36 protein-coding genes (1 of these 36 cut by a window edge) are annotated in these 51,930 nt (G+C 71.9%); 19 read left to right on the top strand and 17 right to left on the bottom strand.

The features are described 5' to 3' along the window. The 4 genes from ACIBHY_RS28095 to ACIBHY_RS28110 all read left to right on the top strand — a co-directional run. A protein-coding gene (locus tag ACIBHY_RS28095; protein WP_397245139.1) for a glycoside hydrolase family 1 protein crosses the window boundary here: on the top strand, window positions 1-900 show its 3' portion. 300 nt of this gene lie to the left of the window's left edge; only the last 900 of its 1,200 coding nucleotides appear in the window; the start codon falls outside the window, past its left edge; it ends in the stop codon at window positions 898-900. Then, on the top strand, window positions 897-2,348 hold the full coding sequence (locus ACIBHY_RS28100; RefSeq protein WP_397308143.1) for a family 20 glycosylhydrolase: 1,452 nt from the start codon (window positions 897-899) through the stop codon (window positions 2,346-2,348). The genes ACIBHY_RS28095 and ACIBHY_RS28100 overlap by 4 nt, the downstream gene beginning before the upstream one ends. Window positions 2,349-2,353: 5 nt before the next feature. Beyond that, the gene (locus ACIBHY_RS28105) at window positions 2,354-3,592 is read left to right on the top strand and encodes an MFS transporter (protein ID WP_397308144.1); all 1,239 of its coding nucleotides are present in this window, start codon (window positions 2,354-2,356) and stop codon (window positions 3,590-3,592) included. A gap of 148 nt (window positions 3,593-3,740) precedes the next feature. Continuing rightward, window positions 3,741-4,352 carry a class I SAM-dependent methyltransferase gene (locus ACIBHY_RS28110; RefSeq protein WP_397308145.1) on the top strand — a complete coding sequence of 204 codons (612 nt, stop codon included), beginning with the start codon at window positions 3,741-3,743 and terminating at the stop codon, window positions 4,350-4,352. 252 nt (window positions 4,353-4,604) lie between these two features. Here ACIBHY_RS28110 and ACIBHY_RS28115 read toward each other — a convergent pair whose 3' ends face one another. Genes ACIBHY_RS28115 through ACIBHY_RS28140 form a run of 6 tightly spaced genes read right to left on the bottom strand, consistent with a single transcriptional unit; the run spans window position 4,605 to window position 11,254 of the window. Beyond that, window positions 4,605-5,378, bottom strand: a complete 774-nt coding sequence (locus ACIBHY_RS28115; protein WP_397245147.1) for an enoyl-CoA hydratase/isomerase family protein — start codon at window positions 5,376-5,378, stop codon at window positions 4,605-4,607. A gap of 19 nt (window positions 5,379-5,397) precedes the next feature. Further along, window positions 5,398-6,474 carry an ABC transporter ATP-binding protein gene (locus ACIBHY_RS28120; RefSeq protein ID WP_397308146.1) on the bottom strand — a complete coding sequence of 359 codons (1,077 nt, stop codon included), beginning with the start codon at window positions 6,472-6,474 and terminating at the stop codon, window positions 5,398-5,400. Then, the gene (locus tag ACIBHY_RS28125) at window positions 6,471-7,961 is read right to left on the bottom strand and encodes an ABC transporter permease (protein WP_397245151.1); all 1,491 of its coding nucleotides are present in this window, start codon (window positions 7,959-7,961) and stop codon (window positions 6,471-6,473) included. The genes ACIBHY_RS28120 and ACIBHY_RS28125 overlap by 4 nt, the downstream gene beginning before the upstream one ends. Beyond that, window positions 7,961-8,959 carry an iron ABC transporter substrate-binding protein gene (locus ACIBHY_RS28130; protein WP_397245153.1) on the bottom strand — a complete coding sequence of 333 codons (999 nt, stop codon included), beginning with the start codon at window positions 8,957-8,959 and terminating at the stop codon, window positions 7,961-7,963. The genes ACIBHY_RS28125 and ACIBHY_RS28130 overlap by 1 nt, the downstream gene beginning before the upstream one ends. After that, window positions 8,946-10,289: a hypothetical protein gene (locus tag ACIBHY_RS28135; protein ID WP_397245155.1), complete on the bottom strand. Its 1,344-nt coding sequence runs from the start codon at window positions 10,287-10,289 to the stop codon at window positions 8,946-8,948. Before ACIBHY_RS28135 ends, ACIBHY_RS28130 begins: the two co-directional genes overlap by 14 nt. After that, window positions 10,286-11,254 carry an NAD-dependent epimerase/dehydratase family protein gene (locus ACIBHY_RS28140; RefSeq protein WP_397308147.1) on the bottom strand — a complete coding sequence of 323 codons (969 nt, stop codon included), beginning with the start codon at window positions 11,252-11,254 and terminating at the stop codon, window positions 10,286-10,288. The genes ACIBHY_RS28135 and ACIBHY_RS28140 overlap by 4 nt, the downstream gene beginning before the upstream one ends. A 78-nt stretch (window positions 11,255-11,332) precedes the next feature. Here ACIBHY_RS28140 and ACIBHY_RS28145 point away from each other — a divergent pair, with 78 nt between their 5' ends. Both ACIBHY_RS28145 and ACIBHY_RS28150 read left to right on the top strand, forming a co-directional pair. After that, a complete protein-coding gene (locus tag ACIBHY_RS28145) occupies window positions 11,333-12,922 on the top strand; it encodes a lysylphosphatidylglycerol synthase domain-containing protein (RefSeq protein ID WP_397308148.1) in 1,590 nt (529 codons plus the stop codon). Between the two features lie 25 nt (window positions 12,923-12,947). After that, complete coding sequence (locus ACIBHY_RS28150; RefSeq protein WP_397308149.1) at window positions 12,948-14,843, top strand: histidine kinase; 1,896 nt, start codon at window positions 12,948-12,950, stop codon at window positions 14,841-14,843. Here ACIBHY_RS28150 and ACIBHY_RS28155 read toward each other — a convergent pair. Then, window positions 14,769-15,374 (bottom strand): DNA-binding response regulator, encoded by a 606-nt coding sequence (locus ACIBHY_RS28155; protein ID WP_397308150.1) that lies wholly within the window; start codon window positions 15,372-15,374, stop codon window positions 14,769-14,771. The two genes, ACIBHY_RS28150 and ACIBHY_RS28155, sit on opposite strands and share 75 nt — an antisense overlap. Window positions 15,375-15,464: 90 nt before the next feature. Here ACIBHY_RS28155 and ACIBHY_RS28160 point away from each other — a divergent pair, with 90 nt between their 5' ends. Continuing rightward, window positions 15,465-15,902: a VOC family protein gene (locus ACIBHY_RS28160; protein WP_397245165.1), complete on the top strand. Its 438-nt coding sequence runs from the start codon at window positions 15,465-15,467 to the stop codon at window positions 15,900-15,902. On the opposite strand, the gene ACIBHY_RS28165 is transcribed toward ACIBHY_RS28160, so the two are convergent. Beyond that, window positions 15,903-17,270 (bottom strand): FAD-dependent oxidoreductase, encoded by a 1,368-nt coding sequence (locus tag ACIBHY_RS28165; protein ID WP_397245167.1) that lies wholly within the window; start codon window positions 17,268-17,270, stop codon window positions 15,903-15,905. Between the two features lie 118 nt (window positions 17,271-17,388). On the opposite strand from ACIBHY_RS28165, the gene ACIBHY_RS28170 reads away from it, so the two are divergent. After that, the gene (locus ACIBHY_RS28170; RefSeq protein WP_397308151.1) at window positions 17,389-19,296 is read left to right on the top strand and encodes an N-acetylmuramoyl-L-alanine amidase; all 1,908 of its coding nucleotides are present in this window, start codon (window positions 17,389-17,391) and stop codon (window positions 19,294-19,296) included. A 33-nt stretch (window positions 19,297-19,329) separates the two neighbouring features. Here the strand turns inward: ACIBHY_RS28170 and ACIBHY_RS28175 are convergent, their stop codons facing one another. Beyond that, on the bottom strand, window positions 19,330-20,403 hold the full coding sequence (locus ACIBHY_RS28175; protein ID WP_397245171.1) for an alkene reductase: 1,074 nt from the start codon (window positions 20,401-20,403) through the stop codon (window positions 19,330-19,332). Between the two features lie 102 nt (window positions 20,404-20,505). Between ACIBHY_RS28175 and ACIBHY_RS28180 the strand changes: the two genes are divergently transcribed. Next, window positions 20,506-23,352: an AAA family ATPase gene (locus ACIBHY_RS28180; RefSeq protein ID WP_397308152.1), complete on the top strand. Its 2,847-nt coding sequence runs from the start codon at window positions 20,506-20,508 to the stop codon at window positions 23,350-23,352. Here the strand turns inward: ACIBHY_RS28180 and ACIBHY_RS28185 are convergent. After that, complete coding sequence (locus ACIBHY_RS28185) at window positions 23,349-24,224, bottom strand: MurR/RpiR family transcriptional regulator (protein ID WP_312896764.1); 876 nt, start codon at window positions 24,222-24,224, stop codon at window positions 23,349-23,351. The genes ACIBHY_RS28180 and ACIBHY_RS28185 overlap by 4 nt on opposite strands. Window positions 24,225-24,246: 22 nt before the next feature. Then, a complete protein-coding gene (gene glgP, locus ACIBHY_RS28190) occupies window positions 24,247-26,817 on the bottom strand; it encodes an alpha-glucan family phosphorylase (protein ID WP_397308153.1) in 2,571 nt (856 codons plus the stop codon). Between the two features lie 249 nt (window positions 26,818-27,066). On the opposite strand from glgP, the gene ACIBHY_RS28195 reads away from it, so the two are divergent. From ACIBHY_RS28195 to ACIBHY_RS28205, 3 genes are read left to right on the top strand one after another with little or no spacing between them, the layout of a single operon-like run. Continuing rightward, window positions 27,067-29,181: an alpha-1,4-glucan--maltose-1-phosphate maltosyltransferase gene (locus ACIBHY_RS28195; RefSeq protein ID WP_397308154.1), complete on the top strand. Its 2,115-nt coding sequence runs from the start codon at window positions 27,067-27,069 to the stop codon at window positions 29,179-29,181. A 23-nt stretch (window positions 29,182-29,204) separates the two neighbouring features. Continuing rightward, on the top strand, window positions 29,205-30,917 hold the full coding sequence (gene treS, locus ACIBHY_RS28200; RefSeq protein WP_397245180.1) for a maltose alpha-D-glucosyltransferase: 1,713 nt from the start codon (window positions 29,205-29,207) through the stop codon (window positions 30,915-30,917). A gap of 3 nt (window positions 30,918-30,920) precedes the next feature. Then, window positions 30,921-32,261 (top strand): phosphotransferase, encoded by a 1,341-nt coding sequence (locus tag ACIBHY_RS28205; RefSeq protein ID WP_397245182.1) that lies wholly within the window; start codon window positions 30,921-30,923, stop codon window positions 32,259-32,261. Here the strand turns inward: ACIBHY_RS28205 and ACIBHY_RS28210 are convergent. Next, window positions 32,258-33,118 (bottom strand): NAD(P)-dependent oxidoreductase, encoded by an 861-nt coding sequence (locus ACIBHY_RS28210; protein ID WP_397245184.1) that lies wholly within the window; start codon window positions 33,116-33,118, stop codon window positions 32,258-32,260. The genes ACIBHY_RS28205 and ACIBHY_RS28210 overlap by 4 nt on opposite strands. 58 nt (window positions 33,119-33,176) lie before the next feature. Between ACIBHY_RS28210 and ACIBHY_RS28215 the strand changes: the two genes are divergently transcribed. Continuing rightward, window positions 33,177-36,365 (top strand): BTAD domain-containing putative transcriptional regulator, encoded by a 3,189-nt coding sequence (locus ACIBHY_RS28215; RefSeq protein WP_397308155.1) that lies wholly within the window; start codon window positions 33,177-33,179, stop codon window positions 36,363-36,365. Here ACIBHY_RS28215 and ACIBHY_RS28220 read toward each other — a convergent pair. Next, complete coding sequence (locus ACIBHY_RS28220) at window positions 36,350-37,912, bottom strand: MFS transporter (RefSeq protein WP_397308156.1); 1,563 nt, start codon at window positions 37,910-37,912, stop codon at window positions 36,350-36,352. The genes ACIBHY_RS28215 and ACIBHY_RS28220 overlap by 16 nt on opposite strands. A 124-nt stretch (window positions 37,913-38,036) precedes the next feature. Between ACIBHY_RS28220 and ACIBHY_RS28225 the strand changes: the two genes are divergently transcribed. After that, window positions 38,037-38,690: a hypothetical protein gene (locus ACIBHY_RS28225; RefSeq protein ID WP_397308157.1), complete on the top strand. Its 654-nt coding sequence runs from the start codon at window positions 38,037-38,039 to the stop codon at window positions 38,688-38,690. Window position 38,691: 1 nt separating this feature from the next. Continuing rightward, entirely contained in the window at window positions 38,692-39,843 is a 1,152-nt protein-coding gene (locus tag ACIBHY_RS28230) for a copper amine oxidase (protein WP_397245192.1), read from the top strand. On the opposite strand, the gene ACIBHY_RS28235 is transcribed toward ACIBHY_RS28230, so the two are convergent. Next, window positions 39,806-40,495 (bottom strand): DUF4328 domain-containing protein, encoded by a 690-nt coding sequence (locus ACIBHY_RS28235; RefSeq protein WP_397308158.1) that lies wholly within the window; start codon window positions 40,493-40,495, stop codon window positions 39,806-39,808. The genes ACIBHY_RS28230 and ACIBHY_RS28235 overlap by 38 nt on opposite strands. 196 nt (window positions 40,496-40,691) lie before the next feature. Between ACIBHY_RS28235 and glgB the strand changes: the two genes are divergently transcribed. The 4 genes from glgB (at window position 40,692) to sppA (ending at window position 48,919) form a co-directional block, all read left to right on the top strand. Next, window positions 40,692-42,905, top strand: a complete 2,214-nt coding sequence (gene glgB / locus ACIBHY_RS28240; protein WP_397308159.1) for a 1,4-alpha-glucan branching protein GlgB — start codon at window positions 40,692-40,694, stop codon at window positions 42,903-42,905. A 206-nt stretch (window positions 42,906-43,111) separates the two neighbouring features. Continuing rightward, window positions 43,112-44,953, top strand: a complete 1,842-nt coding sequence (locus ACIBHY_RS28245; RefSeq protein ID WP_397308160.1) for a S8 family peptidase — start codon at window positions 43,112-43,114, stop codon at window positions 44,951-44,953. Between the two features lie 254 nt (window positions 44,954-45,207). Next, complete coding sequence (locus tag ACIBHY_RS28250) at window positions 45,208-47,148, top strand: S8 family peptidase (RefSeq protein ID WP_397308161.1); 1,941 nt, start codon at window positions 45,208-45,210, stop codon at window positions 47,146-47,148. Window positions 47,149-47,218: 70 nt separating this feature from the next. Continuing rightward, entirely contained in the window at window positions 47,219-48,919 is a 1,701-nt protein-coding gene (gene sppA, locus ACIBHY_RS28255; protein WP_397245202.1) for a signal peptide peptidase SppA, read from the top strand. 68 nt (window positions 48,920-48,987) lie between these two features. Here sppA and ACIBHY_RS28260 read toward each other — a convergent pair whose 3' ends face one another. The 3 genes from ACIBHY_RS28260 to ACIBHY_RS28270 form a co-directional block, all read right to left on the bottom strand. Continuing rightward, entirely contained in the window at window positions 48,988-50,358 is a 1,371-nt protein-coding gene (locus ACIBHY_RS28260; protein WP_397308162.1) for a sensor histidine kinase, read from the bottom strand. Between the two features lie 149 nt (window positions 50,359-50,507). After that, on the bottom strand, window positions 50,508-51,287 hold the full coding sequence (locus ACIBHY_RS28265) for an alpha/beta fold hydrolase (protein WP_397308163.1): 780 nt from the start codon (window positions 51,285-51,287) through the stop codon (window positions 50,508-50,510). Window positions 51,288-51,410: 123 nt separating this feature from the next. Further along, window positions 51,411-51,930: flavin reductase family protein (locus tag ACIBHY_RS28270; protein ID WP_397308164.1), on the bottom strand; the 520-nt coding region annotated here is incomplete at its 5' end.

Below are 51,930 nucleotides of genomic sequence, written 5' to 3' on the forward strand. Positions count from 1 at the left end.
GGCGCCCGCGAACGCGGGCTGCGGCCCATGCTGACCCTGCACCACTTCAGCACCCCGGCCTGGTTCGCCCAGCACGGCGGCTGGCCGGCGGCCGACTCCGCCGACCTGTTCGCCCGCTACGTCGAAGCCGCCGCCCCCGTGTACGCCGAAGGCGTCGAGCACGTGTGCACCATCAACGAACCCAACATGCTCGCCACCATGGCCGGCTTCATCCAGCTCCTCACCACCGGCGCCGTCATGCCCGAGGCGGGCCTGCCCGAGCCCGACCAGGCCGTCTCCCAGGCACTAGTCCGCGCCCACCGCCGCGCGGCCGAGGCGGTCAAGACCCACGCGCCCCACGTGCGGACCGGCTGGACCGTCGCCAACCAGGTCTACCAGCCGCTGCCCGGCGCGGAACACGTCGCCGCCGCCTACTCCCACCCCCGAGAAGACGTCTTCCTCCAGGCCGGGGCGGACGACGACTGGCTCGGCGTGCAGTCCTACACCCGTACCCGCATCGGCCCCGACGGCCCGCTGCCCGTGCCCCCGGACGCCGAACGCACCCTGACGGGCTGGGAGTACTACCCCGCCGCGCTCGGGCACGCCCTGCGCCACACCGCCGCCGTCGTCCCCGGCGTCCCGCTGATCGTCACCGAGAACGGCATCGCCACCGCCGACGACACCCGCCGCGTCGCCTACGCCGGCGCCGCCCTCACCGGCATGGCACAGGCGATGGCCGACGGCGTCGACGTACGCGGCTACTTCCACTGGAGCGCCCTGGACAACTACGAATGGGGCACCTACGCGCCCACCTTCGGCCTCATCCACGTCGACCGGGAAACCTTCGCCCGCACCCCCAAACCGTCGGCCGCCTGGCTCGGCGCCATCGGCCGCACCCGCGCCCTGCCGTACCAGCCATGAAGGCCGCACGCGTCACGGTCGGCGACCCGTCGCTCCAGCCCGTCGCCGACGTCGTCGCCGACCTCGCGCGCCCCCACCCGCCCCTCACCACCGACCTGCACCTGACCCTCGGCGACCTCACCCTCGCGCCGGTGGCCGCGGGCGCGCCCATCAGCGGCGGCGACGAGTGCCACCGCATCACCACCACCCCCACCGCCACCGTCTGCCGGGCCCGCACCCACCAGGGCCTGTTCCGCGCCGCCCTGCACACCAGCCTGTACGGCCCGCCGCACGCCGAGACCGTCGAAGACGGACCCCGCTACGCCTGGCGCGGCCTCATGCTGGACACCGCGCGCCACTTCTGGACCGTTCCCGAGCTGCGCCAGATCATCGACCTGGCCGCCATCCACCGGCTCAACGTCCTGCACCTGCACCTCACCGACAACGAGGGCTGGCGGATCCAGATCCCCGGCCTGCCCCGCCTCACCGCCGGCACCCCGCACTACAGCACCGCCGACTACACCGAGCTGCAACGCTACGCGGCCCGGCGGCACGTCGTCATCGTTCCCGAGATCGACTTTCCCGGTCACAGCGCCGCCGCCCTGCGCGCCTACCCCGACCTGGCCGTCCTGCCCGCGCCGACCGGCTGGAGCGCCCAGTTGCCCGCCCCCGTCGCCCTCGACCCGCGCGAGGCCACCACCCGCGACTTCGTCTCCCACGTCCTGACCGAGCTGTGCCGCATGACCGAAGGCCCCTACGTCCACTTCGGCGGCGACGAGGCCTTCGGCATGGACGGCACCCTCTACGACCAGGCCGTCGTCCTGGCCCGCGCCGTCATCCGCGCCGGCGGCAAGCAGCCGCTCGGCTGGCAGGAATCCGCACGCGCCGGCCTCGACCCCGGCGACGTCGCGCAGTGGTGGGTCGACCCCGAGATGATCGACCTGCCCACCCCCGGCGACCTCGACCGGCGCCCCGAACTCGCCGCCCTGGGCCTGACCGGCGACCTCATCGCCACCATCACCGAATTCTTCGCACCCTCCGGCGACGACCTGGCGCGCATCGTCGGGGCCGGTGGACGAGTTCTGCTGTCGCCACAGTCGCACCTCTACCTCGACCGGCCCTACGCCCCCGCGATCGTCCCGGAAGCGCAGCGGGAACGCGCCGCCGGCCTCGGATTCATCTACGAGCCCCGCACCGTCCGCGACACCGCCGGCTGGGACCCCGGCGCGTACGGGCTCGGCGACGAGCACGTGGCCGGAGTGGAGGCGGCCCTGTGGAGCGAGACCCTGCGCGGCTTCGACGACCTGACCACCATGCTCCTGCCCCGCCTGGCCACCATCGCCCGTACCGCCTGGACCGGACGGCCCACCCCCTGGAACGAAGAACGACGGCACCTGGCGGCCGACGGACGCCTGTGGGCGCAACGAGGCCTGACGTTCCTGCGCTCCACCGAAATCGACTGGACCTGAACGCCGTGACGGACCACGAGACACACACCCCTGCCGTCACCCCGATGCGGCGGCTGTTCCTTTCCATTCCCTTCGCCAGCGCCGCCGCGCCGCTCGCCTACGCGGTCGCCGCCTACTACCTGCCTCTGCAGGTCCAGGCCATCGACGCCGCCGCCAAGATCGAGAACCTCAGCCTCGTCCAGACCCTCAGCGCGATCGCCGCCATGCTCGCCCAGCCCCTGATCGGCATCCTGTCCGACCGGACCCGCACGCGGCACGGCGCCCGTACCCCCTGGATGCTGGCCGGCGCCGCCATCGGCGCCGTCGGCATGGTCGTCGCGGGGTTGTCCACCGCGATCGCCCACCTCGTCGTGGCCATGATGATCCTGCAGTTCGGCTTCAACGCCTTCCAAGGTCCGCTGTCGTCGATCCTGCCCGACCGCGTCCCCACGGACCGGCGCGGCCGATTCTCCACCCTGATCGGGCTCGGCACCGTCCTGGCCGCGCTCCTCGGCCCCGTCCTCGCCTCCGCCTTCGCCGGCCGTATCCCCGTCGGCTACCTGAGCGTCGCGGGGCTCGTCCTGCTGACCATCGTGATCTTCCTCGCGCTCAACCCCGACCGCGACAACCGGCACCTCCCCAGGCCGTCGCTGCCGGCCCGCGCCCTCGCCCGCGCCTTCTGGGTCAACCCCGCACGCCACCCCGACTTCTTCTGGGCCTTCCTCGGCCGCATCCTCATCTTCGGCGGCTTCGCCATGACCAACACCTTCCAGCTGTACATCGCCCAGGACCACATCGGGCTCACCCTCGACGAGGCCGCGCGCCTGGTTCCCCTCATCGGCCTGGCGGGGCTGCCCGGCTTCCTGCTGGCCATCGGGTTGTCCGGGCCGCTGTCCGACAGGCTGGGCAGGCGCAAGCCCCTCGTGCTGGCGGGCGGGCTCATCATCGCCGTCTCCGCGCTGTTTCCCGTGTTCTGGCCCACCGTGACCGGGCTGATCGTCTCCGCGGTCGTCCTGACGATCGGGTTCGGCACCTTCATCTCCGTCGACATGGCCCTGGTCTCCGAAGTGCTCCCCCACAAGGACGACTACGCCAAGGACCTCGGCGTCATCAACATCGCCGCCACCCTGCCCAGCACCGTCGCACCCGTGGCCGCCGGGACCATCGTCACCGCCTTCGGCGGCTACGGCGCCCTCTACCTGGCGGTCACCGTCGTCGCCGCGCTCGGCGCCCTCGCCGTGCTTCCGATCAGGTCGGTGCGCTGAGCCCCGCCCGGTTCTCCATCAGGATCGGCAGGTCACGCGCCTGCCGGTCACGTGGGTGGACGGCGTTGACTGGCACAGTGGACACGTGGACGGCCATCGTCCACGATTGCGGCCAGGGCCTCGCCCACACCTGATCGCGCAGACAACCATGAACCGCAGACCCGCCGACGACAGCCGCCTCTCCTTCCTGCTGGAATTCGCCCGCCACCCGATGACCGTCGGCGCCGTGACCCCGAGCAGCACCGCCCTGGCCCACGCCATCACCGCACCGATCCCGCGCACGGGCGCCCCGGTCGTCGTCGAACTCGGCGCGGGAACCGGCGCGTTCACCCAGGTGATCCAGCGACTGCTCGACGGCCGCGGCCACCACATCGCGGTGGAGAGCAACGAACAGTTCGCCCGCCGGCTGGCCGCCCGATTCCCCACCGTGGACGTCGTGGCCGGCAACGCCCGGCAACTGCCCGCCCTGCTGACCCGGCGCGGCCACCTGCCCGCGGACGTGATCGTCAGCGGCCTGCCGTGGGCCGCGTTCCCACCGGCCAAGCAGCGCGACGTCCTGGACGCCGTGGTGGGCTCACTCTCCCGGGAGGGCGCGTTCACCACGTTCGCGTACGCACACCTGCGCTGGGCCACCCCGGCACGCAGACTCCGCCGATCCCTGGAGGCGTCCTTCGAAGAAGTGGTGGTGGGCCGGACCATCTGGGCCAACATCCCCCCAGCCTTCATCTACCACTGCCGCAGACCCGCCCAATCCCCCTGACCCGCACGTGCGGCCCCCGACAACAGGAACCAGTGGTCAACCCGCTTCTCGGCTCCGCTCGATCCCACGATTTCGACCTTGAGCGATCGCCTTTGACGCGTGGCAAGCAAAGAGGCGGTGTCATCAGGCTTCGGGTGGCCTCATGCCTCGCCGCCCCGGTCAAGACACGGGGACCGGGGCCGGGAGGCCCCGGCAAGGGGGCTCGGCTCCCCCGTCAGAACGGCCCGAGCGAAGCGAGGACCTTGCCTTTGGTTAGTTGCCGGTGAACTTGGGTTTGGTCTTTTCGGTGAAGGCGCGCATGCCCACCTTGGCGTCCTCTGTCGCGAACAGGCCGGAGAACTGCAGGCGTTCGATCTCCAGGCCGGTGTCCAGGTCGACCTCCAGGCCCTGGTCGACTGCCTGTTTCGCGGCTCTCAGCGCTATGGTCGGGCCGGCTGCGAAGGTTGACGCCCATTCCAGTGCGGCCGTGTACACCTGGTCGTCGGCCACCACCTTGTCCACCAGGCCGATGGACAACGCCTCCTCGGCCGTCACGTGGCGGCCGCTGAAGATCAGGTCCTTGGCCTTGGACGGGCCCACCAGCCTTGGGAGGCGCTGGGTGCCGCCCGCGCCGGGGATGATGCCCAGGAGGATCTCGGGCTGGCCCAGTTTCGCGCCTTCTCCGGCCACTCTGAAGTCCGCGCACAAGGCCAGCTCGCAGCCGCCGCCCAGCGCGTATCCCGTGATCGCGGCGATCACCGGCTTGCCGATTCTGGCCACGGCGGTGAAGCAGTCCTGGAGGATGCGGGAGTGGGCGGACATGTCGGCGTAGGACATGTCGGCCATTTCTTTGATGTCGGCTCCGGCGGCGAAGACGCGCTCGCCGCCGTAAAGGATCACTGCCTGCACCACGGGGTCGGCGTCGACCAGGCGGGCGGCTTCGGCGATCTCCTGTTGTACCTGCCCGTTGAGGGCGTTCATCTTGGGACGATCGAGTCTGATCGTCGCGATCCGGTCGGCCACCTCGACACGCACGAACTCACCCATGCCAGGCACGCTACCGGAATCACTCTCCGAAGAAGAGGACGGGTCCTTCCACGCGCACACCCACCGTGTCGCCGACGCGGTACGCCAGCTCTCCCCTCGCCCTGGCGCGCACCACCACACCGCCGGGCAGCACGACCGTGACCGCGGCGTCGTGGCCGAAGAACTCCACCCGCTCCACACGGGCCACGCCCCCGCGTTCCAGCACAAGCTGCTCGGGCCGCAACGCCACCCAACCGCTTCCCGACGCGCCGTCACCCCGCCACGACCCCCCGCCGTCGCCCTGCGGTGCCGCCTCGCCCCTCGCCGAGGCATCGTCGGCCCTTAGCGAGCCGAGGGCGCAGGTGACCGTCCCGTTCGAGGCGAGGGCCTCCAGGACCACCGCCTCGCCGACGAACGTCGCCACGCCCAGGTCGGCGGGGCGGGCGTAGAGCTCCTCCGGGGCGCCCTGCTGGACGATCACGCCGTCTCGCATCACGGCCACGGTGTCGGCCATCGACAGCGCCTCCTCCTGGTCGTGGGTGACCAGGACCGCGGTCGCGCCAGCCTTCTTGAGCGCCGCGCGCACGTCGTCGCGGACGGTTCCGCGCAACGACCGGTCCAGCGCGTTGAACGGCTCATCGAGCAGCACCACCCCCGGCCGCGGGGCAAGCGCGCGGGCGAGCGCGACCCGCTGCTGCTGTCCCCCACTCAGCTGGTACGGCATCCGCGAGCCGTACCCACCGAGCCCGACCAGTTCCAAGCACTCCTCCACCCGCTCCGCGACCCCGGCCCCAGCCCGCCGGAAGAGCCCGCGAACCAACCCGAACCCCACGTTCCCCGCCACCGACAGGTGCGGGAACAACGCGGCGTCCTGCGGCACGATCCCCACCCGCCGCTTCTCCGGCGCCAGCCCGCCCACCTCGGCCCCGCCGATCCGCACGGACCCGGCGTCGGCCCGTTCGAACCCGGCCACGATCCGCAGCAACGTCGTCTTCCCGCACCCGGACGGCCCCAGCACCGCCGCCAGATCCCCGTCGGCCACCTCCAGCGCGGCACCCCGCAACACCGGCGCGCCCCCGAACGCCTTCGTCACCCCGGAAACGGCGAGCCCGCTCATGTCCCCCGCCTTCCCAGCAGGAATCCCGGCACCGCGGCCAGCGCCATCAGCAGTGCCGCGTACGGCGCCGCCGCCGCGTAGGCCCCCGCCCCCGTCTCCGTCCACAGCCGCGTGGCCAGCGTCTCCATGCCGGTGGGCCGCAGCAGGATCGTGGCAGGCAGTTCCTTCATCGCGGTGAGGAACACCAGCGCCGCCCCCGCGAGCACGCCCGGCAGCGCGAGCGGCAGCGTCACCTGCCGCACCGCCCCCAGCGGGCCGCGTCCCAGAGACCGCGCAACCTCTTCCAGCACCGGCGGCGACTGGAGAACGGAGGTCCGCACCGCCCCCACCGCCGCGGGCAGGAACAGCACCGCGTAGGCGAGCACCAGCAACGGCCACTGCTGATAGATCGGATAGGCGTAGCGCACGGCGAAGAACACCAGCGACAACGCGACCACCACACCGGGCAGCGCGTGCCCCACATAGGCCGACCGCTCGGCGAACCGGGAAAGCCGCCCCCGATGCCGGGCGGCGACGATCCCCACGGGTACGGCCAGCACGACTGTCACCACCGCCCCCGCGGCGGAAACACCCAGCGTGGCCCCGGTGGCCGCGGCCAGCGCCCCCGGGTCGAGCCCGCGCGAGGACCCGGCCACCAGCCAGTAGAGGATGCTGACCAGCGGAAACCCGACCGCCAGCGACGCCACGAGCGCGGCCCAGGCCAGCGCGGGCGCCTTCCAGGTCCGTACGTCGACACGGCGCCGGGCGGGGCTGCCCCGCAGGGCATAGGCGGCCCGCCCCCGCGTACGGCCCTCGGCCAGCACGATCAGCAGAGTGATCACCACCAGCGCCAGGCCGAGCACAGCGGCGGGAGTGCGATCGAACCCAGCCCGGTAGGACGTGTAGATCTGCGTGGTGAAAACGTCGAAGCGCATGATCGACACGGCGCCGAACTCGGCCAGCACGTACATGGCCACCAGCAGCCCGCCCGCCGCCGCGGCCGGCCGGAGCTGACGCACCACGACGGCCATGCGCCCGCGGCCGAGTGACAGCGCGACCTCTTCGAGCGCCGGGTCCATCCGGCCGAGCGCCGCCGCCACGGGAAGGTACACGTAGGGGTAGGTGCACAACGTGAGCACCAGCGCCGACCCCCAGAACCCCGAGACGCCGGGGAAGGCGGCCACCCACGTGTACGCCGCCACGTAGGACGGCACCGCCAGCGGCAGCGCGGCCAGCGCGCCCCACACCTTGCGCCCCGGCAGGTCGGTCCTGACCACCAGCCACGCCAGCGACACCCCCACGACCAGGCAGGCGGCCGTCACCACCGCCGCCAGCCCGAGGCTCCGTACGGCCAGCTCCGCCGTACGGACGCGAAGGAGCGCTCCGGCGAACGCGGCGGGACCGCCCTCGGCCGCCCGCACCACGAGATAGGCGACGGGCGCGAGCGAGAGCGCGGCGGCCAGCAGGGCGGGCAGCAGCAGCGCCGCGGGGACGCGGCCGCGTGGCATCAGACGAGGCCCGTGTCCTGGAGCAGTTTGAGCGTCTGCTCCAGCGAGTCGAGCTTGGCCAGGTCGATCTGCGGGCCCTTGAGGGCGTCGAGCTTGGGCAGGGCGGGGTCCGGTTCGACTCCGGCGACCAGCGGGTACTCCTTCGTGGTCTGCGCGAAGTACCGCTGGGCGTCGGGGCTGAGCAGGTAGTCCACGGCCTTCTGTGCGGCGGGCACGTGCTTGGACGCCTTGAGCGTGCCGGCGCCGGCCACGTTGATGAGCGCGCCGGGGTCGCCGCCCGGCAGGTAGGCCAGCTTGGAGGGGATCTGGCCCTGTTCCGCGGTCTTCTCGTACCAGTAGTAGTGGTTGATCAGGCCGAGCTGGAGTTGCCCGGCGTCGACGGCGTTGAGGATCTTGATGTTGTCGCCGAAGCTCTGGACGTCGTTGGCCTTCATGCCGGTGAGCCACTTCCTGGCGGCGTCCTCGCCTTTGAGCACCCGCAGCGCGGTCACGAACGCCTGGAAGGAGGCGTTCGTCGGCGCCCAGCCGACCTTGCCCTTCCACTTGGGGTCGGTCAGCTCGAAGACGCTCTTGGGCGGCGCGGCCACGGTGCGCGGGTCGTAGACGATCACCCGGGAGCGGCCGGAGACGCCCACCCAGTCGGCGCCGCGGTACTGCCGCGGCACCTTCGCCAGCGTCTCCTGCGGCACCGGCGCGAGGACGCCCTGCCTGGACAGCGCGCCCAGTGCGCCCGCGTCCTGGGAGAAGAAGACGTCGGCGCGGGTGCGCTCGCCCTCTTCCATGATCTGGGCGGCCAGTTCGGCGCTGTCGCCGTATCTGACCTGGACGTTCAGGCCGGTGGCCGACTTCAGGCGGGCCAGCAGCGGGCCGACGAGCTTCTCGTTGCGGCCGGAGTAGATCACCAGGGAGTCGTCGGCGAAGCCCTCGGCCCCGCCGGACCCGCATGCGCTCGCGGCCAGCAGGACCAGAGCCGCGGCGATCAGCCTACGCACGGACATGGGACTTCCTCAGGTTGATCGTGAACAACAGGACGAGCACCGCCGCCCACGCCAGATGCGCGGGCCAGAAGCCGGGCCGCCGGTAGTCGGGCAGGACGTTCGCGACCGCCTGGTAGACGGGCGAGGCCACCTCTTGGAAGCCGGACACCCAGGTGAGCCGCCCGGCCAGGCCGTCGGCGACCAGCCAGGCGTAGGTGAGCACGCCCGACAGGCCGAGCGCCGCCGCCGCGACGCGTTTCCAGGTGCGGTCCAGCCAGCACAGGATGAGGATCAAGGCCAGCGGGAGCACCACGACGAGCTGGCGGCCGGGCCACCAGAAGCCGTGCATGGTCACCGCCGCGAACGTCGCCGTCAGCCAGCCCGCCGCCAGCGGCAGCACGAGGCTCACGCGTCTGATCCCCAGTGCGAGCGCCGGGACCAGCAGCAGCCAGGCGGGCTGCCAGGCGGCCAGGCCGTACCCCTGGTCGACCAGCAGGCCGGTCAGCCGCAGCGCGCGTCCGGCGAGGTCGGGGGCGAAGCCCATCACGCCCCATTCGCCGGAGTTCTGGAAGTGGTCGCCGCTGGCGTAGACGGTCCAGCCGCCCCAGATCAGGCGGTGGACGGCCAGGTACAGCGCGCCCATGACGGCGAAGGCCGCCGGCAGCGCCTTCGATCGGGTACGCCACAGGCCGAGGGCGGCCAGCGCCAGCGCCACGGGCACGTACTTGACCGACAACCACGGCAGCGCCGACACCACCGCCGCGAAGGCCCAGATCCTCGGGGTGCCCAGGAGCGCGACGGCGCCGACCACGGCCAGCGCCGCGGGCGCCTCGGGGTAGACCTGCTGTCCGTAGACGGCCGCCGGCGCGCTCGCCGCCGCGATCGCCACCCCCGCCGTCGCGATCTTCAGGGGTACGGCGAAGCGGCGCACCGCCGTCCACAGGGTGAGGACGGCCAGGGCCCCGGCCGTCAGCGCCATGACCGCCTTGGCCGCCACCCAGCCGCCGAGGCGCATCGGGATCGCGAGCACGAGGGGCAGCAGGGGGTCGTGCGGGCTGATCTGGGCGCCGCCGTCGAGCACCTCGGTCTGGACGGGCAGCTCCGCGCCGCCCCACGGGACCCAGCGGCGTTCGGCCAGTTCGTCGGAGATGTCCAGCGAGCGGTCCTCGGCCAGGGAGAGGGCGGTGAGCAGGTACTGGGGCTCGTCGACGGCCACGTGCGCGCCGAACGTGGACGGCACCCCGATCCCCAGCACCGCCGCCACGACGGCCACCACCCCGGCCAGCGCCATCCCGCGGTAGAGCCCAGGGGAGTCCACCCCGGTGACGGCGACACCCGCCCCCGCGATCACGACGCCGCCCAACCAGTCGCCGCCCAACCCGGAGCCGAGCAACCCGGAGCCGCCAAACCCGGAGCCGCCGAACCGGTCGCGGCCGGAACGCCGGTGGGCGTGGTCAGGACGTGGGCGTACTGGCGGCGGACCACGTCGAGCAGGTCGGTCTCCGGTGTCCAGCCGGTCAGCGCCCGCAACCGGCGGGTGTCGGCCAGCGAGTCGCCCGGCTCCACCGGCGGGGCGGGCTCGATCGCGTAGCGCACCCGCGCCCCGGTCACCTCGGCCACGGCTCCGGCCAGCTCCCGCAACGTGCGTCCCCGGCCCGTGCCGATGTTGACCACGCCGGGCACCCCGGTCAGCGCGATCACGGCCTGGGCGGCCTGCCGTACGTCGGTCACGTCGCGGGTGCGCTCCAGCGAGCCGAGCACCCGCAGCGGGCGGCCGCGCGCGGCGGCCTCCAGCCAGAGCGACAGCGCCATGTCCGGCCGCTGGCCCTCCCCCGCGACGGTGAACGGGCGGACCACGGTCACCGGCCGCCCGGCGCACAGGTGTTCCAGGGCGAGTTTGCCGCGGGCGTAGCCTCCGGCCGGGCGGGGCTGGTCGGCCTCGTGGCTGGGACGGCCGTGGCGGGCGCCGCCGTACACGGAGCTGGAGGAGGCGATCATGAGCGGGACCCGGCGCGGGACCGCGGCCAGCACCCGCGCGCCCGCGAGCACGTTGTCGCGGTGCCTGCGGCGGGCGAGGCCGGGGCCGCCGCCGCGCACGCCGGGGCAGCCGGCCAGGTGGTAGACGGCGTCGGCGTCGGCCAGGGCGGCGCCGACCAGGTCGTCGTCGTCGAGCAGGTCGGCGGTGAGCGCGGTCAGTCCGGCGCGGGCGGCCTGCGGCCGCCGGTCGACGCCGATCACCCGCCGGCCCGCGGCGAGCAGCGCCTCCGTCAGGGCCCGGCCGATGAAGCCCGCGGACCCGGTCACGACGACTGTCACCCGCGTCCCTTTCGCTGGAGCGCCAAGAGCTAGGTAAAGGTAGCCTAACCTCACTCCTTCCAGCCACAAAGGTGCCTCATGAGGAACGTCACCAGGGCGGCCCGGCGGATCGCCGGCGTGGCGCTGCTGGCCGTCGCGTGCTGGTACCTGACGCGGGTGGTCTCCGGCCCCGACCTCGCCGCGGCCGCCCGCGCGCTGCTGTCCGACCCGCTCGGCCTCGCGCTCGCCCTCATCCTGTACGGCACCGCCTTCGCCCTGCGCTCGTGGTCCTGGACCCGCGTGCTGCCCGGGTTGCCCGGCGGCCAGGCCTGGGCGGCGGTCCACGTGTCGCTGCTGGGCAACCACGTGCTGCCGTTCCGCCTGGGCGAGGCCCTGCGCGCCACCTCGGTCCTGCGCCGGACCCGCCTGACCGGCGCCAAGGCCGTGGTGGCCTCCGTGGTGGCGGTGCGGTCGGCCGACCTGTTCGCGGTGCTCGCGCTGGCCCTGGTGGCGGCTCCTGCGCTGGTCGACGGGCTGGCGGGCTGGTGGGTGTGGCCGGGCGCGGCCGTCCTGGCGCTGGTGATGGCGGCCGCCTTCCGTTTCCTTCCGCGAACCCGGGTCCACCTGCCGCTGGTGACGGCGTGCGCACTGGTGGCGTGGGTGCTGGAGGCCGCCGTGGTGTACGAGGTGGCCAGGATCAGCGGCGTCGCGCTGAGCCCGGCCGACGCGGTGGCGGTGACGGCCGTGACGATCGCCGCCCAGACGGTCGCGGTGACCCCGGGCGGCATCGGCTCCTACGAGGCGGCGGGGACCGCGGCCCTCACCGCGCTGGGCGTCGCATCGGGTCCGGCGTTCGCGGTGGCTCTGCTCACGCATGCGGTCAAGACCGCGTACTCGCTGGCCGTCGGCCTCCCCGCCCTCTTCGTCCCGGCTCCCGGCTACTTCGGCAGGTTCCGCCTGCCCCGCCGCCTGCCGCCCCGCCCGCCGACGCGGGAGCCCGCGCCCGGCGCCCCGGTCGTGGTGTTCATCCCCGTCTACAACGAGGAGGCCACGATCGGCGAGGTGGTGGCCCGCCTGCCCCGCACGGTCTCCGGCCGCCCCGTCGTCACGCTGGTGATCGACGACGGCTCCGCCGACGCCTCCGCCGACCGCGCGCGGGCCGCGGGCGCCACGGTGCTGCCCCAGCCGCGCAACCTGGGTCTGGGCGCCGCCGTCCGGCGCGGCCTGGGTGAGGCGAGCGCCAGGAGCCCGGCCGTCGCCGTCTATCTGGACGCCGACCTCGAGTACTTCCCCGAGGATCTGGAGTCCCTGGCCGCGCCGGTCCTGAGCGGCGCGGCCGACTACGTCGTCGGGTCCCGCTTCTCCGGCACCATCGAGCGCATGCTCCCCCACCGCCGCTTCGGCAACCGGGTGCTCACGCTCTGGGTCCGCTGGCTGACCCGCCGCCGTGACCTGACCGACGGCCAGAGCGGCTACCGCGCCTTCTCCGCGCGGGCGGCGGGCGCGGCCGAGGTCATCCACGACTACAACTACGCCCAGGTGCTCACCCTCGACCTGCTCGCCAAGGGCTTCGCCTACCAGGAGGTCCCGATCCGCTACTCCTTCCGCCAGAGCGGCGAGTCCTTCGTCAAACTCGGCCGATATCTGCGCAGGGTGATCCCCGCCGTGTACCGCGAGCTCAATACGTGACCTGAGGCCTCTACCCTGCGGCCCCATGAACGCACCGGCGTTACGCCTGGCCCGGCTCGTGGCGGCCGGGGTCAGCGCGGGCTTCGCCTTCGGCGGGGTCATCGGCATCGTGTACTCCAAGGACCCCGCGCCGATGAAGGCGCTGGCCTACACCCTGCTCACCGTCCTGTTCGCGCTGCACCTGCGCAACTGCGTACGGCGCGCCGACGGCCGCAGGCCCCGCGGCTGGCCCTGGACGCTGGCCGTCCAGGTGGTGCTGACCGGCGCCGGCCTGCTGCTGTTCCCCGCCACCTGGTACGGCAACACCGGTTTCCTGGCCGCCGCCATGCTGCTGCTGTTCCGGCGGCCGTGGCCGAAGTGGGGCGGGTTCGCGCTGGTGCTGGCGGCCCAGTTCGCCTCCACCCTGACCGTGCGCCCGGCGGTGACCGAGGGCCTGTACGTGGCGATCGGCCAGACCGCGTTCGTGGGCATCGCCCTGTACGGCGTCGTCCGCCTGACCGACCTGATCGCCGACCTGCGCGGCACCCAGGCGGGGCTGGCCGCGGCCGTGGTGGCCAGGGAACGGCTGGCCTTCGCCGAGGAGCTCAACGAACGGGTCGGCGCCGGGCTGGAGCGGGTGGTCGGGCACGGCGAGGCCGTACTCGCCGCCGAGGACCAGGAACGCGCCCGGCACGAGCTCGACACGGGGCTGAGCACGGCCCGGCTGGCCCTGACCGAGGTCAGGTCGGTCTCGCACACCACCCGCGAGGCGGCGCGCGGCCGTCCGGTGGCCGCCGACCTGACCATCCGGGTGGCGTCGGTGCTGGTGGTGGTGACGATCCTGCTCATGATCGTGCCGCGGGAACTGCGGCAGGTGACGCTGGCCACGCCGCCGCCCGGCCTGCTGGCGTTGTTCGGGGCGTCGCTGGTGCTGATGGTCGGGCTGCACCTGCGGGCGTGCCTGCGTACCGACCGGTACTGGCCGTGGGTGCTGGCGGCGCTGGTGCTGGTCACCTATCTGCCGAGCCTGGCTCTGGGGCCGAAGCTCTGGTACGTGGCGGCGTACCTGCCGGGCGCGGCGCTGGCGCTGGTGCCGGGGCGCCTGCGGTGGGCGATCGCGGCGGCGGCGATGCTCGGCGACCTCTACTACCACGCGGCGATCACCGGCTGGGCCGACAACGCGCTCGACACGGCCTACGGCCTGGTCTACATCGCCGAGCGGGCGCTGATCGTCTACGCGCTGTGGCGCATGGCGCGGCTGGCCGCCCAGATTCACGAGGCGCGGATGGAGCTGGCCAGGGTGGAGGTGGCGCGCGAGCGGCTGCGCTTCGCCCGTGACCTGCACGACCTGCTCGGCTACGGCCTTTCCGTGGTGGTGCTGAAGGCCGAGCTGGCCGTGCGGCTGCTGGGCCGCGATCCCGCGGCGGCCAGGCGGGAGCTGGCCGACGGTCTTGACGCCGCCCGCCAGGTGCTGTCCGACATCGACTCGGTCGCCTCCGGCTACAGCACGATCGCGCTGGCCGACGAGATCGCCTCCGCCCGCGCGGTGCTGGCCGCCGCGGGCGTCGAGCTGATCGCGGACGTCTCCGCCGCGCGCCTGCCGGACACGCACGACGCCGTGCTGGCGACCGTGCTGCGCGAGGCGGTCACGAACGTGCTGCGGCACAGCGACGCCCGCCACGGCACGCTCGTGCTCGCGGTGGACGACGAGACGGTGGGGCTGCGCCTGGCCAACGACGGGGTACGCGCCCCCGCCCACGAGCCTGGATCGGGACTCGGCAACCTGCGCGAACGGGTCGAGATCCTGGGCGGGCAGCTGTCGGTCGAGACCGGGCCGGACACGTTCGCGCTGGCGGCGGCGCTGCCGCTAGATCCAGCCCTCGTCGGCGGCGATCCTGATCGCGTCCACCCGGTTACGCGCGTTGAGCTTCATGACGGCTGACGACAGGTAGTTGCGTACCGTGCCCCGGCTGAGCGACAGCCGTACCGCGATCTCGTCGGGCTCGGCGCCGGTGGCGGCCTGGCGCAGCACGTCGACCTCCCGCGCGGCCAGGGGGTTGTCGACCTTGCGCAGCGCGGCGAGGGCGAGCTGCGGGTCGACCACCTGCTCGCCCGCCCGCACCTTGCGGATCGCGTCGATGAGGTCGCCGGTGGGCGAGTGCTTGAGCAGGAAGCCGCTGACGCCCGAGGCCATCGCCCGGCGCAGGTATCCGGGTTTGGCCAGCCCGGTCAGGACCAGCGCGGCGCAGGACGGCAGATTCTCGCGCAGCTGCGCGGCGGCCGTGAGGCCGTCCAGTTCGGGCAGGTCGATGTCGATGACGGCGACGTCGGGGGCGTAGGTCACGGCCGCGGGGACGATCTGGTCGCCGCGCTCCACGGCGGCCACCACCTCAAGGTCGTCCTCCAGCGCGAGGACGGCGGTGAGCGTCTCCCTGAGGATGCGGACGTCCTCTGCGATCAGCACACGGATCACTGTGAATCCTTCACGCGGGATCGGTGAATGCGGCACTACCTGGGGTTACTTCCGATTGGCGACTATACAGACACAAGAGAGGAGCACGTCATGCAGAAGATCACCCCTTACTTCTGGTTCAACAACCAGGCCGAGGAAGCCGCGAGCCACTACGTCTCGATCTTCAAGAACTCCCAGGTCGTCGACGTCACGCCGATGATCGTGACCTTCGAGCTGGAAGGCCAGCGCTTCCTCGCGCTCAACGGCGGCCCGCAGTTCACGTTCAACGAGGCGATCTCGCTTTACGTCGAGTGCGAGACCCAGGAAGAGGTCGACGAGCTCTGGGGCAAGCTGCTGGAGGGCGGCGGCTCGGAGGGCCGGTGCGGCTGGCTCAAGGACAAGTTCGGGGTGTCGTGGCAGATCATCCCGAAGGCGCTGCCGCGCCTGCTCAGCGACCCCGACCCGGCCAGGGCGGAGCGCGCGATGCAGGCCATGTTCGCGATGGCGAAGATCGACGTGAAGGGCCTGGAGGCGGCGGTGGCGGGCTGATCAGTCCTCCACGACGTGCCGGGTGAAACGGGCGCGCGCCGCCGACCAGGCGGCGCCGTCCCAGCCCCCGGCGGTCAGGGCGGCGACCGCGTCGTAGGCCATGGCCATGGCGTGGTGGGTGTTGTCGTGGGCGAACAGCCCGAGCCGCCCGAACGTGGTGACCCCTTCCACGCCGCCCGCCCAGGCGTCGAGACCGGCCAGGTGCCCGGCGTAGCCGGTGCGGTAGACCGGGTAGACGTGCGGCAGGCGGCGTACCTCGATCCCGGCGAGGTTGACCGGCGGCAGCCCCGAGCGGGACAGGCACTCGGCGACCAGCCCCGAGAAGTCGTCACATGTCCAGATCTCGTCGCCCACCTGGCAGGGGATCTCGAAACACAGCACGCTGCGATCGGCCGGATCGGCGGCGCTGACGCGGTAGTTGGCGGGCTCGGAGACACGGGTGACAGGGGTGCCCGCGTCCGGGAGGTAGTGGGCGTCGTACGGGGTCCACCTGCCGCCCTCGTGCACCGCGTAGACCAGCACCATCGCCCGGAACTCCAGCCGGGCGGCCGCGCTCAGCACCCCCGGTCCGGGGCCGGGTTCGACCAGCCTGGCCAGCAGCGGCATCGGGATCGTCGAGAACACGTGCCCGGCACGGATCTCCCGCCCCGCGTGCACGACGCCGCCGGACACCCGGGTGCAGGCGGTGCCGAGCCGGATCTCGGCTCCGGCGGCGCTCGCCGCGTCGGCCAGCGCTTCCACGATCTGGCCGAAACCGCGCCTGGGGTAGTGGAAGACCCTGCCCTGGCCGTTCGGGGCGCCGCGCAGGACTCCGCGGGCGATCTTCCACGGGCTGTCGGCGGTGACCCGTCTGCGTGCCTGGTCGCCGTCGATCTCCTCGCCGGGCAGGCCCCAGAGCTTGTGGGCGTAAGGCTCGTAGAGCGCGCCGTACAGCGCCGGTCCCAGGCTCGCGCGCAGGACTTCCGCGTAGGTGCCGGCGGCCGGCCGTACACGCAGCGGAGAGGTCAGGGCGTCGCGGGCGACACCCCCCAGCAGCCGGTACGGCAGCCGCCGCGCCAGCTCCCCCGCCCGGAGCGGAAACCCGACGAACCGTCCCGCCACTCGCAGCCGCCCGTTGCGCGGCCGGAGCTGCAGGTCCGCGCCGAGCAGCCCGCGCAGGGCGGCCAGCAGGCGCGGCGGCGTGGCGGGGTGCAGGCGGTGGCTGCCGTGGTCCACGCGCACGCCCGCGACCTCGAACCCGGCCGACAGCCCGCCGACGTGGTCCGCGCGCTCCAGGACCACGACCGACAGGCCGCGCGCGGCGGCCCGCCAAGCGGCCGTCAGCCCCGCCGGACCCGCTCCGAGGATCACCAGATCCGCACTCGTCACAGCCGATCAGCTTATGAGACGTTAACTAGTGAAAAATTCCTTCGCAAAACTCTCGCCCGAGAAGGAAAATGTTGAGACGCTGACTCCACCTGAAGCCCCCCAGTCCAAGGAGCAGTGAATGCGCAGAGCCTTGGCGATCGTCGCCTTGCTCCCGTTACTCAACATTCCGGCGGCCCACGCCGACGAACCCGCCGACCGGCAGCAGGCCTTCGCCGCGGCGGCCAAGGAGTTCCAGGTGCCGGCGAGCGTGCTGCTCGGCGTCTCGTACCTGGAGTCGCGCTGGGACGCCAACACCGGCCGGCCCAGCAGCGACGCCGGATTCGGCCCCATGCATCTGACGGACGCCGCCGCCTACACCGGCTCCAACCACCATGAAGAGGGCGAGGAGGACCCGCGCGGCGACGACAGCAGGCCCCTTCCCCCGCGCGAGGAGGCTCCGCCCGCCCCGGCCGAGATCCCCGAGTCGCTGCGGACCATGGAGAAGGCCGCCGAGCTGACCGGCGAGACCCACGAGAAGCTGCGCACCGATCCGGCCGCCAACATCCGCGGCGGCGCGGCGCTGCTGGCCTCCTACCAGAAGGCGCTCGGAGCCCCGCTCAGCGACGACCCGGCCCAGTGGTACGGCGCGGTCGCCCGCTACTCGGGCGCGGAGGAGAAGGAAGCCGCCCAGTTCTTCGCCGACGAGGTCTACACCACGATCAAGCAGGGCGCCGAGCGCACCACCGACGACGGCCAGCAGGTCAGGCTCACCGGCGTACCCGGGCTCGGGGCCATCAAGGAGTGGCTGGACAAGCTCGGGCTCAAGCCCCCGCGCCGCGACGGCGTCGAGTGCCCGCCCACGATCTCCTGTGAGTGGATCCCGGCCAAGCAGGCCGAACTGCCCAACGGCAACTACGGCAACTTCGACACCTCGAACCGGCCCTTCAACCAGAAGGTCGACTACATCATCATCCACGACATGGAGGGGTACTGGCGGCCCTCCATCGACCTGCTGCTGAACCCGGCCCGCGCGGCCAGCTGGCACTACTCGCTGCGCTCCAACGACGGGCACATCGCCCAGCACATCAAGACCAAGGACGTCGGCTGGCAGGCCGGAAACTGGTACGTCAACGCCAAGTCCGTCGGCCTGGAGCACGAGGGCTTCCTCGCCGAGCGCGGCTCCTGGTACACCGAGGCCATGTACCGCACCTCCGCCAAACTGGTCCGGTACCTCGCCCTCAGGCACGGCGTCCCGCTCGACCGCGCGCACATCCTCGGCCACGACAACGTGCCCGGCACCCTGCCGACGACCGTGCGGGGCATGCACGAGGACCCCGGGCCCTTCTGGGACTGGGACCGCTACTTCAAACTGCTCGGCGCGCCGTTCCACCCCTTCGGCGGCCCGAACGCGGGCACAGTCATGATCAAGCCGGACTTCGCCACCAACAAGCCGTACTTCTACGGCTGCGACCGCAAGCAGCCCGAACTCGACTGCCCACCCACCAGCGCCGCCACCGTCTGGCTGCGCAAGGAGCCGCGCCCCGACGGGCCGCTCGTGGACGACATCGGCAAGCGCGGCGCGGGAAGGTCCATCTACAGCGTCTACGACCACAGCGCCCGCGCCGTCACCGGCCAGCGCTACGCCGTGGCCGATCGCCAGGGCGAGTGGACCGCCATCTGGTACCTCGGGCAGAAGGCCTGGTTCCACAACCCCGCCTCGGCGCCGACCGCGATCCCGTCCATGGGGCTCGTCGTCACACCCAAGAAGGGCCTCGCGACCGTTCCCGTGTACGGCAGGGCCTACCCGGAGCAGGAGGCCTACCCGGCCGACATCCCGTACCAGCCGATCACACCGCTGATGTACACGTTCTCCGCGGGCGAGAAGTACAGCTTCGGCGGCGCCCAGTTCGGCGAGTACTACCGCGCGGTCACCATCGACCCCTCCACCCACAAGGTGGTGCGCGGCAAGACGCTCTACTACCAGATCCAGTTCGGGCATCGCGTGATGTTCGTCAAGGCCAGTGACGTGACCCTGTCCTGGGCCTGACCACCGGGCGGGGCGGCCGCGCCGCCCCGCCGCTCACCCGATGAGGGCGGGATAGTCGGTGTAGCCGCGGTGGTCGCCGCCGTAGAACGTGGCCGGATCGGCCAGGTTGTACGGCCCGCCCGCCTTGATCCGGGCCGGAAGGTCGGGGTTGGCCAGCCAGTACGACCCGAGCGTGACGGCGTCGGCCAGCCCTTCGCGCAGCGCCGCGGCCGCCTGCTCGGGGGTGCCTGACCGGGCGCCGGGCTCGGCCTTCGGGTTCAGGATCAGCGTCCCCGGCCACGTGGCCCTGATGACCTTGGTCAGCTCCCTGTCCCACTCCATGATGTGCAGGTAGGCCAGGCCGTACCGGGAAAGGGCGCGCGCCAGCGCCGGGTAGAGCTCGTCGGAGTCCCGCTCCCTGATGCCGTTGCTGGGGTTGAGCGGGGAGATGCGGAAGCCGACCCGCTCCGGGCCGATGGCGTCGCCGACCGCCTGGGCGACCTCGACGGCCAGGCGGATGCGGTTGTCCACGCTGCCGCCGTACGCGTCGGTGCGGGCGTTGGCGCTGCCGCACAGGAACTGGTGGATGAGGTAGCCGTTCGCCCCGTGCAACTCCACCCCGTCGAACCCGGCGGCGAGGGCGTTCCCTGCCGCGGCGACGAAGTCGTCCACGGTGGCGGCGATGTCGGCGAGCGTCATCTCCTTGGGCGCCGGGTGCTCCAGCATGCCCTCGGGGGTGTAGAGCCGCTCACCCGACGGGATGGCCGACGGACCGTGCGGCAGCGCGCCGTCGGGGTAGAGCCACGGGTGCCCGACCCGGCCGGAGTGCATCAGCTGGGCGAACATCCGGCCGCCGCGGGCGTGCACGGCGTCGGTGACCTTGCGCCAGCCCGCGATCTGCTCCTCGGAGTGCAGCCCGGGGGTGTCGATGTAGCCCTGGCCGATCACCGAGGGCTGCGTACCCTCCGAGATGATCAATCCGGCTGCGGCGCGCTGGGCGTAGTACTCGACGGCCATGTCGGTGGGCACCGCGCCCTCGGCGGCACGGCTGCGGGTCATCGGGGACATGAAGAGCCGGTTGGGAAGTTCCAGTCTTCCCACGGTCACCGGCTCGAACAACTCGTTCATCACAACCTCTTCCTGCGTCAACGGGGCCGGCCACGACCGTACGAGCGGCGGAATCACCGACGAATCCGTACGGTTTACTGGTCCGTGTACTTAGGAGGACGCGTGCTCTACGGCAGGACCACCGAGCAGGCCGGGCTCGCGGATCTCATCGCGCGGGCACGCGACGGGCGCAGCGGCGCGCTGGTGATCCGCGGCGAGCCCGGCATCGGCAAGACCGCGCTCCTCGCCTGGGCGGAACGGCAGGCGGCCGGGGTCCGCGTGCTGCGCGTGACCGGGATCGAGCAAGAGGCCGACCTGGCGCTGGCCGGGCTGGCCCGCCTGATGTGGCCGGTTCGCGAGCGCCTCGACCACCTGCCGGCCCCGCAGGCCGGCGTGCTGGAGGCCGTGCTGAACGGCGGCGGCGCGCCGTCCCCCGACCGGTTCCTGACCGGGCTGGCGACCCTGAGCCTGCTGGCCGACCTGGCCGAGGACGAGCCGCTGCTGTGCCTGGTGGACGACGCCCAGTGGCTCGACCAGGCCAGCGCGGAGGCGCTGCTGTTCGCGGCCAGGCGCCTGGCCGCCGAGGGCGTGGCCCTGGTGTTCGCCACGCGGGAGGACGGCTTCCCCGCCGCGGGGCTGGCCGAGGTGCGGCCCTCCCGGCTCGACGCGGCCAGCGCGGCCGGGCTGCTCACCGAGCACGGCCTGGCCGCCGCGATGCGCCGGCACGTGATCGAAGAGTCGGCGGGCAACCCGCTGGCGCTGATCGAGTTCGCCGCCGCCCAGCGCGGCAGGCCGGCCGCTTCCGTCCACCTGCACGTGGCCGACCGGGTGCTCAGCTCCTTCCGCGCCCAGATCGTGAACCTGCCGGAGCGTACGCGGCGCATGATGCTCATCGCGGCCGCCGAAGGACGCGGCGACCTGCCGATGCTGGTGAACGCCGGGAAGGTCCTGGGCGTCGGCCTCGATGACCTGGAGGCGGCCGAGCGGGCCGGGCTGGTGCAGGTGATCGACGACACGCTCGCCTTCCGGCACCCGCTGATCGCCACCGCCGCCTACCAGGGCGCGCCGATGGCCCGCCGGGTCGAGGTCCACCGCGCGCTGGCCCAGGCGAGCGTCACCGCCGACTGCCGGGTTCACCACCTGTCGGCCGCCACCACCGCGCCCGACGAGGACGTCGCCGCCGAGGTGGCCGACGCCGCCGGAAGGGCGCTCGGGCGCGGCGCGTACTCCGCCGCCGTACGTCTCTACCGCCAGGCCGCCCGCCTGTCCCCCGGCGACGCCGCCCAGATCGCGAACCTGGGCCACGCCGCCGGCGCCGCGCTCAGCGCCGGGCATCCGGCCCAGGCGGCGGAGCTGAGCGAGCAGGCGGAGGAGCTGGCCAGGACCTCGCACGGGACCGGGCCCGCCGAGCTGGCCCAGGTGCGCGCGGCCGCGTTGTTCGAGCTGGGTGAGCGGGGGCGGGCCGTGCACCTGCTGATGGAGCGGGCCGGGCAGGCCGAGACGGACCGCGCGGCCGAGATGCTGCGCGCGGGCGCGACGTACGCGTGGTTCTCGTGCGAGTCCGCGGCGGTGCGCACCGCCGCCGCGGGCCTGCGCGAGATCGGCCGGCCCGACCCCATGGTGTACGGGCTGGCGCGGCTCATGGACGAGGACTACGCCGGCGCGCTGCCGCAGCTGGCCGGGTTCCTCGCCGAGCCGGAGGCGGACAGGACCGCCGAGGCCATGTACACCGGCGTGATCGTCGGCGACGACGCCGCCACGCTGGCGCTGGCCGCCGCCGAGGTGGCCCGCTGCCGCGAGCGCGGCCTCGTGGGCGCCCTTCCCGAGGCGCTGCGGGTGCTCGCCGAGACGCAGGTACGCGCCGGGCTGCACCGTGAGGCCGAGATGGCCGTGGCCGAGGCGGCGGAGATCATCAGGGACACCGGGCTGCCCCAGGACCTGCCGTGGCTGAAGGCCGTGCCCGCGCGCATCGCCGCCATCGAGGGCGACGCCGACACCTGCCGCGACCTCGCCGCCCAGGCGCCCGACGAGGAACACGCCGGCACCGCCATCACCCTCAGCCTCCTCGACCTGGGCCTGGGCGACTACGAGTCGGCCCTGGCCCGGGTGGAGACCGCCTGGCGCGGGCCGGGCGCGAACGGCCTCGACCTCATCACCGCCGCCGCCGACCAGGTCGAGGCCGCGGTACGGCTCGGCCGCCCCGACCGCGCCCAGGCCCCGTTGCGCCGCTTCACCGCCTGGGCCGAGGCCACCGGCCAGCCCTGGGCCCTGGCAGTGGCCGCCAGAAGCCAAGCCCTGACCACCGACCCCACCCTGCCCACCTCCTCGGGGATGACCGCCTCAGGGGCAACCCCCTCGGGGACAACCCGACCGGGGGTGACCGAATCGGGGATGACCGGCTCCGGAACCGGAGCCGGAAAGGGTCCCGAGGCCGGGAAGGACACGGGGGCCGGGAACCAGGAGGGTGCCGGGACCGGGGTGGGTGCCGGGGCCGGGGCTGGGGAAGGTGCCGGGGCTGGGGTTGAGGAGTTGTTCTTGCGGGCCGTACGGCTGCATCGGGAAGGGCCGGGGCGGCCGTTCGAGCGGGCGCGGACCGAACTGCTCTACGGCGAGTGGCTGCGGCGGGCCAGGCGGCGCAGTGACGCCCGCACACCCCTGCGCTCCGCTCTGGAGATCTTCGAACGGCTCCGCGCCGCCCCCTGGGCCGAGCGGGCCCGCGCCGAACTCCGGGCGACCGGCGACGGCGTCCCGGTGGCCGAGGCGACGGCGGCCCATCCGCGCGACCGCCTGACCGCCCAGGAACTCCAGGTGGTACGGCTGGCCGCCGAGGGCCACAGCAGCCGGGAAATCGCCGCCCAGCTGTTCCTGAGCAAGCGCACGGTGGAGCACCACCTGTACAAGGCCTATCCGAAGCTGGGCGTCGGCAACCGCCGCGAGCTGGCCCGCCTCGACCTCACCAGCGCCGGCTAGCGCTTCTTGACGAACTCCGCGACCGCCTGCCGGGTGCTCTGCAACGCCTCCTGCGAGGAGTCGAACGTGCGCTGGGCCACGCCCACGAACACGCAGTCGACCATGACGAGCTGGCTGATGCGGCTGGCCATGGCGGCAGGGCGGAACTCGGTCTCCCGCCCGGCGGAGATCAGCACGTGCTCGGCCAGCTCCGCGATGGACGAGCGCGGGTTGTTGGTGATCGCGACGGTGGTGGCCCCGGCCTCGCCCGCCCGTCCCAGCGGCTCCAGCACGTCGGGCGTCTCCCCCGAGGTGCTGATGCCGATCGCCACGTCGCCGGGCTTGAGCAGGACGGCACTGGTCAGCGCGAGGTGGGCGTCCTGGAAGGCGTGGCTGGACATGCCGATGCGCAGCAATTTCTGCGCCATGTCCATGGCCACCAGCCCGGAGGCGCCGACCCCGTAGGCGTCCACCCGGCGGGCGCCGACGATCGCGTCGACGACCAGGCCCAGCCGCTCGGAGGTCAGCTGCGCCACGGTGTCGTTGATCGCCTCGGACTCGGCCCTGGCGACCTTGTGGATGACCTCCGACAGCGGATCGTCGGGGGCCAGGTCGCCGGGCACCAGCCGGTCCGGCTGGGCCGCGGCGGCGGCCAGCGCCAGGCGCAGCTGCGGGTAACCGGCGAATCCGAGCAGCCGGGCGGTCCGCACGATCGTGGCCTCGCTGGTGCCGGAAGCGGCCGACAGCTCGGTGATCGTGCTGCGCGCCACGGTCGCGGGATCCTCCAGGATCAGCCGGGCCACGGTCTGGGCGGCGGGCGTCAGCGACGGCAGCACACCTCGGACCGTGGCCACCAGGGTGTCGGCACGCATGCCGTCGCGACTGTCGTCCACAAAAACGATTATGGGGCCAATGTCAGCGCAGTGTGCCGTTCGTCATACCCGCGGGTTCCTCGGGTACGGCGATGAGCCCGAGTTCGGCCCGCGCGACCGCCAGCGGATGTGAGGGCACCACGCGGACCGTGTAGCCGAAGGCGCCGGTGTTGTCGAGCGGGATCGTGCCCGTGTAGTGGGCGCGGCCGTCGTCGCCGGGGTCCCCGTCGAGCGTGAGCTCCAGGTAACCGGGGTGGATCAGCTCGTCGTGCGGGCCGACCCTGCCGTAGGCCGCCTCCACCATGACGTCGGAGGGGTCGAGGTCGCCCAGCGCGATCGTGGCGCGCAGTTCCAGCGCGGCGCCCACCTCGGGCGTGTCGCCGACGCCCGACGCCTCCACGTGCTCGACCCTCACCCCCGGCCAGGCCCGTGTCACCCGCAACCGCCAGGCGGCGAACGACTTGGCGGGGGCGTACCCGTCGGCGGACAGGGCGCGGGCCGAGGCGGCGGCGGGCGCGTAGAGGCCGACCACGTAGTCGCGCAGCATGCGGCCGGCCAGCACCTTCGGGCCCAGCGAGGCGAGCGTGTGCTTGACCATCTCCAGCCAGCGTCTGGGCAGGCCCTCGGGCGAGCGGTCGTAGAAGCGGTCGGCGACCTGGTGCTCGATGAGGTCGTAGAGGCCGGCCGCCTCCAGCTCGTCGCGGCGGTCGGGGTCGGTGACGCCGTCGGCGGTGGGGATGGCCCAGCCGTTCGTGCCGTCGTACCACTCGTCCCACCAGCCGTCGCGGATCGACAGGTTGAGCCCGCCGTTCAGCGCCGACTTCATGCCCGAGGTGCCGCTGGCCTCCAGCGGGCGCAGCGGGTTGTTCAGCCAGACGTCACAGCCCTGGACGAGCAACTGGCCGAGTGCCATGTCGTAGTCGGGCAGGAAGACGATGCGGTGGCGCACGTCCTCGGCGTCGGCGAAGGTCACGATTTGCTGGATGAGCTTCTTGCCGCCCTCGTCGGCCGGGTGGGCCTTGCCCGCGATCAGGATCTGCACGGGCTTGTCCGGGTCGAGCAGCAGGGTCTTCAGCCGTTCGATGTCGGAGAGCATGAGCGTCAGCCGCTTGTAGGACGGCACGCGGCGGGCGAACCCGATGGTCAGCACGTCGGGGTCGAGCGCCTCGTCGATCCAGCCGAGCTCGGCGTCGGAGGAGCCGCGGGCCCGCCAGGAGGCGCGCAGCCGTTCGCGGGCGCCCTCGACCAGGCGGCGGCGCAGGATGCCGCGGATCGACCAGATCTCGGAGTCCGGGATCTTCTGTACTCCCTCCCAGCCCTGGGCCCGCTCGATCAGGGCGGGCAGCTCACGGCCGGCCAGTTCCATGAGCTCGCGGCCCACCCAGGTCGGCGCGTGCACGCCGTTGGTGATCGAGCCGATCGGGATCTCGTCGAGGTCGAAGCCCGGCCACAGGGTGTGGAACATCTCCCTGCTGACCTCGCCGTGCAGCTCGGAGACGCCGTTGACCCGCTGGGACAGCCGCATGCCCATGATCGCCATGTTGAAGCGGTCGGGCTCCGCCTCCTCGCCGAGCGCCAGGATGCGGTCGACCGGGACCGTCGGCCAGGCGTTGTCGCCGCCGAACTGCCGCTCGATCATCTCGACGGGGAAGCGGTCGATGCCCGCGGGGACCGGGGTGTGGGTGGTGAAGACGGTGCCGGCGCGTACCGCCTCCAGGGCCTCGTCGAAGCTCAGCCTGGCCTCGGTCAGCTCGCGGATGCGCTCCAGGCCGAGGAATCCGGCGTGGCCCTCGTTGGTGTGGAAGACCTCGGGCTCGGGGTGGCCGGTGCTCTCGCAGTAGGCGCGGATGGCCCGTACGCCGCCGATGCCGAGCAGGAGTTCCTGCATGAGGCGGTGGTCGGTGCCGCCGCCGTAGAGGCGGTCGGTGACGTCGCGGGCGGCGGCGTCGTTCTCGGCCACGTCGGAGTCGAGCAGCAGCAGCGGCACCCGGCCCACCTGGGCCGCCCAGACCTGGGCGTGCAGGGTACGCCCGCCGGGCAGCCCGACGCGGACGCGCACGTCCTTGAGCAGGGTCAGCGGCAGGCCGCCGGGGTCGAGAGAGGGGTAGTGCTCCAGCTGCCAGCCCTCGGGGGACAGCGACTGGGTGAAGTAGCCGTGGCGGTAGAGCAGGCCGACGGCCAGGATGGGCACGCCCAGGTCGCTGGCGGCCTTCAGGTGGTCGCCGGCCAGGATGCCGAGGCCGCCGGAGTATTGGGGCAGGGCTGCGGCTATGCCGTACTCGGGAGAAAAGTAGGCGACGGCGCGCGGCGCGTCGGAGAGCGTCTGGTACCACCGGGGCGCGGTCATGTACTCGCGCAGATCGTCGGCGGCGTCGGCGAGACGGCGCAGAAATCGGCGGTCGGCGGCCAGCTCGCGCAGTCTGGCGGGGTCGACGGCGCCCAGCAGGGCGACGGGATCGTGCCCGACCTGACGCCACAGCTGTGGGTCGACCTCGGCGAACAGGTCCGTCGTCTCCGGGTGCCATGACCAGCGGAGATTGTGGACGAGCTCGCCGAGTGCGGCCAGCTCCGCGGGCAGGACGGTGCGGACGGTGAACCTGCGGATAGCTCTCACGTTGGGAACCCTAGGGCGTCGAAGGGGCGAGCACGAGGTGATCGGGACCTCTGAGTCCCTCACCGTGCGCATACCCCTTCAAACCCCCTTCCGACCACAAGCATGAAGCGGGACTATTGGGGCAACTCCCCCATATGGCCGTCCCCGGGACACACTTGGGTGGCTTCCGCCGCCTCCCGCATCGAGATGCAAGGATCGTTCCTGCCACGTATCTGCTCTACGCGGACCCGAGCCATGAGAACGGAAGCGATGATCGGACGAATTCCCATCACGGACATCCAGCCTGTCGTCGGATGCGGGCAATGGCCCGCCAAGTCGGTAGCTGGTGAGACCTTCGAGATCTCCGCCACCGTGTTCCGGGAGGGACACGACGCCGTGGCGGCCGGGGTCGTGCTCACCTCGCCCGACGGCCTGCGCGGGCGGCTGAGACCCATGCTCGAACAGGGCAAGGGGACCGATCGCTGGGCGGTGCCCGTCACCTTGGCCGACGAGGGCGACTGGCAGTTCCGCGTGGAGGCGTGGAGCGACCCGATCGCCACGTGGCTGCACGACGCGGGGATCAAGATCCCGCGCGGGATGGACAGCGACCTGATGTGCGAGGAGGGCGCGCGCCTGTTCGAGCGCGCCGCCCGCGCCGTACGGCCGGCCGACTGTCCCCACCCGACGCGCCCCGCCCGCACCACCTCAGCCTCCTCCGCCTCCTCCGCCTCCGCGGCCGACGACACGCCGGCGGCGGGCGCGCCCGGCGAGAGCCCGTGCGGGCACCGGGTGGCGTTGCTGTCGGTCTCGGCGACCCTGCGCGACGAGGACCTCGACCCCCGGGCGCGGCTGTCGATCGCCCAGTTGCCGGAGACCGCCGCGCTCCTGGCCGCCCACCCGCTGCGCGACCTGGTGACGCGTTCCAAGCAGCAGCGGATCAGGGTGGAGCGGCGCCGGGCCCTGTACGGCTCGTGGTACGAGTTCTTCCCCCGGTCCGAGGGCGCGATCGTGGACGCCGCCGGCATCAGCAAGTCCGGAAATTTCCAGACCGCCGCCAAACGCCTGCCCGCCGTCGCCCGCATGGGCTTCGACGTCGTCTACCTGCCCCCGATCCACCCGATCGGCCACGCCTTCCGCAAGGGGCGCAACAACACGCTCACCCCCGAGTCCGACGACCCGGGCTCCCCCTGGGCCATCGGCTCCGAGGACGGCGGCCACGACGCGATCCACCCCGACCTCGGCACCATCGAGGACTTCGACGAGTTCGTCGGCCGCACCCGCGAGCTGGGGATGGAGGTGGCGCTCGACTTCGCGCTGCAGTGCGCCCCCGACCACCCATGGGTCAAGGAGCACCCGGAGTGGTTCACGATCCGGGCGGACGGCACGATCGCGTACGCGGAGAACCCGCCCAAGAAGTACCAGGACATCTACCCGCTCAACTTCGACAGGGACCCCGAGGGCATCTACACCGAGGTCAAGCGGGTGCTGCGGCACTGGATGGACCACGGGGTGCGGATCTTCCGCGTGGACAACCCGCACACCAAGCCGGTGGCGTTCTGGGAGCGGCTGCTGGCCGACGTCCACACGACCGACCCCGACGTGGTCTTCCTGGCCGAGGCGTTCACCAGGCCGCCCATGCTCCAGACGCTGGCGAAGATCGGGTACCACCAGTCGTACACGTACTTCACCTGGAAGAACTCCAAGCAGGACGTGGAGAGCTACCTGACGGAGCTGTCCGGCGAGACCTCGCACTACCTGCGGCCGAACCTGTTCGTGAACACTCCGGACATCCTGCACGAGTACCTGCAGCACGGGGGCGTGCCCGCGTTCAAGATCCGCGCCGTCCTCGCCGCGCTGTGCTCGCCCACGTGGGGCGTCTACTCGGGGTACGAGCTCGCGGAGAACGTCCCGGTACGGCCAGGCAGCGAAGAATACCTAGATAGTGAGAAATATCAGTACAGACCACGCGATTGGGTGGCAGCCGAGCGAGAAGGCCGCAGTCTCGCCCCCTTCATCACCCATCTGAATTTGTTCCGAAGAGCTCACCCAGCACTTCAGGAATTGCGTAATCTACAGTTCCACAGGGTTGACCACCCGGACATGGTCTGCTTCTCGAAGCGACTCCCTGGCGCCTATGACGCGGCCACACGACGGCAGAGTTTGGGCGACGTCGTTCTGGCGGTCATCAACCTGGATCCGCACAACACCCATGAGGCGACGGTCGAACTCGACCTGCCCGCCCTCGGACTCGACTGGAACGCCGAGTTCGTCGTGGACGACGAGCTCACAGGTGAGTCGTACCGGTGGCGGCAGCAGAACTACGTGCGCCTCGACCCCCATATCCACCCGGCGCACATCTTCACCGTGCGAGCGGCTCACAGGTAACGAAGCCTTTCGGGGAGTCCAACTTGTCAGACACCGTGAACTCCGCTGCCATCCCCAACACCTTCGACGAGGAAAAGCCCCGCGACCCCCACTGGTACAAGCGCGCGGTCTTCTACGAGGTGCTCATCCGGGGTTTCGCCGACTCCAACGGAGACGGCACCGGCGACATCAAGGGCCTCATCCAGCGTCTTGACTACCTTCAGTGGCTGGGTGTCGACTGTCTGTGGCTGTTGCCCTTGTACGAGTCGCCGCTGCGCGACGGCGGCTACGACATCGCCGACTTCATGAAGATCCTCCCGGAGTTCGGGGACCTCGGGGACTTCGTGAAGCTGGTCGACGAGGCGCACAAGCGCGGCATGCGGGTCGTCGCCGACCTGGTGATGAACCACACCAGCGACGCCCACCCCTGGTTCCAGGCCTCCCGGCACGACCCCGAGGGCCCGTTCGGCGACTTCTACGTCTGGAACGACAACGATGAGAAGTACCAGGGCGCCCGGATCATCTTCATCGACACCGAGACGTCCAACTGGACCTACGACCCCGTGCGCGGCCAGTACTACTGGCACCGCTTCTTCCACCACCAGCCGGACCTCAACTATGAGAACCCGGCGGTGCAGGAGGCGATGCTGGAGGTCCTGAGGTTCTGGCTCGACCTCGGCATCGACGGGTTCCGCATGGACGCCATCCCCTACCTGTTCGAGGAGGATGGCACCAACTGCGAGAACCTGCCGAAGACCCACGCCTACCTCAAGCGGGTGCGGGCCGAGGTCGACCGCCTCTACCCCGACCGCGTCCTGCTGGCCGAGGCCAACCAGTGGCCGTCGGACGTGGTGGAGTACTTCGGCGACCCGGTGGGCGGCGGCGACGAGTGCCACATGGCCTTCCACTTCCCGCTGATGCCGCGCATCTTCATGGCGGTACGACGGGAGTCGCGCTACCCGATCTCCGAGATCCTGGCCCAGACGCCGAAGATCCCGGAGAACTGCCAATGGGGCATCTTCCTCCGCAACCACGACGAGCTGACGCTTGAGATGGTCACGGACGAGGAACGCGACTACATGTACTCCGAGTACGCCAAGGACCCGCGCATGCGCGCCAACGTCGGCATCCGGCGGCGCCTGGCACCGCTGCTGGAGAACGACCGCAACCAGATCGAGCTGTTCACGGCGTTGCTGCTGTCACTGCCCGGCTCGCCCGTGCTGTACTACGGCGACGAGATCGGCATGGGGGACAACATCTGGCTCGGCGACCGCGACGGCGTGCGCACCCCGATGCAGTGGGACCCCGACCGCAACGCGGGCTTCTCCGACTGCGACCCGGGGCGGCTCTACCTGCCGGTCATCATGGACCCGATCTACGGCTACCAGGCCATCAACGTCGAGGCCCAGCAGAAGAACGGCGGCTCGCTGCTCCACTGGACCAAGCGCATGATCGAGATCCGCAAGCGGCACCCGGTCTTCGGCCTGGGCGAGTTCATCGAGCTGAACTCCTCCAACCCGAGCGTGCTGGCGTTCGTGCGCGAGCTGGGCGACGACCGCATGTTGTGCGTCAACAACCTCTCGCGCTTCCCTCAGCCGGTCGAGCTTGACCTGCGCAGATTCACCGGCGTCTCACCGGTCGAGACCATGGGCGGGGTACCTTTCCCACCGATTGGCGAACTTCCGTATCTTTTGACGCTTCCTGGGCATGGGTTCTACTGGTTCACTCTCCCACCGGCCAGAGCCCAGGAGGAGTAAGACGTGCTGGAGCAGCTCCTTGCCGCATGGCTACCACAGCAGCGCTGGTTCGGCGGCAAGGGGCGCCCGATCGACTCGGTGTCGGTCGACGCGGACGTCGAGCTGGAGCCCGGACTCCAGCACGTGATCTTCGCGGTCTGGCAGGACGGCTCCCGCGAGCGCTACCAGCTCCTGCTCGGCATCCGTGACGAACTCCCGGAAAGGCTGTCGCACGCCCTGATCGGCGTCATCGGCGACAAGTACCACTACGACGCGGCGCACGACGCCGACCGCACCGGCTGGCTGCTCGACGGCATGGCCCGCAACGCCTCCACCGGTGGCCTGCGCCTGCGCCACGTCCCCGGCGTCGCCGTCGACACCTCCCCGCGCAGCCTCGTGCTGGGCGCCGAACAGTCCAACACCTCTCTGGTGTACGGCGACGCGTACATCTGCAAGCTCTTCCGGCGGCTCATCCCCGGCGTGAACCCCGAGCTGGAGATCGTCCGGGCCCTGGCGGCCAGGAACGCGCCGCACATCGCGCAGCCGTACGGGTGGATCGAGGGTGAGCTCGACGGGACCGCGACCACGTTCGCGATCATGCAGGAGTTCCTGTCCACCGCCAACGACGGCTGGGACCTGGCCCTCGCCAGCGTCCGCGATCTCTACGCGATGCCCGAGCCCGTGGCCGAGTCCGGCGAGCGCGTGCTCGCCGCCGAGGCCGGCGGCGACTTCGCCGCCGAGGCGGAGCGGCTGGGCGCCGCCACCGCGCGCATCCACGGGGAGCTGGCCGCCGCGTTCCCGACCTCGACCGTGGAGCCGCACGAGATCAAGCGCATGGCCGAGGACCTCCGCCGCCGCCTGGGCCGGGCCATCGCGGAGGTGCCGGTGCTGCGCGAGCACGCCGGGCCGATCGAGGCCGCATTCCAGGACCTGGACGAGGTGGCCGTCGAGGTGCCCATCCAGCGCGTGCACGGCGACTACCACCTCGGCCAGGTTATGCGTACGACCACCGAGTGGATCATCCTGGACTTCGAGGGCGAGCCCGGCCAGCCGCTGGGCGAGCGCAAGGCCCTGTCCTCGCCGTTGCGGGACGTGGCCGGGATGCTGCGCTCCTTCGACTACGCCGCCCGCCACCTGCTGGCCGGCCACCCCGAGGCGGACCGCCTGGAGCCCCGGGCGGCCGACTGGTCCGCGCACAACCGGAAGGCGTTCCTGACCGGGTACAGGAGCGGCGGCGGCAACCTGGACGCGACCCAGGAGCCGCTGCTGCGCGCCTTCGAGCTGGGCAAGGCCGTCTACGAGGTGGTCTACGAAGCGCGCAACCGCCCCTCCTGGATCTCCATCCCCTTGGCCGCCTTCGGCTAACGGCCGGGGCGGAGCTCCTCGACGAGGCTCTGCAGGCCGTGGTCCGGATGCCCGTCGGCGACCCGCTTGTCCACAAGGTGCTTGAACGGGGCCAGCAGGTTGCCCTCGATGCCCTGCTCACGCATGGCCAGCGCGATGCTGTCGAGGGCGACCTTGTTCACGCCCAGGTTGGCCACATCCGTACCCCATCGCCCGGCGTCGACCTCCTCCGCCCAGCGGTGCGCCAGCTCGCCCATCGCGCGCAACCACGGCACCAGCAGCGTCGAGGCGAAGTCGCCCAGCGGCAGACCGGCCGAGCGCACCAGCGCGAACCCTTGCGTGATGCCCGCGATCTGCCCGTACATGCCGGTCAGCAGGGCCATGTCCAGCAGCGGCGCGAGCCCCGGGTCCGCGTCCACGAACCGCGCCTCGGCGAGCTGCCCCAGCGGCTCGGCGAAGCGGTCGAACACCTCCCTGGAGCCGCTGTAAAGGATCAGCGCGCCGGGCGCGCCGATCATCTGGGGAACCGCCATCACGCCGCCGTCGAGGTAGTCGGCCCCGCGCGCTCCGGCCCATTCCGCGGTACGGCGGGCCTCCTCGGGCCGCCCACTGGTCAGGTTGACCAGCGTCACCCCCCGCAGATCCGTCTCCCCGAGCAGCCCGTGGACGGTGTCGTAGTCGAGCACGCACACGATCACCAGTGACCCGGGCCGCACCGCCCCCGCGAGGTTCCCGGCCCGCCTGGCACCCATCGCGACCAGGGGTTCCGTCTTACTGTCGGTGCGATTCCATACGGTGACCTCATGCCCGGCCTTGAGCAGGGTCTCGGCGAGCGCGGTGCCCATGAGGCCCAGGCCGACGATCGAAATCTCAGTCATGGCTCCAGCGTGCTGGCGTGGGGTTATGGTCGGCTTCTGAGCGAGTTATGGGGGGATTATGCGGTTCGGGGTGCTGGGGCCCCTGGAGGTGTGGGCGGCCACCGGGGAGCCGCTCACCGTGCGGGAGGCGAAGGTCCGGCTGCTGCTGGCGGGTCTGCTGGTGCACCGCGGGCGGCCGGTCTCCGCCGACCGGCTGGTCGAGGAGCTGTGGGGCGAGCGGCCGCCGCGTGACGCCCTCGCCGCGCTGCGGGTCAAGGTGTCCCAGCTGCGCGGGGCGCTGGCCGACCGCGACGCGATCAAGTTCCACGCCGCCGGATACGTGCTCGACGTGCCCGCCGAGGCCGTCGACGCCGAACGTTTCCAGGCGCTGCTCGCCGCGCCCGCCCCCGACGCCCGGACACGGGCCGACGCGCTGGTCCAGGCGCTCGCCCTGTGGCGCGGGCCCGCCTTCGCCGGTCAGTCCGACCACGACGTGGTGCGCCCGGCGGCGGCCAAGCTGGAGGAGCAGCGCCTGTCCGCCCTGGAGGAACTGGCCGAGGTGCGGCTGACCCTCGGCGAACCGGTCGAGGTCGCCGACCTGGTGGCCGAGCACCCCTTGCGCGAGCGGCTGCGCGCCGCGCACATGCGCGCCCTCTACCGGCAGGGCCGCCAGAGCGAGTCCCTGGCCGCCTACGCCGACCTGCGCGAACGCCTGGCCGAAGAGCTGGGCCTCGACCCGTCACCCGAGCTCGCCGACCTGCACGCCCGGATCCTGCGCCAGGACCCGGCCCTGCAGGCGCCCACGCGCGCCCAGAGCAACCTGCCAGCCCCGCTCACCGACCTCATCGGCCGCGACGAGGCGGTGGCCGAGGTGAGCGCGCTCCTGGCCGACAACCGCCTGGTCACGCTCACCGGCCCCGGCGGCGTCGGTAAGACCCGGCTGGCCCTGGCCGCTGCCGCCGCCTCGGCCCAGGCCTTCCCCGACGGCACGTGGCTGGTCGAGCTGGCGCCCGTACGCGCGCGGCGCGACGACCGGTGCGTGGCGGCGATCGTGGGCGAGGTGCTCGGGCTCCCCGACCACGGGCAGGGATCCGTCGCCGACCGGGTCGCCGCCGCCCTGTCCGGCAAGCGCGCCCTGCTCGTCCTGGACAACTGCGAGCACGTGGTCGAGCAGGTCGCGCCGCTGACCCGCCACCTGTTGCAGGCCGCGCCCGAGCTGCGCGTGCTGGCCACCAGCCAGGAGACGCTGCGCGTCAGCGGCGAGAGCGCCTGGAGCGTGCCGCCGCTCGCGCCGGAGGCGGCGATCGAGCTGTTCAGCGTCCGCGCGGGCGGCGGGCTGGCCGGTGACGCGGCCGTGGCGGAGATCTGCGCCCGCCTCGACGGGATCCCGCTGGCGGTCGAGCTGGCCGCCGCGCGGGCGCGCGCCCTGTCCCCGCGCCAGCTCGCCGACCGGCTGGACGACCGGTTCCAGCTGCTCAGCAACGGGATGCGGGACGCGCCCGCGCGGCAGCGGACGCTCCGGGCGATGATCGACTGGAGCTGGGATCTGCTGTCGGAGCCGGAGCGGCTGGTGTTGCGGCGGCTGGCCGTACACGCTGACGGGTGCACGCTGGAGGCGGCGGAGCAGGTGTGCGCGGAGCCCGGCCACGACGTGCTCGACCTGCTGGCCAGGCTGGTCGACCGCTCGCTCGTGGTGGGCGGGGCGCGCTTCCGGCTGCTGGAGTCCGTCGCCGCCTACTCGGCCGAACGGCTGGCGGAGGCGGGCGAGTCCGACCTGGTACGCCGGCGCCACCTCGACCACCACGTCGCGCTGGCCGAGCGGGCCGAGCCGTACCTGCGCGGGCACGACCAGCAGCGCTGGCTCGACACGCTCGACACCGAGGCCGCCAACCTGCGCGCGGCGCTCGACACCGCGGCCGCGATGGGGCTGGCCGGGCAGGCGCATCGACTGGTGCGGGCGCTGGCCTGGTACTGGGTGCTGCGCGGCAGGCTGGGCGAGGCGCGCCGGTCGCTGGAGACGGCGCTGTCGCTGGCCGAGGAGCCGCAGACGCGGATGTGGTGGGCCGGGGTGGCGATGTCGATGGGCGATCCCGTCGACCTCGATCCCGCCGAGCTGGGCAAGATCGACGATCCTGGGCAGCGGGCCAGGCTGGGGTGGTTCCTGGGGATGGCGCTGTTCGGGTTCGAGAGCCCGGAGTGCAGCGACTCGCTGATCGGCCCGGCGCTGGAGACGTTCGTGGAGATCGGCGACACCTGGGGCGAGGCCGCCGCGCTCAGCGTGCGGGCCAAGCGGGCGATGATGCGCGGTGAGCTGGCCGAGCTGCGGGCCGACGCCGAGCGGAGCCTGGAGCTGTTCAAGCTCGCCGGTGACCGGTGGGGGCAGACGCGGGCCACCGAGGTGCTCAGCTCGCTGGCCGAGATCGTCGGCGACTACGCGCGGGCGGCCGAGCTGCGGCGCGAGGGGCTGCGGGTGGCCGAGGAGCTCGGGTTGTGGAGCGACGTCACCTCGATCCTGTCCAAGCTCGGGCGGATCGCGCTGCTGGAGGGCGACTACGCGCTGGCCGACGACTACCACGAACGGGCCCGCAGGCGCGCGGTCGAGCAGGCCAACCGGCCGGCGGAGGAGGACGCGGAGGTCGGTCTCGCGCTGTCGGCCCGGCGGCAGGGGCGGCTGGACGACGCCGAGCGGCACCTGCGGCGCTGGCTGGGCTGGGTGCGCGAGGTGGCCGGCGAGCCGGGGGCGGCGCTGATCCTGGCCGAGCTCGGCTTCATCGCCGAACTACGCGGCCACGCCGTCCTGACCGGCCAGGACAACGCGCCCTTCGGCACGGGTCAGGGCGGTTTGGGCTTCGCCGCCGGTCAGGGTGGTGCGGGGTTCGGTGCCGGCCACGGTGGTGCGGGGTTCGGTGCTGATCCGCGGGCCGCTGTGCTGGTGCACGCGGACGTGGCGGTCGCCTCGCACCTCGACGGGCTGGCGGCGGCGCGGGCCGTGGGTGATCCCCGGGCGATCGCGCTGTCCCTGGAGGGCGTGGCGGGGGCCAGGACGCTCCAGGGACGGCATGAGCAGGCGGCGGTGCTGCTGGGGCAGGCGACCGCGCTGCGGGAGGGCTCCGGGGCGCCGCTGCCGCCGGGCGAGCGGGGCGACGTCGACCGGATCGCCGCCCATGCGCTGGCGGGGCTGGGCGAGCAGCCGTACATGTCGGCTCGCGCCCGTGGCGCCGCCCTGCCCCTGTCCGACGTTCTCGACCTGGCCTACCGGGCCACCTGATCAGGAACGGGCGTCTCCTCCGGGGCGCGTTCCAGCTCCTCGCCGGGCTGTGCGCTTGTCGGCGGGACCATGCGCAGGGCCACGGCCGACAGCAGGGCGGCGGCCAGGAGGACCACGGCCCCGGCTCCGGCGGCGACGTTGAGGCTGGTGGTGAACGCCTCGCGGGCGGCGCTCGCCAGCGCGGTCCCCGTGGCGGCGGGGAGGTCCCGCGCGGCGGACAGGGCCCCGCCCAGCGTGTCGAGCGCCGCCCGCGGGGACACGCCGTCGGGCAGTTCCAGGCTGCCCCGGTAGACGGCGGCGGCGATGCTGCCGAAGACGGCCAGCCCCAGCGCGCCGCCGAACTCCTGGCCGGTCTCCGACAGCGCGGCGGCCGATCCTGAGCGCTCCGGCGGCGCGGCGCCCACGACCAGGTCGGTGCCGACGACCAGGAGCGGCGAGGCGCCCAGGAAGAACAGCACCTGGCCGCCGACCAGGAGCACGACGCCGCCTCCCGCGTCCACCTGGGTGAGCAGGGCGACGCCCGCCGCGCCGACGACCAGCCCGGCGCCGGCCACGTACCCGGGACGGATCTTCCTGGTCAGCAACGGCGCGACCAGGAAGCCGATGATCACGGCGACGCTCGGGGGCAGCGCCCACAACCCCGCCTGCAGCGGGGACAGGCCCTCGACGAGCTGCAGGTACTGCCCGGCCAGCAGGCCCAGCGGCGGGCCGATCAGGATGACGAGCATGAGCGTCCCGAGCGCGGCGCTGAACCGGCGCTCGGCGAACAGCTTCATGTCCAGGAGCGGGTCGGCGAGTCTGCGCTGCCTGCGGATGAACACGGCGGCCAGGGCCAGGCCGGCGACGAGGGTGGCGGCGGCCGGCCAGGTGGGGCCGTACGTGGCGATCTCCTTGACCCCGTAGATGGCCAGCAGCGCGGCGGCGACGGAGAGCACCACGCTGGCCGCGTCGACGCGGCCGCTGCTCGGCGCGCGGTACTCGGGCAGCAGCAACGGCCCCGCGACCAGCAGGATCGCCATGACCGGCACGCCCAGCAGGAACGCCGAACCCCACCAGAAGTTCTCCAGCAGCGCCCCGCCGACGACGGGCCCGAGCACCATGCCCGCGGTGAAGCCGGTCATCCACAGGCTGATCGCGGTCGTGCGCTGGGCCGGATCGTGGAACATGTTCCTGATCAGCGACAACGTCGAGGGCATCAGCGTGGCGCCGGCGACGCCGAGCAGGGCGCGCGCGGCGATGAGCGACTCGGCGCTGGGCGCGTAGGCGGCCAGCACGGAGGCGGCGGCGAAGGCGGCCCCGCCGATCAGCAGCAGCTTGCGGCGGCCGATCCGGTCGCCGATGTTGCCCATCGTGATCAGAAAACCGGCGATGAGAAAGCCATAGATGTCGTTGATCCACAAGAGCTGGGCGGCGCTGGGCCGCAGATCCTCGGTCAGCGCGGGGACGGCCAGGTGCAAGACGGAGACGTCAATGGAGATCAACAGGGTCGGCAGGATCAGGACGGCCAGACCGGTCCACTCGCGACGACCGGCACGTTTCATGTTCATGCAAATAAACCATAAAAGCTCAACTCGACTTGAGGTCAACCTGATATCGGCGATTGCCGGCCGGGACAACACCACCAACCACTACTCTTCGTAGGCATTGTCTAACGAAGGGTAAGGAGGCGGCATGCGGCGCGTTGTGGTGGTGGCGGCCGCGGCCACCGGAATCTCGCTGTTCGCCGGCGCGGCCGTCCTGCTGGCCGGCGAAGACGCCCCGGAAGCCGCGCGGACCGCGCGGACGACGCCCTCGCCCGGCGACCCGCTGACCCCCGGCGAGATCAGCCGCGCGGGCGCGATCGCGACCGGGCCCTCCCACGAGCACATGAAGGCCGGCCGCGTCGAACTGCTCTACGTCGAGCGCGACGACGACAAGGCCGAGGACGACCGGCGGGCGGAGGCCTACCTCTACGACTACGCCGACGACTCGCTGATCGTGCGCACGGTCGACCTCGGCGACAACAAGATCGTCAGGGAGACCCGGGACAAGGGTGTGCAGCCGCCGCCCTCCCCCCGCGAGGAGACGGCCGCCGCCGAACTGCTGCTGGCCCACCCCAAGCTCGGCAGGGGCGTGCGGCGCGCCTACGCCAAGGCCGCGGGCCGCGAGCTGCGCTCGGCCGCCGACCTGGGGCTGCGCGGGCTCATCTACTCCCAGCCCGGAGGGCCGTGCGCCACCCACCGGTGCGTGCGGCTGTTCGTCCGGCTGCCCGACGGCAAGCACCTCGACACCAGCCGCATCGTCATCGACCTGTCCGCCAAGAAGGTTCACACCCTGGAGTGGTGACTTGTTCCTGCAACTCGCTCTGGCGGTCTTCGTGGCCGCCGCCGGTTCCGTCACGCCCCTCGCCTCCGGTACGGCTCCCGCGGAGCGTCCGTGCGGCTCGCCGTACCTGATCGATCGGGAGCTTCCCGGCGGCGCGCGCTGGCAGCTGTGCTGGGAGATGCGCACGATCGAGGGGCTGACGCTCAACCGGGTCACGTACACGCCCAAGGGATCGCCGGCCGTGAGCGTGCTGCGGAGCGCGGCGCTGGCGCAGATCCACGTGCCGTACGACTCGGGCGAGCCGCGCTACCACGACATCGGCTCGCTCGGCTCGGCGGCGATCCCGCTCACCGACGCCGACTGTCCGGGCGGCGAGCGGCGCAGGCAGGTGGTGTGCGTGACGACCAGGCCGCGCGGCCACGCCTACCTCAAGGACGGCTTCGGCGACCCGGCGCTGCGCAGGTCGAAGCAGGGGCGCGAGCTCGTGGTGCTGTCGGCCTACCAGGTGGGCTGGTACACCTACATCGCCGAGTTCGTCTTCGGCGACGACGGCTCGATCACGCCGCGCGTGGGCGCGACCGGCTCGCTGGCGGGCACCACGACGGCGCCCAAGCACGGCTGGCCGATCGGGGTGGGCGGCAGGCACTTCGAGGAGTCCCACAGCCACAACGTGTTCTGGCGGATGGACTTCGACATCCAGGGCGCCTCCCGCGATGTCGTGGAGCAGTACGACTTCGCGGGCGACAGGACGAAGAAGCGGGCGTTGAAGCGGACCGTCCTACGCCGCGAGACCAAGGCGGTCAACCGGCGGATGCGCTGGTGGCGCGTGGTCGATCCGAAGGTGCGCAACACCGATCTCCACCCGGTCAGCTGGGAGATCAACAACTCCGACAGCGCGCAGTACCGCGGCCCGGCGGACGAGGCGTTCACCCGCGCCGACCTCTACGTGACCCAGTACCGCTCCTGCGAACGCCTGGCCACCTACAACGTGGCTCCCAAATGCGGCAAGTCCGTCGACCAGTACGCCGGCCGCGAGCGCGTCAAGGACCCGGTGATCTGGGTGAACGTCGGCTACCACCACGTCGCCAGGGACGAGGACGCCGACCCGATGCCGGTCCACTGGCAGGGCTTCCGCATCACGCCACGGGATGTGACGGCGAAGAACCCGCACTAGCCGCGGTACGGCCGGCCTCCTGCATCGCGGTGATCCTCAGGATGACCGCGACGGCCAGCGCGGCGGCGATCCAGTACAGCGCGATGCTGAACACGTCGAACCGGGCGGCGCGGGCGAGGGTCTCCGGCTCATCCCCGGCGAACAGCAGCCGCCCGGCCACGTTCCCGCCCAGCCATCCGCAGAGCCACGCCAGCCACCAGGCCCACACCAGGCCGGGACGGCGGGCGTGGCCCAGGCCGACGCCCTGGACCCCGCCGGGCGTGGAGGCGATCCAGATGTCGTCCACGATCTGCTTGGGGAACCAGAGGTTGACGATGGGCACGACCCATCCGAACGTCAGCCACCTGCGCGAGTGCCGGTGAGGCTCGGGGCTGAGCTCCTCGGAGTTGTCGCGCACGCGGAAGAGCCAGAACAGGAATCCGGCGATGGCGGCCAGGCGGGCGGCCATCTCGACCAGACCCGACCCGGCGAAGATCACGTCCGCGCCGTTCAGCTCGGCCTCGGTGACCGAGGAGGGGTCGGCGATGACCTGGTCCATGAGCGAGGCGACCCACAGGTCGACGCCGGCCGCGGCCAGGCCGACCACGGAGTCGACGGCGAGCAGGGCGACGGCGAGCCCGGCCGCTCCGCGGACGGGTTTCACGGGTGACATCGGGCGCTCTTGATGTAAGGGGTGCATGGCGGGTCCTCGTGCGTCTGGATGGGGGTTGCGTCAGTATGTCGAGTACCTGGGCACCAGGTCATCTGTATTGCGATGCCGAGATTTCGCACTTTCGGGGATTCCCATCGTGAAAGCGGGCAGGGGCTGAGGCAGACGGCCGTCGTAGGGCACTGTGGGGAGCATGCCGATGAGGACAGAGCTCGACCGCCTCGCGGGCGGGGCACATCATGATCCGCATTCGATCCTCGGCGCCCACCCCGGCGGCGGCGGGGTCACCTTCCGTACGCTGCGCCCGCTGGCCGAGCGGGTGGAGGTGGTGCTCGACGACGGCGGTTCGCATGTCATGGAGCACGTGGCGCACGGGGTGTTCGAGGTCATGGTGCCCGGCCTGGACAAGGTCCCCGGGTACACGTTGCGGATCCGCTATGGGGGCGGCGAGCCGTACGAGACGAAGGACCCCTACCGCTACTGGCCCACGCTGGGCGAGATCGACCTGCACCTGATCGGCGAGGGCCGCCACGAGCGGCTCTGGGAGGCGCTAGGCGCGAGGGTGATGACCCACGAGGAGGCGGAGGGGACCGCCTTCTCCGTCTGGGCGCCCAACGCGCGCGGCATCAGGGTCGTGGGCGACTTCAACCACTGGGACGGCGCCGGGCATCCGATGCGCTCGCTGGGGCGGTCGGGGGTGTGGGAGCTGTTCGTGCCGGGTGTGGGGGCGGGGCAGCGCTACAAGTTCCAGATCCTCGGGGCTGACGGGGTGTGGCGCGACAAGGCCGACCCGATGGCCAGGCGGACCGAGACGCCGCCGCAGACCGCCTCGGTGGTCGAGCAGTCGGACTACACCTGGGACGACACGCGGTGGATGGACGAGCGCGCCGCCGAACCGGCGCAGCAGCGGCCGATGAGCGTGTACGAGGTGCATCTCGGTTCGTGGAAACCCGGACTTGGCTATCGCGAGTTGGCCGAACAGCTGACGGATTATGTCAGCGAGATGGGCTTCACGCATGTCGAGTTCATGCCGGTGGCCGAACATCCCTTCGGTGGCTCCTGGGGTTACCAGGTCACCTCCTACTACGCGCCCACCGCGCGTTTCGGGACGCCCGACGAGTTCCGGCACCTCGTTGACCGGCTGCACCAGGCCGGGATCGGCGTGCTGCTCGACTGGGTGCCCGCGCACTTCCCCATGGACGAGTGGGCGCTGGCCCGCTTCGACGGCACCCCGCTGTACGAGCACGCCGACCCGGCACGCGGCGAGCACCCCGACTGGGGCACCTACGTCTTCGACTTCGGCCGCACCGAGGTCCGCAACTTCCTGGTGGCCAACGCGGTCTACTGGCTCAAGGAGTTCCACATCGACGGGCTGCGCGTGGACGCGGTGGCCTCGATGCTCTACCTCGACTACTCGCGCCGCGAGGGCGAGTGGACGCCCAACGTGTTCGGCGGGCGGGAGAACCTCGACGCGGTGGAGTTCCTGAAGGAGATGAACGCCGTCGCCTACCGGGAGACGCCGGGCATCTCGACCGTGGCCGAGGAGTCGACCGCCTGGCCGGGGGTCTCCCGGCCGGTTCACCTGGGCGGCCTCGGCTTCGGCTTCAAGTGGAACATGGGCTGGATGCACGACACGCTCGCCTACCTCCGGCACGAGCCGGTCTTCCGCCAGTACCACCACCATCAGATGACGTTCTCGCTCATGTACGCCTACAGCGAGAACTTCGTGCTCCCGCTCTCCCACGACGAGGTCGTGCACGGCAAGGGTTCGCTGCTCGGCAAGATGCCCGGCGACGAGTGGCAGCGCTTCGCGCAGTTGCGGGCGCTGCTGGCGTTCATGTGGGCGCATCCGGGCAAGCAGCTGTTGTTCATGGGCGGCGAGTTCGGCCAGGGCTCGGAGTGGTCGGAGGAACGCGGGCTCGACTGGTGGGTGCTGGAGTTCGACGGGCACAAGGGCGTGCAGAAGCTGGTGCGCGACCTCAACGAGGTCTACCGGCGGACGCCGCCGCTGTGGGAGCAGGACTGCTCGCCCGAGGGGTTCCGTTGGATCGACGCCGACGACGCCTCCGGCAACACCTTCTCCTTCGTCCGCTACGCGGCCGACGGGGCGGCGGTGGCGTGCGTGGTCAACTTCAGCGGGGCGCCGCACGAGGACTACCGGCTCGGCCTGCCGTACGGCGGGCGGTGGGAAGAGGTCGTCAACACCGATGCCTACGAGTACGCGGGCAGCGGGGTGGGCAATCTCGGCGGGGTGGAGGCGGTCGAGGAGTCGCGGCACGGCCTGCCGTACTCGACGGTGCTGCGGGTGCCGCCCCTGGGCGCGGTGTGGCTCCACAGCGAAGGCCAGCCCGCAGAGTCCGCAGAGTCCGCAGAGTCCGCAGAACTTGAGGAGGGCTCGGAAAAGGCACCTTAACGGAAGCTCAAGTGAGGCTTAAAAGGGATCTTCACCCATTGCCCCGACAAGCCGGTCATCCTTACGCTTCCCCCCAGCAATCTGAGGCCCCCTCAGCCCCCTGCCAGGCGAGGGGGCCTCAGATTGCGCGCACCACCTCAGGGGCACCTCTGGGCTTGCGGGGCAATTCCCCCTAAACTCCGAGATCATCCCCCATCGGAGGACGAGTGCGACTTCGACGCCTGATCGCGGCAGCGGCCCTGCTCGCCGTACTCCCGGCCACCCCCGCTTTCGCCGACGACCCGCCCCCGGCCTCCGACAAGCTCGAAGAGAGCATCGCCGTCGGCACCGGCCCGGTACGCGCCATCGTCGAGCTGACCGACCCGGCCCAGAACGCCCCGATCGCCGGCGCCGCCGCGCAGAGCGACGTGGAGGTCGTTCTCCAGCCGGCGACGCAGCCGTTCGTGGTCGTGAACGGCACCGCGGAAGAGCTCGCGAAGTTAGCCGAGGACCCGAGAGTCACCGCCGTCCGCCGCGACCGCGCCTACCCGCCCACGCTCTCCTCCAGCCTCAAGCAGATCGGCGCCGACCAGGCCCACGCGCAGGGCTTCACCGGCGCCGGCCAGACGATCGCCGTCCTGGACACCGGCATCGACCGCGACCACCCGTTCTTCCAGAACCGCATCGTCGACGAAGCCTGCTTCTCCGCCGTCGACCAGGGCGTGGAATCGCTGTGCCCGAACGGCTCGACGACCCAGGTGGGCCCCGGCGCGGCCGACGCCGAGATCGACAAGTGCGTGCTCGGCGGCGCGAACATCTGCGACCACGGCACCCACGTGGCCGGCATCGCCGCGGGCAGCGGCGGCGTGGCGCCCGGGGCCGGGATCATCGCGGTCCAGGTGTTCAGCCGCATCAACGACGCGGAGACCTGCGGCGAGCCGTCGTGCCTGGGGGCTTACGAGTCCTCGCTGCGCCTGGCCATGGACCACGTCGCCACGCTCGCCGCCACCCGCCCGATCGCCGCGGTCAACCTCAGCCTGGGCGGCTGGCCGACGATGACCTCCTGCGACGACAGCGAGGAGGGCGCCGCGTTCAAGCCCAAGGTCGACGACCTGCTGGCGAAGGGCGTGGCCACGGTGGTCGCCGCGGGCAACGAGTCTTTCACCGGCGCCTCCTACCCGGCCTGCGTCTCCTCGACCGTGGCCGTCGGCGCCAACGACGACGGCGACAGGGTCGCCGACTTCTCCAACAGCGGGGCTTTGCTGGACCTGTTCGCGCCGGGCGTGGACATCGAGTCGTCGGTCCCCGACGACCAGATGACGTCCTACAGCGGCACCTCGATGGCCGCGCCGCATGTGGCGGGGGCGCTGGCCGTACTGAAGGCGCAGAACCCGCAGGCGCCGATGCCGGAGCTGATCGAGAAGCTGAGGACGACCGGCCGCCCCTACGCCTACGACGGTGTCACCACGCCACGCCTCGACCTGCAGGCCGCCCTGACCGGCGCCACCCCCGGCCCGCCGATCGAGCAGACCCCCACGCCGGGAAACCCGGAGGACCCGGACCCGGAGAACCCTGACCCGGGAAACCCCGACCCGGACCCCAGCGGCCCCTCCCCCGAGCCCCAGCCGGACAACCCCCAGCCCAGCCCCGTCCCGCTGCCCACCGTGACGGTGACCGTGACCGTGAAGGCCACCCCGCCCGCGGCCGTCTGCAAGCGGGGAACGGCCGGCAAGAAGCTGACCGGCAAGCAGTGGGCCGTGGAGATCCACCGCAACACCGGCACGATCCCGGACACCACGCTCACCTGCTACCTGCGCATGGTCGGCAAGGCCAGCAAGGTCTTCCCCGAGGTGACCAAGGCCTCGTCGCTGGGAACGGCGTACCGGGTGCTGAAGGGCACGTCAGGCGCGCGGGCCAAGCTGGACGCGGCGTTGCTGAGGGGATGGCTGAACTGGTCGAACGGCACCGGCTCCCTCCAGACCCTCCAGTCAGCGGAGAAGGTCCGCCTGAGCGCCAAGTCCTCGGCAGCTCAGCTTACAAAGTCCACAAAAACCCTAAAGGGCAGCTAATCATCCGGAACTGCCGATATCCGCATAACGGAGCCATCTCAAACTCCCAAACCTCGTAGGCCCCTCAGTAAGCTCAGGCCCCACGACCATCACATGTGGGGATTTTTCCGGCTGTCATCAGTCAAATCGGCGCATGAGCTATTGGGGGGCTTTCCAATATCAGAGCTCTGCTTCGGCGCGCCACGCCGCTGACGGCGTCCCACTGCCTCACGCCTGCCTGCGTGTCCGGGCGGGCGCCTACCCTCGGAGGAACAGTGAGACTACGGTCTCTGCTCGCCGGCGCGGTCGCGCTGGCAGCGACCTCGGCCGCACTCGTGGTGGCCCCGGCCGCCCAGGCGGCCACCGCTGACCCGGTCGTCAGCGCGGAGTTAAGGCAGGAAGCGAAGACGGAAGCCGTCCGCGCGATCATCGAGCTGACGCCCGGCGCCAGCGTCAAGGACGTCGCGGCCGCCGCCGAGAAGGCGTCCGCCAAGGCCGACGTGATCGAGGATGACGCCTCGGCGAAGTTCTTCGTCGCGGAGGTGGACGCGGCGACGCTCTCGGCGCTGAAGAACGACAAGCGCATCAGGTCCATCCAGAAGGACGAGCTCAGCGCGGCCACGCTCGACGCCAGCACCAAGCTGATCGGCTCGGACAAGGCGAACGAGGCCGGCTGGACCGGCAAGGGCCACACCGTCGCCGTCCTGGACACCGGCGTCGACAGCGACCACCCCTTCCTCGCGGGCCGGCTGGTCGGCGACGCGTGCTTCTCCTCGAACTTCCAGAACGACGAGTACAAGTCCGAGTCGCTCTGCCCGAACAAGAAGGACGAGCAGATCGGGCCGGGCGCGGCCAACGCCGAGACCCAGCGGTGCATCGCCGCCGGCGTCAACCAGTGCTCCCACGGCTCCCACGTGGCCGGCATCGCGGCCGGCAAGAAGACCGCGGGCGCTCCGGCCAACGGCGTGGCCCCCGAGGCCAAGATCATGCCGATCCAGGTCTTCAGCCGCATCGTCACCGCGAGCGTCTGCGAAGGCTTCGGCATCCCGGCGCCCTGCTACCTCAGCTTCAACTCCGACCAGAAGCTGGCGCTGGAGTACCTGGCGACGGTCGCCACGGCGAACAACGTCGTCGCGGTCAACATGAGCCTGGGCGGAAACGTGAAGTTCACCGCGCCCTGTGACACGGGCGACGCCGCCGCCATCAAGCCGAACATCGACGCGCTCGCGGCGCTCGGTGTGGCCACGGTCATCGCCTCGGGCAACTCCGGGTTCCAGGACGGCGTCAGCAGCCCCGCCTGCATCTCCTCCGCCGTCAGCGTGGGCGCCACCGACGACGGCGACGCCGTCGCGCCGTTCAGCAACCGCGGCGCGCTGCTGGACCTGTTCGCGCCGGGCGTCGGCATCAACTCCTCGGTGCCGAACAACGTCTACGGCAACAAGAACGGCACCTCGATGGCCGCCCCGCACGTCGCGGGCGCCTTCGCCGTCGTGAAGCAGGCCTACCCGGCCTACAGCCCGGCGCAGATCCTGGCCAAGCTCCGCACCACCGGCAAGCCGATCACCTACTCGGCCGAAGGCGGCCCCCAGGTCACCACGCCGCGGATCGACCTGGCCAAGGCCACCCCGCCGAAGCCGACCCAGTCGCCGACGCCGACGCCGACGCCGACCGTGACGCCGACCGTGACGCCCACGCCGACCCCCACGGCCACGGTCACGCCGACGCCCACCCCCACGCCGACCAAGACGCCGACCTCGCAGCCGGACCCGGACCCGATCTCGATCGACCCGAACCCGGAGCCGGTCCCCGACACCTGCGAGCGCGGCAAGGGCACCAAGCCGCTCAGCTCCAAGGCGTGGGCCACGGAGATGCTGAAGACCAAGGGCTCGCTGTCGGACAAGACGCTGATCTGCTACCTGTCCATCGCGCAGAACGGCAGCAAGGTCTTCCCCGAGGCGACCAAGGCCGACACCCTGGCCCGCGCGTACAAGGTGCTGAACACGAAGTCGAAGGCGGGCAAGGCGCTGCTCGACCGGGAACTGCTGGCAGCGTGGCTGAACTACGCGCACGGCGTGTACAACTCCTCGGCCAAGGTGCACGGCACGACCACGCTGAAGAAGGCGATCACGATCGCCGAGAAGCACCGGACCGGCAAGGCGACGACGGCGCAGCTGAAGAAGTCGGCCGTCTTCCTCTACCGGCACGTCAACAAGTAAGGAACGACTGATCGCCGTCCCTCTCCGGGGTGCCGCCCCGGAGAGGGACATGTCGCTTAGGGTGTGAAATATGGACCCAGGCAAGGCGATCTTCGAAACCGTCGACAAGCTTCGCCAGCGGCGCACCGCCCCGCTCGTGCTGGAGCTCGATCTCACCGAGGGGCTCACCGAAGGGCCTCCGGCGGATCCGCTCTCCGCGCTGCTGTCCATGCGCAAGCCCCGCCTGGCCGACGTGCTCGGCGGGCTCAAGCGGGCCAGGCACGACTCGCGGGTCAAGGCGCTGATCGTGAAGATCGGCGGACAGCCGCTGGGCCTGGCCATGGTGCAGGAACTGCGCCAGGCGGTCATCCACTTCCGCGCCTCGGGGAAGCTGACCGTCGCCTTCTCCGAGACGTTCGGCGAGTTCGGGAACGGCACCGTCCCCTACTACCTCGCCTCCGCCTTCGAGCGGGTCTACCTCCAGCCGAGCGGCGACGTGGGACTCACCGGCGTCGCGCTGGAGGCGCGCTTCATCAAGAACGCCCTGGGCAAGCTGGGCATCGCCTACGAAGGCGCGCAGCGGCACGAGTACAAGACCGCGGCCAACATGTTCACCCAGGACCACATGACCGAGCCGCACCGCGAGTCGATGACCCGGATCGCCGAGTCGGTCACCGAGCAGGTCGTGGCCGGGATCGCGGACGGGCGGCGGCTGGATCCCGAGAAGGTCAGGGAACTGGTCGACCGGGGGCCGTTCATCGGGAACGAGGCGGTCGAGGCCGGGCTGGTCGACCGGCTGGCCTACCGGGACGAGGTCTACGACGAGGTCAAGAAGGCCGCGGGCGCCGACTCGATGCTGTTGTTCGTGTCGCGGTACGCGAAGGCGCCGGCCGTACGGAAGCTGCCTCACCCCGGGGCTGACACGGTCGCGCTCGTGCACGGCAGCGGGCCGATCAGGATGGGCCGCAGCGGGCGCAGCCCGCTCGGCGGCGGCGGTGGCGCGATGGGGTCGGACACGATCGCCGCGGCGCTGCGGGCGGCGCGCAGGGACGAGCACGTCAAGGCCGTGGTGTTCCGCGTCGACAGCCCCGGCGGGTCGTATGTCGCCTCTGACACGGTCTGGCGGGAGGTCGTACTGACCCGCAAGACCAAGCCGGTGATCGTGTCGATGGGTGACGTGGCGGCGTCGGGCGGGTACTTCGTCGCGATGGCGGCCGACGTCATCGTCGCGCAACCGGGGACGCTGACCGGGTCGATCGGGGTGTTCGGCGGCAAGCCGGTCCTGTCGGAACTGCTGGAGAAGGTCGGGGTCAGCTCCGAGCTGATCTCCCAGGGGGCCAACGCGGGGATGTTCTCGACGTCCCGGGCGTTCTCCCCGGAGCAGTGGGACCGGGTCAACGCCTGGCTGGACCGTATTTACGATGACTTCGTGGGCAAGGTGGCCACGGGGCGCAAACTCACCCGCGAACGTGCGCACGAGCTCGCCCGCGGCCGCGTCTGGACCGGCGCCGACGCCCTCGAAGGCGGCCTGGTCGACGAGCTCGGCGGGCTGGAGGACGCCCTGGTGCTGGCCCGCAAGCGCGCCGGGCTGGCCGACGACGCGCCCGTGCGCACCTACCCCCGCCTGAACCCGCTGGAGCGCCTGCGCGGGCCGGACTCCAGTGAGGACCGCGCCGCGGCCCTCACGCGGATGCGCCTGGAGGCCTGGGGTCCGCTCGCCCGGCTCTCCGCCGAGCTCGGCCTCCCGCCGCAGGGCCCGCTCGCCCTGCCCGCCTGGTACGAGATCCGCTGATCTTCTGAGTTACGGCAAGCCGCCCCCACACCCCCCGCCGACGCCGGCGGGCGGGTCGGGAGGTGTCGTCAGGCAGTCTGACGTGGTTGCTCGCCGTGACGGCCGGCGGACACCGCCGAGCGGGTCAGAAGCGGCAACCGCAGGACGAACCGGGAACGATCCTCGACCCGGAGCGTCCCGCCGTGCCGGGTGGCGATCTCCCGCGCGATCGGCAGCCCGAGCCCGCTGCCGCCCGGATCCCTGGTCCGTCCTTCGGCGAGCCGCGTGAAGCGCTGGAACACCCGTTCGCGGTCGTCCGGCGCGAGCCCGTCGCCGTCGTCGCTGACCTCCAGCACGGCCTGCTCGGCACAGGTGTCGCCGCGTACCACGAGCCGGACGGTGCTGTCGGCGTGCCGGATCGCGTTGTCCAGCAGGTTGACCAGCACGCGGGTGAGCTGAAGCCGGTCGCCCTCGACGACGACGCCGTTCTCCAGCTCGGTCAGCAGCTTCTTGGCCGGATGCCGCCTGGCCAGCTCGTCGCGGGTCAGCTCGGCCAGGTCCACCGGCTCGGGCCGGGGCTCCATCCCGGCGTCCAGCCTGGCGACGGCGAGCAGGTCCTCGACGAGGAGTTGCAGCCGGTCGGCCGCGCGGTCCACGGCTTCGAGGGCGGCGTGCTCGGGACCGTCGCCGCGGGTCTCCATGAGCGCCAGGTCGACCTCGGCGCGCAGCCCGGTGATGGGGCTGCGCAGTTCGTGGGAGGCGTCGGCGACGAAGCTGCGCTGCTGGCTGAGGGCGCCGTCGAGCCGGTCGAGGGTCTGGTTCACGGTGACGGCGAGGGCGGCGATCTCGTCGTGGCGGCCGGTTTCCGGCACACGCCGGTGGGGGTGGCTGCCGGTGATCTCCTCCAGCTCGGCCGTGATCGCCTCGACGGGCTTGAGCGCGCGCGCGACCAGTACCCACGTCAGCACCATCACCCCGGCGGTGCCGACGGCGGCGGCGACGAGCAGGCCGAGCAGGGCGGGCCAGTCGTAGAGGTAGCCGGGTTTGGGGGTGGCGACGTAGACGGACAGGTCGGAGGCGGCGTTCGTGGGGGTGATCGTGAAGCCGACCACGATGAGCTCGCGGCCGTCGTGCCGGACGACGCCGTCCCAGCGGAAGTCGTCCTGGGGCGGGAGCTGTGTGGTCAGCGGCGGCTGCCCGGCCAGGTCGGGCGTGCTGCCGAGCACCTTCCCGCCCTCGGCGACCACCTGAACGCTCTGGCCGCTGACCGACGGGATCGGGTTCGGCAGCGCGTTCTCGCTCGCCAGTATGGCCAGCCGCCGGGCCGCGGTCGCCAGTTGGTCGGTCACGCTGTCGATCTCCGAGCGATATCCCTGGACGGCCAGGCCGGTGCACAACACCAGCGCAAGAACAGTGGACACCAGCCCGGCGATGACGCAGCTGCGCGCGCGAAGGCTCACGCGTTTACCCCCCTTTGTGCGTTTTGGGGGAACGCCTACTGGCGAGTAAAGCTTCCGGATATTTCAGTATTTACCCAGGTCAGGATGGACCTGGCCGTGCCAATCCTTCGCCCTGCCCGCCGGATCCGACATCGGGTAAAAACTCGAAGTCAGGACGCGAAGAAGGAGCGCAGCGCCGGGGCGAGGGCGCCGGCGTCGACGTTGTGCGGCTGCCCGGCCAGCGTCTCGCGCCGCGCGGCGGGAAGGGCGGCGGCGAGGGCCTCGGCGGAGTTCGTGGCCCACGGCATCGTGCCGCCGTCGAGGACCAGGGTGGGGATCGCCACCCCGGCCATACGTTCGGCGGACAGGGAGAAGTCGCCGACGACCATGGCGTCGTAGATCAGGGTGTGGGCGGCCTTCTCCATGCCGGGCCACATCGGCATGCCGCGCATCGGGGTGACGAACTCGGCCGGCAGCCCGACCGCCGCGGTCAGGAACAGCTCCACCATGTCGCCCCTGCGGCCCTGCTCGCGCAGCGCGACGAGCCGGTCGAGGTAGTCGGCGGGCACCGGCGGGCGGGAGTCGTCGATGATGTACGGGGCCTCCCAGACGGCCAGCTTGGTGATGGGGAGCCCGTTCAGGACCGCCTCCAGCCCGATGATGCCGCCGCCGGAGGAGCCGAAGACGTACGCCTGGCCGCCGGCCTCCCGGATGACGGCGTCGAGGTCCTGGTAGACGCGCTCGACGGTGAACGGCTCGGTGTCGCCACTCTCGCCGGAGCCGCGCCGGTCGTAGTTGTACACCGTGAACGAGTCGGCCAGCAGGCCGGCCAGCGGCGCGTTGACGGAGCGGTCGGTGGCGCCGCCGCCGCCGATGATGACCAGCGCGGGCCCCTCGCCGATCCGGTCGTAGGCGAGGGTCGTGCCGTCCTGGGAACGAACGGTGCTCATGGTCTTCTCCCTGTCTGGGGGTCGCTTGCCTCCAGTGTTCTAGCGACAAAAGAAATTGTCAAGAATAAAAGTCCTTTCGGCGAACGGCATGCGGCCTCCCAGCCGGGGATCGGAGAAGAGGGGTCAGACCGGGCGGTAGCGGCCGCGCAGCCGTACCAGAGGGTCGACAGTGGGGGTCACGTAGTCGACGGCGAGCACCCCGGCCACGAACAACGTGTGGTCGCCCGCCGGAACCACCCGGACGGTCTCCAGTTCCAGCGCGGCCACCCCGCCCCCGACGATCAGCGCGGAGGTACGCGGCCCGCGGTGGTGCGGCACGCCGGCCACCAGATGCCGCGCCGACGGGCGCCCGGCCGTGGCGAACCGGCTGGCGACGGCCGCCTGCCCCGACGACAGCAGGGAGGCGGCCCAGAGGTCCTGGCGCAGCAGTACCTCGGCCAGGTAACCGCGGCTGGTCAGGGAGACCAGCACCAGCGGCGGGTCGGCGGAGACCGACATGAGGGCGGAGACCGTGACCCCGAGGTCGTGGGGGGGGGGGCCCCCCCCGGGGGCCCCCCCCCCCCCGGGGCCCCCCGGGGGGCCCCCCCCCCGCGCCCCCCCAAAAAAAACCCCCCCCGGGGGGCCCGCCCCCCCCCAGGGGCCC

It is taken from the genome of Nonomuraea sp. NPDC050547 (genome assembly GCF_044457345.1).
Taxonomy (GTDB): Bacteria; Actinomycetota; Actinomycetes; order Streptosporangiales; family Streptosporangiaceae; genus Nonomuraea.

Coding starts and splice junctions, on each gene's coding strand:
- ACIBHY_RS28170 (WP_397308151.1), top strand. CDS start 17,389: ATGCGCAGAGCCTTGGCGATCGTCGCCTTGCTCCCGTTACTCAACATT.
- ACIBHY_RS28100 (WP_397308143.1), top strand. CDS start 897: ATGAAGGCCGCACGCGTCACGGTCGGCGACCCGTCGCTCCAGCCCGTC.
- ACIBHY_RS28130 (WP_397245153.1), bottom strand. CDS start 8,959: ATGTCCGTGCGTAGGCTGATCGCCGCGGCTCTGGTCCTGCTGGCCGCG.
- ACIBHY_RS28235 (WP_397308158.1), bottom strand. CDS start 40,495: ATGTCACCCGTGAAACCCGTCCGCGGAGCGGCCGGGCTCGCCGTCGCC.
- ACIBHY_RS28220 (WP_397308156.1), bottom strand. CDS start 37,912: ATGAACATGAAACGTGCCGGTCGTCGCGAGTGGACCGGTCTGGCCGTC.
- ACIBHY_RS28225 (WP_397308157.1), top strand. CDS start 38,037: ATGCGGCGCGTTGTGGTGGTGGCGGCCGCGGCCACCGGAATCTCGCTG.
- ACIBHY_RS28195 (WP_397308154.1), top strand. CDS start 27,067: ATGATCGGACGAATTCCCATCACGGACATCCAGCCTGTCGTCGGATGC.
- glgB (WP_397308159.1), top strand. CDS start 40,692: ATGAGGACAGAGCTCGACCGCCTCGCGGGCGGGGCACATCATGATCCG.
- ACIBHY_RS28175 (WP_397245171.1), bottom strand. CDS start 20,403: ATGAACGAGTTGTTCGAGCCGGTGACCGTGGGAAGACTGGAACTTCCC.
- ACIBHY_RS28210 (WP_397245184.1), bottom strand. CDS start 33,118: ATGACTGAGATTTCGATCGTCGGCCTGGGCCTCATGGGCACCGCGCTC.
- ACIBHY_RS28120 (WP_397308146.1), bottom strand. CDS start 6,474: ATGAGCGGGCTCGCCGTTTCCGGGGTGACGAAGGCGTTCGGGGGCGCG.
- sppA (WP_397245202.1), top strand. CDS start 47,219: ATGGACCCAGGCAAGGCGATCTTCGAAACCGTCGACAAGCTTCGCCAG.
- ACIBHY_RS28265 (WP_397308163.1), bottom strand. CDS start 51,287: ATGAGCACCGTTCGTTCCCAGGACGGCACGACCCTCGCCTACGACCGG.
- ACIBHY_RS28115 (WP_397245147.1), bottom strand. CDS start 5,378: ATGGGTGAGTTCGTGCGTGTCGAGGTGGCCGACCGGATCGCGACGATC.
- ACIBHY_RS28160 (WP_397245165.1), top strand. CDS start 15,465: ATGCAGAAGATCACCCCTTACTTCTGGTTCAACAACCAGGCCGAGGAA.
- ACIBHY_RS28215 (WP_397308155.1), top strand. CDS start 33,177: ATGCGGTTCGGGGTGCTGGGGCCCCTGGAGGTGTGGGCGGCCACCGGG.
- ACIBHY_RS28125 (WP_397245151.1), bottom strand. CDS start 7,961: ATGCCACGCGGCCGCGTCCCCGCGGCGCTGCTGCTGCCCGCCCTGCTG.
- ACIBHY_RS28110 (WP_397308145.1), top strand. CDS start 3,741: ATGAACCGCAGACCCGCCGACGACAGCCGCCTCTCCTTCCTGCTGGAA.
- ACIBHY_RS28150 (WP_397308149.1), top strand. CDS start 12,948: ATGAACGCACCGGCGTTACGCCTGGCCCGGCTCGTGGCGGCCGGGGTC.
- ACIBHY_RS28145 (WP_397308148.1), top strand. CDS start 11,333: ATGAGGAACGTCACCAGGGCGGCCCGGCGGATCGCCGGCGTGGCGCTG.